Genomic DNA, 48,795 nt, shown 5'->3' with positions numbered 1-48,795 from the left:
GTATCCCAAGTAGCACGGGGCCCGAGAAATCCCGTGTGAATCTGTCAGGACCACCTGATAAGCCTAAATACTCCCTAATGACCGATAGCGGACCAGTACCGTGAGGGAAAGGTGAAAAGTACCCCGGGAGGGGAGTGAAACAGTACCTGAAACCGTGTGCTTACAATCCGTCGGAGCAGTCGCGATTTATCGCAAGTTACTGTGACGGCGTGCCTTTTGAAGAATGAGCCTGCGAGTTAGTGTTACGTCGCGAGGTTAACCCGTGGGGGGAAGCCGTAGCGAAAGCGAGTCTGAATAGGGCGTTGCAGTGGCGTGATCTAGACCCGAAGCGAAGTGATCTACCCATGGCCAGGTTGAAGCGACGGTAAGACGTCGTGGAGGACCGAACCCACTTCAGTTGAAAATGGAGGGGATGAGCTGTGGGTAGGGGTGAAAGGCCAATCAAACTTCGTGATAGCTGGTTCTCCCCGAAATGCATTTAGGTGCAGCGTTGCGTGTTTCTTACCGGAGGTAGAGCTACTGGATGGCTAATGGGCCCTACAAGGTTACTGACGTCAGCCAAACTCCGAATGCCGGTAAGTGAGAGCGCAGCAGTGAGACTGTGGGGGATAAGCTTCATAGTCGAGAGGGAAACAGCCCAGACCACCAACTAAGGCCCCTAAGCGTGTGCTAAGTGGGAAAGGATGTGGAGTTGCGAAGACAACCAGGAGGTTGGCTTAGAAGCAGCCATCCTTAAAAGAGTGCGTAATAGCTCACTGGTCAAGTGATTCCGCGCCGACAATGTAGCGGGGCTCAAGTACACCGCCGAAGTTGTGGATTTCAGATAGTAGCTAAGCCGCCCCCGTTGCGGGGTTGGTTCAGGCGTCTGGAGTGGTAGGGGAGCGTCGTGTGGGCAGTGAAGTCGCGGTGTAAACCAGCGGTGGAGCCTACACGAGTGAGAATGCAGGCATGAGTAGCGAAAGACGGGTGAGAAACCCGTCCGCCGAATGATCAAGGGTTCCAGGGTCAAGCTAATCTGCCCTGGGTAAGTCGGGACCTAAGGCGAGGCCGACAGGCGTAGTCGATGGACAACGGGTTGATATTCCCGTACCGGCGAAAAACCGTCCATGGTGAACAGGGGATACTAACCGCCCGAAACCTGCCCGTGCACCCCTTGTGGGTGTGGGGGTTTTGGTGGAGCGCGGGATCTGAGCCTGGGAGTCAAGCGTATTAACAGGTGTGACGCAGGAAGGTAGCCGAGCCGGGCGATGGTTGTCCCGGTCTAAGGATGTAGGGCGAACGGTAGGCAAATCCGCCGTTCATGATGCCTGAGACCCGATGGGACCCCTTCACGGGGGGATTCGGTGATCCTATGCTGCCGAGAAAAGCATCGACGCGAGGTTTTAGCCGCCCGTACCCCAAACCGACACAGGTGATCAGGTAGAGAATACTAAGGCGATCGAGAGAATTATGGTTAAGGAACTCGGCAAAATGCCCCCGTAACTTCGGGAGAAGGGGGGCCCCCAGCGTGATGGACACTAGCTGTCCGGAGCGTGCAGGGGCCGCAGAGACCAGGGGGAAGCGACTGTTTACTAAAAACACAGGTCCGTGCGAAGTCGCAAGACGATGTATACGGACTGACTCCTGCCCGGTGCTGGAAGGTTAAGAGGACCGGTTAGCCGCAAGGCGAAGCTGAGAATTCAAGCCCCAGTAAACGGCGGTGGTAACTATAACCATCCTAAGGTAGCGAAATTCCTTGTCGGGTAAGTTCCGACCTGCACGAATGGAGTAACGACTTCCCCGCTGTCTCAACCATAAACTCGGCGAAATTGCAGTACGAGTAAAGATGCTCGTTACGCGCAGCAGGACGGAAAGACCCCGAGACCTTTACTATAGTTTGGTATTGGTGTTCGGAGTGGCTTGTGTAGGATAGGTGGGAGACGTTGAAACCCGGACGCCAGTTCGGGTGGAGTCATCGTTGAAATACCACTCTGGTCACTTTGGACATCTAACTTCGGCCCGTAATCCGGGTCAGGGACAGTGCCTGATGGGTAGTTTAACTGGGGCGGTTGCCTCCTAAAAAGTAACGGAGGCGCCCAAAGGTTCCCTCAGCCTGGTTGGCAATCAGGTGTCGAGTGTAAGTGCACAAGGGAGCTTGACTGTGAGAGAGACATCTCGAGCAGGGACGAAAGTCGGGACTAGTGATCCGGCGGTACATTGTGGAATGGCCGTCGCTCAACGGATAAAAGGTACCTCGGGGATAACAGGCTGATCTTGCCCAAGAGTCCATATCGACGGCATGGTTTGGCACCTCGATGTCGGCTCGTCGCATCCTGGGGCTGGAGTAGGTCCCAAGGGTTGGGCTGTTCGCCCATTAAAGCGGTACGCGAGCTGGGTTTAGAACGTCGTGAGACAGTTCGGTCCCTATCCGCTGCGCGCGCAGGAAATTTGAGAAGGGCTGTCCTTAGTACGAGAGGACCGGGACGGACGAACCTCTGGTGTGTCAGTTGTACTGCCAAGTGCACCGCTGATTAGCTACGTTCGGATGGGATAACCGCTGAAAGCATCTAAGCGGGAAGCTCGCTTCGAGATGAGATTTCCATACACCCCCGGGTGTGAGAGGCCCCCAGCCAGACCACTGGGTTGATAGGCCGGATGTGGAAGCGAGGACTAACGACTCGTGAAGCTGACCGGTACTAATAGGCCGATAACTTACACCACACACCCCCTTTCGTGAACGGATTCAAAAGACGTTCACACCATGAAGAGGGTACAAAGAAACAAGACTGCTTGCGTCCACTATGTGGTTCCCAAACAACAAACCCGTCACACGGTCCGTTGCAGGGAACACAACCACAACACAATAACAACACCACAACTGCACCAGAACACCGGTGCAGGAAGCGGTAACCACAAATTTCCCAACCCCCGCGCCCCAGGCGCGGCAAAGGTACGGGAGCAAGGGTTACGGCGGTCACAGCGTGGGGGAAACGCCCGGTCCCATCCCGAACCCGGAAGCTAAGACCCACAGCGCCGATGGTACTGCACCCGGGAGGGTGTGGGAGAGTAGGTCACCGCCGGACAACCATTAAACGGTCGAGAGCCTCCAACCACCAGGTCGGAGGCTCTCCCGCATTTAACCCCCAATTGAGCGCCCCGGAGCGCAACGCTCCGGAACACTTATGGCCATGGCTGCGTTGTAAGAGCGACACCCGCATCCATTCGAAGGACTACATTCATGACGCAGCGGACCATTGTTATCACCGGCGCCAGCGACGGCATCGGCGCGTCCGCCGCGCGGATCCTGAGCAAACGAGGGGAGCGCGTGGTGGTCGTGGGGCGTTCCGCGGAGAAGACCGAGCGGATCGCCACGGAGATCGGTGCGGACTTCTTCGTCGCCGACTTCGCGGTTCTGGCACAGGTGCGCCGGCTCGCTGCGCAGTTGAAGGAGAAGTACCCGCGGATCGACGTCCTGGCCAACAACGCCGGCGGGATCATGGGCAAGCGCGAGCTCACGGCGGACGGCCACGAGAAGACCTTCCAGATCAACCACCTGGCCCCTTTCCTGCTCACCACGGAGCTGATGGAGGTGCTTACCGCCAGCAACGCCACCGTCATCAACACCGCCAGTGCCGCCAACGGCTTCGGTAAACTGGATCTGGAGGACCTGGACGCCGCGAAGAGCTACTCCACCAACCGGGCCTACGGCACCGCCAAGCTGGCCAACATCCTCTTCACGAGTGAACTTAACAACCGCTACGCGGCGGATGGCGTCAGCACTGCGGCGTTCCACCCCGGCGTCGTGGCCACAAACTTTGCGGCCGAGTCCACGAGTCCCATGCGGCACGCGTACAAGACCTTCCTCAGCCGCTTCCTGCTGAGCCCCGAACAAGGCGCAGACACACTCGTGTGGCTCGCCACGGCGACGCCCGGTGAGGACTGGATCTCCGGGGCGTACTACGCCAAGCGTGCCCTCGCGAAGGCCAATAAGCAGGCGTACGATGCGGAGCTCGCGCGGGAGCTGTGGGAGCGCAGCGAGGCGCTGGTCGCCTTGGATCTCGACAAGCTCGATCACCGGGGGTAACCGGGTCAGCGCGCGGCGTCGACCTTATCAATCGCGGTCAGGGCGCTCTCCATGGTCCCGGCCAGCTCACTGGCCGGGGCCGGCTTCGCGAACAGGTAGCCCTGTAGCGAGTCGCAGCCGCGGTCCATCAGGTATTTGGCCTGCGCCGGCGTTTCGATGCCCTCGGCAGTGACTTTCAGGCCGAGGCCGTGCGCGGCGTTGATCATGGTGGCAAAGAAAGGCAGCTGCTCCTGGCCGGTCTTGATCATCGACACAAAGGAACGGTCGATCTTGACGTTGTCCAGCGGCAGCTCCTTGAGCCGCCCCAGCGAGGAATAGCCTGTCCCGAAGTCGTCCATCGCAATCCGCACCCCGGCCTCCCGCAGCTGGCGGAGCTGGTGCAGGACGTCGGACCCGGCGTCGAAGAATACGCTTTCGGTCAGTTCCAGCATGAGCTGACGCGGGCTGACCTCGGTGGCTGCCACGATGGCGAGCACGTCCGTGGCGAAGTCGCGGTTCTGGAACTGCAGGCCTGAGACGTTCACCGCGACGATGTGCGCGGCGTCGCCGGCGAGCCAGGGGCGGATCTCGGCGCAGGCGCGGCGCATGACCTCGTCGCCGATTTCGCGGATGAGCCCGCTCTGTTCGGCCACGGGCAGGAACTGGTTGGGCGGCACCAGCCGGCCGTGCCGTTCCCAGCGCGCGAACGCCTCGAACTGCACCACCGACCCGAGGCCCGGCGACACCACCGGCTGGTAGTGGACAGAGATCTGGCCCAGCTCCACGGCGCGCCGGAGCCCGGTCTCGCCGTCGGCCTTATGCACCGCCGTGTTCAGCATCTCCGGCCGGAACCGCAGCCAGGTGCTCTTGCCGCCGGACTTGGCCGCGTTCATGGCCGCGTCCGCCTGCCGGAGCAGTTCGGCTCCGTCCAGAGTCTGCGGGGTTTTTGAGGCCAGGCCCATGCTCACGCCGGGCCGGACCACGGAGCCGCCGGCCCGCAGCGGCTGGTATAGGGACTCGGCGATCCGGGTGGCCACCGCGTCCGCGTTGAGGCATTCGGTCAGCAGCACCACGAATTCGTCGCCGCCCAGCCGGGCCACGGTGTCATGCGGGCGGACGCAGTTGCGCAGCCGGCTGGCGACCTCCACCAACAGTTCATCCGCGGACGATCTGCCCAGCAAGTCATTGAGGCTCTTGAAGTCGTCCAGATTCAGCAGCAGCACATCCACCGGGTCCGGCCGGCGCAGGGCCGCGGCGAGGCGTTCATTGAACAGGGTCCCGTTGGGCAGCGCGGTGAGCGGATCACGCAGCACGCCGGCCTTGAGCTCGTCGTCGTGCTCGGCGAAGGCCGCGGGAGCGGGAGCGGCGGTGGCAGCGACAGCAGTACGACGGCGGTGCGTGACGGTGTCTGCTGCAGCGGCGTCTGCGGCGTTCACCGCGGCGGCGTAGCCCGGGCGGCTGCCCGACGACGGCGCCGGACGGTTCGCCGTGCCGCGGACCGACAACGCGACGGACGGGGGATTGGAGCCCGCGGATGCCTGGGCGGGGATCAGCGAGCAGAATATTTCGATCGGCACCTCGGAGCCGTCGGCGCGGCGGCCGGAGCCGGCGAAGGCCCGGGGGAGGGGCGCCGCCGCGGCGCCCACACTGGTCAGGACCCGGTGGAAATCCTCACGCGACGCCTCGGCCAGCAGCAGGCTGTGGTCGGCACCGATGAGCTGGGCGCGGGAGTAGCCGAAGAGCCGCTCAGCGGCGGTGTTCAGGAAGGAAATGGATCCGTCCGGATCGAGGACCAGCAGTGCGTCCGGGCTGTGCTCCAGCAGTAGTTGTGCGAACCCTGGGTCCATGATGTTTTGCCTGCCCCCCAAGCGACGGATACGGATTGCAGGCACCTTGCGGAGAACAAGAGGGGCTGCGCTTCATAAACTATAGGCGGTGCAGCCCGCTGCCGCGTGATGCGCATCATGCGGCGCCGGAATGTTTCAACACGGCCACCCCGGCAGCGGGACGCCCTCGAGCGTTGCGATGGCCGCCACGGACTGGCGGATGGCGAGTTCCCGCCGGGGTTCGGGCTCCGGACGGGAGAACATAAAGCCCTGCAGGGCATCGCAGCCGTGGTCCATCAGGTACCGGGCTTGGGCTGGCGTCTCGATGCCCTCTGCTGTGACCTTCAGCCCCAGGCTCCGGGCCATGTGGATCATCGACGTCAGGATGGGCAGCTTCTCCGTCCCGGTGCGCAGCATGGAGACAAATGACTTATCAATCTTGACGATGTCCACCGGGAGTTCCTGCAGCCGGCCCAGCGAGGAATAGCCTGTGCCGAAGTCGTCCAGAGCCACCTGGATCCCGGCGTTGCGCAGGCCCTCCAACTGCTGGATGACGTGGGAGTGGGCATCAAAGAACACGCTTTCCGTCACCTCCAGGACCAGCTGGTGCGGATCGACGCTGCACCGGGCCGCGATAGCCAGCACACGGTCCGCGAAGTCTGCGTGCTGCAACTGCACGCCGGAGACGTTCACGGCCAGGGTCCGGCCGGGATCCGCCGCGAGCCACGGTGACAGCTCGGTGCAGCTTCGCCGCAGCACCTCGGCCCCGATGTCGCGGATCAGGCCGCTGCGCTCGGCGGTCTCGATGAAAGCGTCCGGGGCCATCAGCTGCCCGTCCCAATCCCAGCGGGCCAGGGCTTCAAACTGCACAACCTCCAACAGTTTGGTGGAGACGACAGGCTGGTAGTGGACCACAATCTGGCCGAGCTCGACGGCGCGGCGCAGCCCCGCGGTGATCTGGGTGCGTTCCAGCAGTGCGGCGAGCATTTCCGGCCGGAAGCGGACGTAGCAGTTCTTTCCGGCTTCCTTGGCCGCGTACATGGCCAGGTCCGCCTGCCGCAGCAGCTCCGAGGACGTCAGGGTCCCCGCATCCCGCGAGGCCACCCCCAGGCTCAGGCCCGGGCGCATCAGGGTGCCCTCGATGGAGACCGGAGCATTCAGGGTCGCGACGATGCGCTGCGCGACGGCGTCGGCGTCCCGGCAGCCGACCAGCAGGACGACAAATTCATCGCCGCCCAGCCGTGCGACGGTGCCGTGGGGTCCCACGCAGTTCAACAGCCGCCGGGAAATTTCCACCAGCATCTCGTCCCCGGCATGGTGGCCGAGGACGTCGTTGACTTCCTTGAAATCGTCAAGGTCCAGCAACAGCATGTGCACGGGCCCTGGATTGAGCAGCGCGGCGGAGGCGCGTTCGTTGAAAAGCATCCGGTTGGCCAGGCCCGTCAGCGGGTCCTGGAAGGCGAGTTCCTTAAGCTTGTCGGCCTGCTCGGCGAGTTCCTCCATGGCCCGGCGTGCCTGGTTCTGGGCACTGCGGTGGGAGGTGATGTCGCGGAAATTCCAGATCCGTCCCACGATCGTGTCCGCTACCTTCTGCGGACGTGAGTAGAGTTCCACGGTGCGGCCGTCCTTGAACTCCAGCACGTCATGGCTTTGCATCACCCGGTCCGCGTGCAGGGCGGTCATCTTGGCCAGGAAGTACGCTGGATCGACCAGTTGTCCCGTGATGAAGCTGATCAGAGCCAGCGGGTCTTCGGCCGCGATGAGCTCCGGCGGCATGCCCCAGAGTTTGAGGTACTGATCGTTAATGCCGGTGATCTGCCCTTCGTTGGAGACCACAAGAATAGCGTCGGCGGTGGTTTCCAGGGTGGCGTCCAGCAAGGAGACGGCCAGGCGCCGGCCGGAATCGGCGTCGTGGCGGTGGCTCACATCGCGGACGGCGGCCGCCACGGCGGTGCCGCCGTCGAACGTTACGAGCGAGCAGGTGATTTCCAGGGCCAGTTCGGTGCCGTCACTGCGGCGCCCTGCCGCCGCAAACGGGCGCTTTCCGGCCATGCTTCCCCGGCCCAGCCTGCCGAGGACGCGGAGGAATCCGCCGCGTTCGTCCTCGGACAGCAGGATGTTGTGCTGGCTACCCACGAGCTGATCGCGCGGGTAGCCGAAAAGGCACTCCGCCGCCGAGTTCACCAGTGCGACGGTTCCGTCCATGCTCAGCAGCAAAAAAGCGTCGGGACCCTGTTCCAGCAGGCTCTCTTCAATCCCAGGTCCCACGGCGATACCGGCCCCCAAAGCGACGGATGCAAACAGACCCGGCGGCGGCGCCGCGGGCAATACGTTCCCCTGAATCATAGGGTTCCCCGGCCCCTTGTCCAGCACCTCGGCGTCCAGCACCCTGGCGTCCAGGTCATGGCCGCTCTATTGCGGCGCCCGGCGGGGTCACCGGTTTCCGGCGACCCGGCCGCCCCACAGTGCGGCAAATGCCTGGGCTGACCGGGCGATAGCGGGCTCCAACGCGGACCCCGGCTCGGGGCCGGAGAACAGGAAGCCCTGCAGGGAATCGCAGCCCAGGTCCATCAGGTACTCGGCCTGTGCTGCCGTCTCCACACCCTCCGCGGTGACATTCAGGCCGAGTCCCTGGGCCATGCCGATCATGGCGCGCAGGATGGGCAGCTTCTCCTTACCCGTGTGGATCATGGCGACGAAGGACTGGTCAATCTTCAGGGTGTCCACGGGCAGGTCCTGAAGCCTGCCCAGCGAGGAGTAGCCGGTGCCGAAATCGTCGAGGGCCACGCGCGCCCCGGCGCTACGGAGGGCGGTGAGCTGCTGGATCACGTGGCAGTCGTCGTCGAAAAAGACACTCTCGGTAACTTCCAGCACCAGCTGCTGCGGAGCAACGCCGCAGGACGCCGTCACCGCGAGCACCAGCTCGACGAAATCTCCGTGCTGCAACTGAACGCCGGAGACGTTCACGGCGAGGGAGCGGGTGGCGTCTTCGGCGAGCCAGGGCTTCAGCTCGGTGCAGCCCCTGAGTAACACCTCGGTCCCGATCTCGACAATCAGCCCGCTGCGCTCGGCGGCCGGAATGAACTGCAGCGGCGGGACGATCTGTCCGTCGCGCCTCCAGCGGGCCAGCGCCTCGACCGTCCCGACAACGCCCAGCTTGGCGGAGACGATCGGCTGGTAGTGCACCTCGATCTGGCCGCTGTCCACGGCCACCCGCAGACCGGACACCAGCTCCGTGCGCTGCACGAGGGACTTCATCATCGCCGGCAGGAACCGCAGGTACCTGTTCTTGCCGGCGGCTTTCGCGGCATACATTGCGACGTCGGCCCGGCGCAGCAGCCCGGAGGCGCCGCCGCCGCTGGGGTGGTCGGCGTCGTGGTGGTCGGCGTCGGGGTGGTGGGCGCTGGCGCGGTGGGCGCTGGCATCGCCGGTGGCGGCGCCGTCGTCGTCGCCGTCGTCCGCGATAGACGCCAGGCCGAGGCTCAGACTGGGCCGCAGCATGGTCCCGTCAATCCAGAGCGGCGCCCGCAGGGTCGCGACAATCCGCTCGGCGACAGCGTCGGGATCCAGTGAGCCGACGAGGAGGACCACAAATTCGTCACCACCCAGGCGTGCTACAACGTCGACCGGGCGGACGCAGGTGCGCAACCGCCGCCCCACCTCGATGAGCATCTGGTCGCCGGCGTGGTGGCCGAGGATGTCGTTGACTTCCTTGAAATCGTCAAGGTCCAGGAGCAGGACGTCGACGGCGGTGGCGGACGGTCCGCGCAGGGCGGCCGCGAGTTGGTCGTTGAAGAGCTGGCGGTTGGACAGGCCCGTCAGCGGATCCTGGAAGGCAAGGGCCTTGAGCTGGGCCGCCTGCTCGGCAAGACCAGCCATGGCCTTGGTGATCTGGTCCTGCGCCATCCGGGTGGGCATGACGTCGCGGAAGCTCCAGACTCGGCCGACCACCTTGTTCGCGACCAGCTGCGGGCGTGAGTAGCGTTCAAAGGTCCGTCCGTCGCGGAAGTCCAGGACATCATGGCTTTCCGCCAAGGGATCGGCGTAGAGCGCGGTGACTTTTTCGATGAACTGGGTGGGGTCCTTGAGCTGGTCCAGGACGAAGCCCAGCACGGCGTTGTCATCCTGGGTCGCCAGCAGTTCCCGCGGGATCCCCCACATCGAGACGAACTGGTTGTTGACGCCCGCGATCTGGCCCTCGGCGCCGACCACGAGGATGCCGTCGGCGGTGGATTCCAGCGTGGCGCTCAGCAGGGACATGGACTCGCGCAGACCTGCGTCCGCTGCGAGCCGGTGGGAGATGTCCCGGACGGTGACGGCCATGCTGGTGGGTTCGGCGTCGGCGGGGTCGGCGTCGGTGGGGTCGGCCTTGGCGGGGTCGGCCTTGCTTTCCGGGCCCGGGCCCGGGCCCGGGCCGGTGCCGGGGTCCGCGCCTGGACCGGTGCACGGGGCGAGCAGGGCGTACGTCAGTTCGCCATGGAATTCGGTGCCGTCGCGGCGCCGGCCGTAGGCCTCGACCGGCGGGGGATCGGTGGCCCCGGCGCCGGCGTCGAGCCCTTTGCGGAGCGCGAAGAACAGGCGCTGGAAACCGCCGTGGTAGCCCTCCGTCAGGAGGATGCGGTGGTCGCGACCCACCAAATCATCCCGGGTGTAGCCGAACATGCGTTCCGTCGCGGCGTTGACACGGAGGATGGTGCCGTCTTCGGCGACCACCAGGAGGGCGTCGGGACTGGATTCCAGCACTGCCTCGGGGCTTGGCACCGGGCGCGGGGTCGCCGTCACGCGGCTGCCGCCGTGCGGATATGAGACCACTGATATTCCATTGAGAGTCCTCCCCTCAGGAAATCATAGGGGTCTCACCGGGCCACTGGTAGCAAGCCGGGGCACCGGCGTTTCAGCGGGGTGGTTGGGCAAACCGAAACCCAAGGGGCGGTCAGCGGTGGTTGACGGCGGCGCTGTGTCCGGGGCCCGGGCCGGGGGTGTGTTGTCCAAGACCGGAGGTGTAGTGTCCTGGGCCGGCGGTGTGTTGTCCTGTGCTGGCGGTGCTGGCCGAGATCACCTCACGGTAGTGCAGGACGAGTTCATCGCCCAGCGCTGACCAGGTCCGGCCCTGGACGGACGCGTGGGCCGCGGCGGCGAACGCGCGGCGCTTGGCGTCGTCGCCCATCAAGTCCATCACCCGGGCCCGCAGCGCGGCGAGGTCGCCCGGTTCGTACAGCCAGCCGGTGCGGGAGTTCTCGACGAGGTCCAGCGGGCCGCCGCGGCCTGTGGCCACCACCGGCACGCCGGACGCCATGGCCTCCTGGATGGTCTGGCAGAAAGTCTCGAACTCGCCGGGATGGACGAAGAGGTCAAAGGAAGCGATGGCACGGGCCAGCTCCCCGCCGCCGAGGAAACCGGTGAACAGCGCGCCCGGCAGGGCTGCCTCGAGGGCCCGCCGCTGCGGTCCGTCGCCCACGATTACCAGCCGCGTTCCGGGAACATCGGCCAGCACCGCGAGGTCCTGCACCTGCTTTTCGACGGCGAGCCGGCCCACGTAGCCGATGATGCGCTCGCCGCCGGGAGCGGCGGCGGCCCGCCAGCCGTCGTCGCGCTTGGCCGGGCAGAACCGTTGGGTGTCCACGCCGCGCCGCCACATTTCCACCCGCGGAATGCCGCGGCCGAGGAGCTGGTCGAGCGCGAAACTGGAGGGCACCAGGGTACGGGATGCGAGAAGGTGGATGTTCTCCACCCGGTTCCAGGCCCAGTTCTCCAGGAACGGGACCCCGTAGCGGCCGGCATAGCCGGGGACCTCGGTCTGGTAAATGGCGACGGTGGGGATCCCCAGCTGGTGCGCGGCCTGGGCCGCCCGCCAGCCGAGCACGAACGGCGACGCCAAGTGGACCACGTCCGGTGCGTAGTCGGCAAGGATTCGCTTGACCCGATAGACACCGCCCATCGCCACGCGCACGTTCGTGTAGCCGGCCAGCGGAACCGAGGGAAGCCGGTGGACGTACGCGCCGTAGACCTCGCTCGGGGCCTCGTTGTCCTGGGTGGAAGGCGCGATCACCAGCACCTCGTCGCCGCGCTCCTGGAGATGCTCCAGGACACGAAGGATTGAGTGCGTTACCCCGTTCATCAGCGGCAGGAATGATTCGGCCACAATTGCGATCCTCACCCCTCCACGGTGCGGGGGCCGGCTGTCGGCACGGGGTCAGGTGTGTGGCTGGGGAGGGAAGAGTTGGTTAACACGGCGGGATGCAGGCTCGGCCACTGGACATGTCCCTCGCTGCTGCTGGCGCCTCCCCGGCCGCTGGACATGTCCCTCGCTTCTGCCGCGCCACCCCGACCACTGGACATGTCCCTCGGCCGGGCCAAGGGATGGACATGTCCCTCGGCCATGCCAAGGGATGGACATAGTCCCCATATGACCCCTCGTGGCCGCGAAAAATGAGCATATGCATTCTGGCCACCGCGTCGGCACCCGCACAACACGCGAGCCCTGATGCTCCCGGGCGCGGCCGTCGATTCGCCAGAATTGGCCGCTAAATCCATCCGCGAAGCGGCAAATTCCGACAAATGGGCGCACGCACCACACGCGGGCCCTGATACTCCCGGGCGCGGCCGTCGATTCGCCAGAAATGGCCGCTAAATCCATCCGCGAAGCGGCCAATTCCGACAAATGGGTGCACGCACAACACGCGGGCCCTGATACTCCCGGGCGCGGCCGTCGATTCGCCAGAGATGGCCGCTAAACCACCCTGCGACGCGGCCAAGTCCGGCAAATGGGCGCACGCAGAGCACGCGAGCCCTGATGCTCCTGTGCGCGGCCGTCGATTCGCCAGAGATGGCCGCAAAAGCACGCCGCGAAGCGGCCAAGTCCGGCAAATGGGTGCACGCACCACAGGGTGCGGGCCAGTCAATCCGCCGTAAAATTGGAGCCAGGGGGTGTTCGGGAAATGTCCGGATCTATCGTCGTCGTACTGGTTCTCCTGGCCGTCGTCGTGATGCTGGGAAGCATCGGCACGGTGGTACTGGTTCGGCGCGACGGCCGCGGCCGGAATCCGCGGGAGCCCACGGAACGGCCCTGGATGGCGGGCAACCTGCCGAGCGTGCCGTACTCGATGTGGCGCTTCTAACCGTGGGTGTCTTTCCTCAGGACATCCGGCAGTTCATCAACGTAGAGGGTTTGCGGCGGCTCGTAGTAGATGACCAGGACCTCCTCGCCCACGGCGAAGACACTGGTCTTGTCGAACGGGTGGGCGTGGAACGCGCTGGTTCCGCCACGGAAAGGCATCATGACTTCGCCGATGGTGCCCGGCCCGATACGTCCGGTAACCCGTCCGATCCTGCCGGTGAGACTCCGGTCAACGTCCCTGTGCATCATGCATCCGGAGCTTTCGGGGGACGCTTGGAATCCTCCCGGCCGTTCCTGAGAGCGGATCTGAGGGCCGGAAGGTAGTCGCCCACCTGCGCCAGGATCCCGCCGACCATCCGGTTGATGCCCTCGCCGCCGTTGAGGACCGTCAGCTGTCCAACGTGGGCGAACGGTTCCGCTGCTGCTGCGATGATGGCCGGCATGTTTTCCGCCAACTGCTGGGAAATGACGGCATCCTGATTGGTTCCCAGGGCTTCGGCGCGTGCCTTGATGCCGTCCGCCTCGGCCAGGGCCTTTGCCTTGATGGCGGAGGCAGCCGCATCACCGCGGGCCTTCGTGGCCGCCGCCTCTGCTTCGCCGGTCACCCGGGTGGCTCCGGCCGCGGCCGCCGCCGCCGTGGCGTTGGCCTGGGCCTGCAGCTCCGTCCGCCGGGCGTTGACCTGTGCTTCGAGTTCGGTGCGCCGGGCCAGCGCTTCGGCTGCGCTGATGTCGGCGGCCTTCTGGCCTTCGGCGTCGGTGCGCTTGGCGTAGGCTTTGGCATCCGCCGGCTTCCGGACGCTGGTCTGCAGTTTCTGTTCCTCACGGTCCGCCTCGAGCTTGGCCACTTCAGTTTCCTGGACCACCACCTGCTGGCGGGCTGTCGCGTCGGCGAGGGGCCCCGCCTGGGCGGCTTCTGCCTTGGCCCGTTCGGCGTTTGCCTGGGCCACGGATTGCCGGATCGCTGAGATGCTCTGGGCGTCCGCAATCAGCGCCTCCGCTTCCGCTTCCTTTTCCGCGGCCTCACGGTTCCTGGTGGCCTCGGCGATCCGTGCTTCCATTTTGACCTGGGCGATATGTGGTTTGGCGATGTTCTCGATGTAGCCGGTGGGGTCCTGCAGGTCCTTGATCTGGAGGGAATCGACCACCAGGCCGAGCTTTTCCATTTCAACCCCGCTGGCGCTGCGGACCTGTGAACCGAGCTTGTCGCGCTCGCGGATGATCTCCTCCATGGTCATGCTGCCGATGATCGAGCGCAGATGCCCCTCGAAAACGTTGTAGACCTGGCTTTCCATTTTCGGCTGCTGGCCGAGGAAACGCCGCGCGGCGTTGGCGATGAACGGCGGAGCGTCCCCGATCTTGTAGATGACCACACCTTCCACAATTACCTGGATGCCCTGCGACGTCACGCAAGAGACTTTGAGTTCGGTTTCATTGAGGGTCAGGGAGAGGGTCCTGACGGTCTGCAGCCCGGGAAACACGAGGGCGCCCTTGCCGGTGACGATCTTGAAGTCCATGCCTTCCCGGGTGTTCAGTGTGCCCCGCGTCAGGCCGGAAATGATGAGGGCCTCATTGGGCTCAGCGACTTTCCACATCAGCTTGGTGGCCAGCCACAGGACGCCGACGACGATTGCCGCCCCAATGAGCGTGGCAAAAAGCGGGAAGAATGCTGACAAGTCCGGCATAACCAGGTCCTTTCACGATGTTGGAAAAGGCGTTGCGGCAAGGCCCCAGACGGTGCCGCAGATAGAACCCGGCTGGACTCGAATGCGGGAGCACGGGGCCGCGAAGCCAGCTGTTGTAGACAGTCTGGTGTGCTCCCCGCCGGTAAGTCCAGCGATTCGCCGATGCGGGGGCGCCGGGCCCGCCGGGGGCGCCGGGCCCTCCGGGGCGCCGGGCCCTCCGGGGCGCCGGGCCCGCCGGGGGCGCCGGGCCCTCCGGGGCGCCGGGCCCTCCGGGGGCAATGGCTGGGGCGGCGCTAGTGCTGGTCCAGCATCCGCCGGGCCATCCGTTCGGCTTCAAGTTCACCGGGGGACACCGTAGTTCCGGCCAGGAATCCGGCCCCGGCAATAGTCCGCCGCAGTTCGGCGACTGTCCGGGGTGTGTCCACGCCCTGGTGGGCCATGGCGTGGCAGTTGGCGCAGAGCGGCACCAGGTCCGTGATGGGATCCAACTCGTAGCCGCTGCCGAGCCGGGAGACGGGCACGAGGTGGTGGATGTGAGTGAAGTCCCTTCCGATTCCGCCATAGCTGACCTCGAAAGAGAACCCGCAGGCGGCGCAGCTGGTGCCGTGGTGCGCGATGCAGGCCCGCCGGGCTTCCGGGCTCCGCTCGTACCGGTTGGCGTCGACCCGGGTGACGGCGTCTTCCGGGTAGGTGCCGGGAACGGGCTGCGTGGGGTCGGGGCCTGGAGGAGGCCCGAAACGACCCCACAGGGCGCGGATGTTCGCCTCTTCGGCGGGTTCGACGGCCAGCCCGGTGCCGCCAACTCTGCCCCAAGGGACGGCTGGCACAGCCCCCGTGAGAACGTCGACGGCGATCTGCTCGCCGAGAGGGAGGACGGCGTCGAAGGCCACCTGAACGTACAGCGCGATCTTTCCCGGCTCGCCAGATTGCGGGCCGGGCGCCGGGCGCTCCGACACCACGACGCCGTGCCCGATCAGACCCCGGCCGCGGGCCCCCTGCAGCAGCAGCCAGGCATCCGCGCCGGCGGGGATGGTGCGGTGAAGGCCCACGCTCCACGGCTCCACATGGCGTCCGGCCTCGGCCACCTGCCCGACGACGGCAGGGTAGTTCCATTCGTTCCAGCGGTCCGGGTTCCAGCCCAGGATGATGGCGGTCATGGGCTCATTGTCGCAGGGCGGCTGCCACCGGTACCCGCGATTGGACGCGAATGGCCGCTTGGCGGGGGTGCTTGGCGGCCATTTGTGGCGAATGGGCGGCAGATTCAGGAGTAGCAGGGCATCGCGACCTCCGAAACACCGTGTCCCGCTGTCATCCCCGGTCGGCCGATGACGTTCCCCGTCGGACGACGACGACCGCCGTCGGCCCAGGTCTCACGCCGTTGTAAGTCCGCCCAGACCGGCGTTGAGCCGGCCGCGGAGTGCTTGGCTGCGACTCGGACTGCGATTCGCCGGAGATGGCCGCTATGCCGGGGTTCGTGGCGGCCATTTGTGGCAAATAGACGGGGTCTATGTCGAACCAGGCGCATCGGCCTCAGGGACGACGGTTTCGGACTGCGATTCGCCGGAGATGGCCGCTATGCGGGGTTCATGGCGGCCATCTGTGGCGAATGGGCGGGATATTGGCCGCTCGGACGCCAGGGAGGTCACGAAATGCCGCTGGCCGAGGGTCCACGAGCCGCCATGCGCCGCGCCCACGAGGCGCCACCCGAGCCGCCACGCGCCGCACCCGGCAAGGCGCCAGCAGGCACCCAGGCACCCCGGCGCCACCCCAACGGCCTAGAACACAAAGAAAGCTGGTGCAGCCGCTGCGTTTCCGCGAGGCGACTGCACCAGCAGGTAGTACGAATTTTCTGATTGCTATGAAACGTTACTCATTCGCGGCTCCCTTTGTCCCGGTGGTTACTTACCGGGTTATTTTGCGTCGTCAGCCAAATGCCTCGACATCAGCCAGCCGGCGCCAACCATTGCTACGCCCAGCACCATAAAGGTCCAGTTGTCCATGGTGTTCAGCGACAGGAAATTGGCCGCCGACCCCACACCGACGATGAGCCCATAGACGCTAAGGACGATGTACAGCAGGCCGAAGCCCATGAGGAAATTCCGGGCACCCATAGCGTTCCGGGACATGGTCCAGCCTGCGGCTCCAATGGCGAGCTGAACGATGTTCAGCAACATCGACACCTGGAACAGGCCCAGGAACAGGGCTGTGGAACCAGGTCCGACGAACGCCAACGAGCTGTATTGCGTCGTGATGCCCGGGATGAACCCCAGGATGCCCACGACTACAAGGACGATACCTACACCCATGCCGACATTCTGAACATCTGTTCGTCCGAAGTGAATGCCATGTGCATGTGGAGATGCGGTAGTCATTTTTTTGCCTCCAACCACTGATTGCGGACACTCCCATTTTACGGCGGACGTCCGAAAAAAGCTCCGGCGGGGAGCGGCCGTGAATTCCGGACTGATAGTCCCGGAAAAGGGCGGGATGCCGGCGAAATCCCCTGGTTGAGCCTGTCGGAACGGGCAGGAACCGCCGTGCGTGGCACCATGGAACACGATGAAACTGCGCGCTGATCAGACCGGAGACCGTGGACTTCCGATGCCCTTGTGGCTGCAGGGGGCCCTCGAATCCGCGCAGGCCGCCGTCATCTCCGCCCTGATTGTGGCCGCCCCGATCATCGCGGTATGGGCCACGGCCGGCTTCCGGAACAGCGGCGCCGACGTCCTCGCCCGCCTCGCCGGCCAGGCCTGGCTGCTGATCCACGGCGTTCCGCTGCTGTTGGACACCGCCGTCGCCGGCTCCGCGTCCCAGCCGGAGCCGGGCACACTCTCGTTGATTCCGCTCGGCCTGAGCCTCATCCCGTTCCTGCTCGCATGGCGCGCCGGCCGCCGGCTGGCCCGCGCGTCCTACACGGACCAGCTCTGGCAGGCGCTGCTCGGCTCCTGGCTCGTTTACGCCGGCTTCGGCCTGGCCACGGGCTTCATCTGCCGCACAGACGACGTCGGCATCGGCCTCTGGTCCGCCGCCCTCATCCCGCTGGTGCCCTTCGCGCTCGGCATGGTGATCGGCGCCCGCCGCGAGGCAGGGTCCTGGAGTCGGCTCATCGGCGTCGACGCCGTCGCCTGGCTCGCGCGCGCCAGCCAGCACTCGCGCTGGGCCGGGTCCTACCTCGGCTCCGCGGTCAAGGCCGGCTTCGTGGCGCTGATGGCGAGCCTGGCGATGTCCGCACTGCTGCTCGCCGCCACCCTTTTCGTGCACTGGAACCTGATCATCGCCGTCTATGAAGCGCTCGACGCCGGAGCGGCGGGAGGCGCCGTGCTCACCATCGTGCAGCTGGGCTTTCTGCCCAACCTCGCGGTGTTCGCGCTGGCCTGGACCTCCGGTTCGGGCTTCGCCCTGGGCGTTGGCTCGCAGGCCGGGGCGCTGGGGACCGCCGTCGGGCCGCTGCCGTCCATTCCGGTGTTCGCGGCTGTGCCGGCGGGCTCGCTGGAGTACGGTTTCGCGGCACTGGTGGTGCCGGTGCTCGCGGGTACTCTGGCCGGCTGGTGGTTCCTGCGCGAAGGCGAAAACCACTTCGACGAATGGCTCTCGATCAAGGTCCGGGCCCGCTGGTTCACCGCCACGGTCTCCACCCTCGCCCTGGGCGCTATGGTCGGTGCCGTCGCCGGGCTGCTGGCCGCCGGGCTGGCCTGGCTCGCCCGCGGCTCCGCCGGCATCGGACGGCTCACGGACATCGGCCCGGACCCGCTCCGGACGGCACTGTTCGTCGCCGCCGAGGTGGGGATCGGCGTCGTGATCGGTTACACGGCCGGACCCTGGCTGGAACGCCGGCAGAAACTGCGCGAGGCGGACCTGGAGCCGGCGTCCCCGTGACGCGGCACGGTGCCTGGCGGACCTGCGCGATTAGCGGACCTGCGCGTTTAGCGGAATTGCGGCAGGGACTTTTCCAGCTGGGTCTGGCATTTAGCGGCGGCCTGCTGGGTAAGGGACTGGCGGCTGCACTCCTGGTAATCCCGGACCTGGTTGAAAAACAGTGCCGAGGTGAAGAGCAGCAGCACCTGCACGGCCACGACCACCAGCCCGGAAATCGTCCCGAACAGCACGAATTTTGATTCCTTGAGTTTGGCGAACCGGACCAGCACCATGACGCCCAGCACAAGGGCGATCACTGTCAGGAGCGCACTCAGCCACAGGTAGTTCAGGTCCAGCTGGTAGACGAAGAACGATCCCAGCACCGCCACGATGAAGCTGCGGAACAGCGTGTGGGTCTTGGCCTGCGAGGCCTTGGCCGCGTCGCTGAGCGGGTGCTGGGCTTGCGGCTGGCCGCCCGGGCTGCCGCCGGCGTCGTTCGGTGGATTCATGTTTTCCAGCCTACGCGAGCGGCCCCATAAGCTGGGACCATGCGCATCGTCGTCCTCGTCTCCGGTACCGGTTCCAACCTCCAAGCCGTCATCGACGCCGTGAGGGAGGGCAGGCTCGACGTCGAGATCGCCGCCGTTGGCGCGGACCGGCCGGGGACGTATGGGGTGGAGCGGTCCGCAGCCGCCGGAATCCCAACCTTCGTGGCGGACTTCAAGGCCTACCCGGACCGGGCGGCGTGGAACACCGCACTGACCGAGGCCGTGGCCGCGTACCGGCCCGACGTGGTGGTTTCTTCCGGGTTCATGCGGATCGTCAGCGCAGACTTCATCGCGGCCTTTGGCGGCAAATACCTCAACACGCACCCGGCGCTGCTGCCGGCCTTCCCCGGCGCCCACGGGGTGCGCGACGCCCTGTCCTACGGCGTGAAGGTCACCGGCTGCACGGTGCACTGGGCCGACGCTGGAGTGGACACGGGCCCCATCATCGCGCAGGAGGCCGTGTCAATCGGGGCCGGTGAGAACGAGGAATCGCTGCACGAACGCATCAAGGTGGTGGAGCGCCGGCTGCTGGTGGCCACGCTGGCTTCGCTCGCCGCCGGGCAGCACACACCCGAGTAGCCCGAAACACCCCGTTGAGCTATCACTTATGGTGCTTCCCGGAGGCTCAGAAGCACCATAAGTGATAGCGCATCCGAGGGGGAGAGGCGCAGCGCGCTACTCGAGGCGGCGCTGCTTGGTTTCGGGGGAGAAGAACACCATCCACAGCACTGAGAGCAGCACCAGGCCGCCGGCGAGGGCGAACGAGGTGGCCAGCCCCAGAGCGGGCCACAGGATTGCGGCAAAGATGAGCGGTCCGAAGCCGGCACCGAGCCGGGAAAACGTCGACGCCCAGCCGAACCCCGAGCCGCGCAGCTCGGTCGGGTAGAGCTCGGAGACGTAGGCGTAGAGCACGGGGATGGCCACCTGCACCACGAAGCCGAAGGCCAGCAGCCAGAACACGGCCGCGGTGGGGATATCCACCACGATCGCCACGACCACCAGGGTCAGCGCGGACAGCGGGCCGGTGACAGCCAGGATCCATTTCCGGCCCACCCGCTCCACCAGCAGCGCGGCCACCACCACACCGAGGAGCCCGACGGCGGCCATCGAGGCGGTGGTGAGGAACGCCTTGTACTCCTCGAAACCCGCGCCGATCAGGATCCGCGGCATCCAGGTCAGGGACAGGTAGTAGACCAGCAGGATGCTGAAGAAGAGGGACCAGGCCGCCGTCGTGATCTTCCAGCTGAACTGCCACAGGGCGCGCAGTTGGGTCCAGGCGCTGCCGGCGGAGAGCCGGGGCGCGTCCTGCGGCTGGGGCAGGCTGTAGACCCGTGGTTCGGCGCCGGTGGCCTGGACCAGGTCATCGATCACCCGGGCGGCTTCCTCACGGCGGCCCTTGCGGATCAGGAACAGCGGGGATTCGGGAACGCTGCGGCGGACCCAGAACACTAACAGTGCGGGGAGCACCATCACCAGCATGGTCAGGCGCCAGTCCCCGTAGAGGGCGATGAGTCCTGCGGAGACGAAGCCGCACAATGCCGCGCCGATGGGCCACCAGCCGTCCATCGCGGTGAGGACCCTGCCGCGCTGCTTGCGGGGCGTGAACTCGCCCACCAGCGCATAGTCCACCGGGATGCAGCCGCCCAGGCCGAAGCCGGCCATAAACCGGAAGGCGCAGAACCAGAGGAAATCAGGGGAGAAGGCGCCCAGGACGGTGAAGACGGAGAATATCAGCAGGGTCGCGGTGAAGGCCTTCTTGCGCCCGATCGTGTCAGCGATGGTGCCCCAGATGAAGGCGCCGAGGGCCATGCCGATCAGGTTCGAGGCGCCGATCCACGCGGCCTCGCCCGGGGTCAGGGACCAGTGCCTGGACAGCAGCGGAATGAGGATGCCGTTGAGCGTCACGTCCCAGGCGTCGAACATAAAGCCCAGGCCGCCGATCAGGAAGATCCTGCCCTGCACCCTCCAGCGCCAGGGCAGTTCCTGGACCACCTGTTCGCCGCTGGGCACAGTGGTGTACGTGTTCATTTTCGCCTCCTGGGAAAACTCTACGTGGCGCAGCCTGCCCGCGCGCTCCGCTTCACACTCCGGCGCGCTCCGCTTCACCCGCCGGCGCGCTCCGCTTCACACTCCGGCGCGCTGGAAGGCCCGGCGCCGTGACGCGATAAACTGGCCCCATCCCCACCACCCGCGGCCACGCCGCGATATAAGACGGAGACTTTTGTGAGCTTTACGCAGCCTGACGGTGTGTCCATCGACCGTGTACTAATCGACCGCGTCCCCATCCGCCGGGCCCTGATTTCGGTCTATGACAAGACCGGTCTGGAGGAGCTCGCGAGGGGTCTGCACAACGCCGGCGTCACGATCATCTCCACCGGTTCCACCGCCAAGAAGATCGCCGCGGCAGGCATCCCGGTGCAGGAAGTCGAAGACGTCACCGGCTCCCCGGAGATGCTGGACGGCCGCGTCAAGACCCTCCACCCGCGCGTCCACGGCGGCATCCTCGCCGACCGGCGCGTCCCGGCCCACATGCAGACCCTGACGGACATGGACATCGAGCCGTTCGACCTCGTCGTCGTGAACCTCTACCCCTTCGTGGAGACGGTCAGGTCCGGCGCCGCGCAGGACGACGTCGTCGAGCAGATCGACATCGGCGGCCCCGCGATGGTGCGCTCGGCCGCGAAAAACCACGCCGCCGTCGCCATTGTGGTGGACCCGTCCTCCTATCACGACGTCGTTGCTGCCGCCGCGGCCGGCGGGTTTGACCTTAAAACCCGGCGCAGGCTCGCCGCCAGGGCTTTCGCGCACACCGCCAGCTACGACAACGCCGTGGCCACCTGGACCGCGGGCCAGTTCCTCGACGAGGACGGCGACGGCGTCATCGACTGGCCCGCCTACGCCGGCCTGGCCCTGGAACGCTCCGAGGTGCTCCGCTACGGCGAAAACCCGCACCAGCAGGCCGCCCTCTACGTGGACAAGGCCGCCCCGGCCGGCATCGCCCAGGCCGACCAGCTGCACGGCAAGGCCATGAGCTACAACAACTTCGTCGACGCCGACGCCGCCCTCCGCGCCGCCTTCGACTTCGCCGGGCCGGCCGTCGCGATCATCAAACACGCCAACCCCTGCGGCGTGGCCGTGGGCTCCGCCTCGGCCGCGGACCCGATCGCCGACGCCCATGCGAAGGCCCACGCGTGCGATCCGGTCTCCGCATTCGGCGGCGTGATCGCGGCCAACCGCACGGTCACCGCCGGGATGGCCCGGACCGTCGCGGACATCTTCACCGAGGTAGTCATCGCCCCGGGCTTCGAGGACGAGGCGGTGGAGATCCTGTCGAAGAAGAAGAGCATCCGCCTGCTGGCCCTGCCCGAGGGCTACGGCCGCTACCCGTCCGAGATTCGCCAGGTCTCCGGCGGTGTGCTGGTGCAGGAATCGGACAAGGTGGACGCCGAGGGCGACAACCCCGCCAACTGGACCCTCGCCGCGGGTGCAGCCACCGACGCAGCCACCCTGGCAGACCTCGCCTTCGCCTGGACCGCGTGCCGGGCCGCGAAGTCCAACGCCATCCTGCTGGCCGCCGACGGTGCCGCCGTCGGCATCGGCATGGGCCAGGTCAACCGGCTCGACTCCTGCAAGCTCGCCGTCGAACGCGCCAACACGCTGGGCGTCACCGTGACGTCCGGCAGCGCTGTTGGGGGCGATGCCCCCGGCGGTGCTTCCGGTGCTTCCGGTGCTTCCGGCGCCGATGCGGGCGGGGCTCCCGGGCGCGACGCACCGGAGCGCGCCCGCGGTGCCGTGGCGGCGTCGGACGCGTTTTTCCCGTTCGCCGACGGGCTGCAGATCCTGATCGACGCCGGGGTCCGCGCCGTGGTGCAGCCGGGCGGCTCGGTCCGGGACGAGGAAGTCATCGCCGCGGCCAACGCCGCGGGCATCACGATGTACTTCACCGGCGCCCGCCACTTCTTCCACTAGGCCGAGCGTAGGCATTGGGGAGCCAGATGACGACGCCGGCGGCGGCACTGACAGGGTTGCGGGTCCACCGCGTGCGCGTTCCGCTGGTGGGGCACTTCACCACTGCAGTCCGCAGCGCCACCGAACTGGAAACGGTGCTCGTGGAGGCCATCGATTCGGAGGGCCGGAGCGGTTGGGGTGAGGCGCCGATCAGCCGGGTCACCCGGCTCAGCACGGAGCAGGCGGTGGCCAGTATCGAGGGGCCGCTGGCTGCCCTGGTGCTGGGCAGGAGCTCGAGGAGGGCCGGCATCACGACGGCGGGCATCACGACGGCGGGGAGCACGACGGCGGGGAGCACGACGGCGGGGATCGCGACCCCGGGGGGCCTGCCGTCGGGGGGCCTTCCGGGGGAACTCGACGGTGTCCTGGCCAGGCTGGAGCAAAGCAGTGAGCCTGCGGCAGCGCGGATGGCGGTGGACTGTGCCCTGCATGATCTGGCCGCCCAGCAGCGTGGGCTGACGCTGGCGGCATACCTTGCCGGGACGGGCACCGCCGTGCAGGCACCCGGCGACGGAGCCCGCGGGATCGTCCGCGGTGCTGCCGGCATCCCCATGACCGTCGAAACCGACATGACGCTCTCGGTGGCACCGCCGGCGGAACTTGCCGCCAAGGCCGCCGCGCACGCGGCCGCCGGCTTCCGTTGCCTCAAGGTGAAATTGGACGGGCAGATGGACGTGCTCGCCTCAATCCGGGCGGTCCGGGAGGCCGCAGGACCGGATATGGTGCTCCGCGTCGACGCGAACCAGGCGTTCGACGCCGGCACGGCCATCCGGCTGATCCGGACACTCGAGGACGCCGGGCTGGGCATCGAACTCGCGGAACAGCCGGTGCCGGCCGGTGACTGGGCGGGCCTGGCCGCGGTCAGCGCCGCCGTCGACACCCCCATCATGGCCGACGAAAGCGTGTGGACCCTGGCTGACCTGGACCGGCTGCTGGCACACCGGGCCGCGGCCATGGTGAACATCAAACTGGCCAAAACCGGCGGGCTGTTCCACGCCCGCCGGCTGCTGGGGCGCTCCCGGGCCGAGGGCCTGGGCGTGGTGATCGGCTGCATGCTGGAAAGCCCGGTGGGGATCGCTGCGGCTGCCTCGCTGGCCGCGCTGATTCCCTCGCTGACGGACCAGTCCACGGGCCGGTCCACGGCGCAGGATCTCGACGGCGGGCTTTGGCTCGCCGCGTCCCCGGTGGCCGGGGGTGCGTCCTATGAGGGGCGGACCATCAGGCTGGCCACGGCGCCGGGTTTGGGGATCAGCGGGCTGAGCTGAGGTCCGCGGGCCCCGGGGCCGCGGAGTTCCCGGCCGCAGCATTCACACCGTGCAACTCCCAGACCAGCCGCGAAATTGACTGGATCCCCGGCAACGCGTCCTGCTCCGCGTAGCCGCGGGTGCAGACCGCCAGGACATACCCCGCACCGAACCGGCCGCCGCCGAGCCGGCCATCACTGAGCCGGCCTTCACTGAGCCGGCCTCCGCGCGGGCTGCCGGCGCGGGGGGCGACGAAGGCGACGTCGTGGTGGATGCCGGTGACCCAGCCCGATTTACTGCCCCACACCACGTCGGCTCCCGCGGCGTCCAGTTCGGCGCCGAGGTCGCCGAATTCCTGCGCCACCAGCCACTCGATCATCAGGGCAGTCAGCTCCGGGCCGGCCACGGCGCCGTTCACGATCGCGAGGACCATGGCGGTCAGGTCCCGGGCCGTGACCTGGTGGGACCGTCCGGCCCGGAGTGCCGGGATGTCGCCGATCAGCCGGTCCATCCGGGCCGAGGACGTTCCGCAGGCTGCGAGGGCCGCATTGACGGCCGGCAGTCCGACCAGCTGCACGGCCAGATTGGTGGCCTCGTTGGAGGACACCGTGATCATGCGGCGCAGCACCGCGTGCAGCGGCATCGCGGATCCGGGGGCGGGCATGCCGGCGTCGCGCTCGTCGGGGTCAAAGGTGAAAGTTTCCCCGCCGCCGACGCCGGAGGCGAAGGTATGCGCCGCGGTGACGGGCTGCTCAAGGTCCAGTGCGCCGCGCTCCACCGCCCGGATCACCGCCACCAGGACCCCGAGTTTGATGGTGCTCGCGGAATAGAACGGCACGTCCGCGGCCCGTTGCGCCAGCACCGTGCCGTCCATCGCGGTGAGGCAATAGGCGATGACGGGGACGCCGTCGCTGTAATCGGAGATGACGGGCACGGCGGGCTCCTAGCTGAGGGCTGCGTAGACGGTCCGGGAGACGGCCAGGCGGAGACCGCCGACGTCGGAGGATTCTCGGCGGGGGTGGACGCGGTTGCTCAGCAGGGCGATGCTGATGCCGGCCCCGCGGTCCACCAGCAGCGAGGTTCCGGTGAAGCCGTTGTGCCCCCGGGCGTCGGAGGATCCCATCCAGGCCGACTGGCCGATCCGCAGGCCCAGACCGTGGCCGTATTCTGCACCGGAGCCGGGCAGTGAATCACCCAGCACGGCCGGGAGCTGGTCCGTCCACATGGCCTCGGCCAGCCCGGGCGAAAGGATGCCGGGCAGCCCTGCCCGCAGGGATTCGCCGAAGTCCAGCAGTGCCGGGGCGGTGCCGAACAGTCCCGCGTTGCCGGCGGCGCCGCCGAGGGACCAGGCTGCTTCGTCGTGCACGGTGCCGCGGACCATTCCGCGGCCGTGTTCGGGCTGGTGCTCGGTGGCGGCGCAGCGGGCCGCGCCAGGGAAAAATGTCAGGCCTGATTCACCGGCCAGCCTGGCGAGGACATGCGCCCTGACGAGTTCTGGCCAGGACTGTCCGGTGGCGTGCTCGGCCAGGGCCATGATGGTGTTGAAGCCAGTGCAGGAGTATTCGAAGCGGGTGGCCGGGGCGTGGGCCAGCTCGGTGGACAGGAGGTCCGCGAGCAGGGCCTCCCGGTCAAACGGCAGGCCGGCAGCCAGGGGCACGCGCCAGCCCGGCCAGACGGCGGGCAGGCCCGAGGTATGGGTGAGCAAGTGCCGGAGCGTGACGGTTTCCTTACCGCCGGCCTTGGTGACGGCGTTGCCGTCGCCGCCGCCGTCGTTGGTGACGACGTTGCCGCCGGCCTCACCTCCGGCGTCGGGCGCCCAGCCCGGCAGTAAATCCGCCACTGGTTCATCGAGCTGCAGCACGCCGCCGTCGACCAGGGCGAGGGCCGTGACCGCGGTGACGGTCTTGGTGACGGAGGCCAGATCGTAGAACGTGCCGGCGTCGGCCGGGGTGCGCTGCCCGGCAGGAAGTTCGACGCCGCCAGCGCCGAACCGCACCGCGTCGCCAACCGTGATGACCGGCAGGCGCTCGCCGTCCACCGCGACGGCACAGACCGCCGACGGCGTGATTCCGGACTCCACCGCGGACCCGAGCAGGCGCGTGAGCTCGGCGTCGAGCTGGTCCAGGGTGGTGCCCATCAGTCGAGCACCAGGCTGGGCTGGCCGAGACCGGGACCGCTGTGACCGGGACCGCCGTTACACGGACCGCCGCCGGACGGCGCGTTCAGGGTGGCCGGCACGCCGAGCGGGATGCTGTGGGCCGCCGGTCCGTGGCCGAAGCCGAGCTCCCAGACCAGCGGGATTCCCAGCGGTGCCAGCAGCTCCACGCAGAGTTCCTTGACCTTGGAAGGCTCGCCGCAGTCCTGCCAGGAACCCAGGGCCAGCCCGGCCAGTCCGTCGAACCAGCCGGACCGCAGGAGGGAATGGAGCATCCCGTCAATCTTGTAGGGTGCCTCGGTGACGTCCTCGAGCAGGCCGATCCGGCCGGCGTTGGACAGCGGCGGCCGGCCCCGGGCAGCCAGGGTCATCGCCAGCAGGCTCAGGTTCCCGCCGGTCAGGATGCCGTGCGCGGTTCCCGGGACGAGGGTCTCGGCCAAGGCCGCCGTGTAGCTGCGGCCGGAGAACGGTTCAAAGACCGCCCGCCGCAGGCTGGCGGTCGCGGCCGGGTCATCCAGAAGCGCGCTGGTGGCGAGCATCGGCGTGAACCAGGTGGACATGTCCAGCCGTTCGGCCCAGAATTCGTGGATCCCGGTGACGTCCGAGGAGCCGAACAACGGCTTCGGTGCGGCGGCGCGCAGCTTGTCGACGTCGAGCAGGTCCAGCAGGCGCACGGCGCCGTAGCCGCCGCGGACGACGAACACCGCGGCGAGCGTGGGATCGCACCAGGCGTTCTGCAGGTCGGCGGCGCGCCGGGCGTCCTCGCCGGCGAGGTATACGGCGCGCGGATGCGTGGCCCGGAGGTTTTCCCCCGGCACCGGAACGAGCCCCCAGGATTCGAGCAGCGCGATGGACCGGCCCAGCAGTTCGGGCACGGGCGGGCCGGAGCTCGCCACAAGGCCCACCCGGTCCCCTGGTTTGAGTGGGGCCAGCGCTGAGCTGGACATGTCCAGCGGGGCCGGTGCTAGGCGGGACATGTCCCGTGGGTGCCCCGCCGTCATGCGCCGGCGCCGATAGCGACGGACGCATCGTCCTCGACGACGTTGTTCGTGGGCACCACGCTGAGCAGCTTCCGGGTGTAGAGGTGCTGCGGGTTGAGCAGCACCTCTTCCACCGGCCCCTCCTCGACGATCCGGCCCTCGAACATCACCACCACGCGGTCGGCGATGTTCCACGCCAGGCCAAGGTCATGGGTGATCACCAGGGCGCCCAGGCCCAGTTCGCAGCGCAACCGGAGCAGCAGGGCCAGGATTTCGGCCCGGACCGAAGCGTCCAGGCTGGCCACCGGTTCGTCGGCCACCAGGAATTCCGGCTCCAGGGCCAGGGCCCCGGCAATAACAACGCGCTGGCGCTGGCCGCCGGAGAGCTCCTGCGGGATGGCGGCCAGGAAGCGCTCCGGCGGGTTCAGTTCCGCCTTCCGCAGCGCCGCCGTGACGATGTCCCGCTCGTTGCCCGGCAGCTTGTGCAGCCGCGGGCCCTCGGCGACAGCCTCGTAGACCGAGTGTTTCGGGTTCAGGGCCGCGGACGGATCCTGCAGCACAAACTGAACGCTGCGGCGGTAGTCCTTGAGGGCCTTCCGCTGCCGGGACAGGGCCTTGCCCTCGAAGAGCACCTCGCCCGACGTGGGGCGCTGCAGGGCCAGCATGGCCCGGGCCAGCGTGGTTTTGCCGGAGCCTGACTGGCCGACGAGGGCCACGATCTCACCCCGCCCGCACACCAGGTTGACCGAGTCGACGGCCTTGACGTTGCCGCCGCGGCCGGCGAAGGTCACGGACAGGTTCCTGGCCTCGAGCACCACATCGTCCGGATCCGGGGCGTTAAAGGCGCCTGCCTTTTCGGCCGGTGTGGCCGCGGGGGCGTCCGGTGCCGTGTAGGCGGGCAGCCGCAGCCGCGACGCCGGGTCCCCGATCAGGGGGAAGGCGGAGGCCAGTGCCTTCGTGTGCGGGTGCTGCGGATTGCGCATGACCTCGGCGGAGGGTCCGTCCTCCACGATCCTGCCCTGCTGCATCACAACGATCCGTTCGCAGGTGGCGGCCAGCACGGAGAGGTCGTGGCTGATCATAATGAGCGACAGCCCGCGGGAGGCCACCAGCGCGGTCAGCACGTTGAGGACCTGCGCCTGCACAATGACGTCCAGGGCAGTGGTCGGCTCATCGGCGATGATCAGTTCCGGGTCGCAGGCCAGCGCCATCGCGATCATCACGCGCTGCTTCTGCCCGCCGGAGAGTTCGTGCGGGTAGGAGCCGCCTTTGGCCGGGGAGAGGTCCACCAGGTCCAGCAGTTCGGCCACCCGGGCGTCCCGGGCGGCGTCGTCCCGGTAGGGGAGCGATTTCGCATGGATCCGCAACGCCTCGGTGATCTGCTCGCGGACCTTCCGGACCGGGTTGAGCGAATGCATGGCGCCCTGGAAAACGATGGATGCCTCGGTCCAGCGGACCGTGCGCAGGCGCCCCCAGCTGAGGTCCTGGACGTTCTCCCCGCCGAGCAGGATGCTGCCTTCGATCCTCGCATTGGAGGGCAGCAGGCGGAGTACAGACATTGCCAGGGTGGATTTCCCGCAGCCGGACTCGCCGGCCAGGCCCAGCGTTGAGCCGGGCTCGACGACCAGATTAACGCCGTCGACCGCGGTCAGCGTGCCGGGGCCGTCCTCACCCTGGGTCGCGTAGGTGACGCGGAGGTCCTTGAATTCAAGACGCGGCATTAGCGGCCTCTCAGGGTGGGGTTGATGACTGATTCGAAGGCCCGGCCCACCAGCGTGAAGCACAGCACAACCAGGACGATCGCGATGCCGGGGCTCAGCACGAACCACCAGTACCCGCCGGTCGCGGCGCCGGTGTCGAGGGCGGTCTTGAGCATGGAGCCCCAGGAGATCTGCCCGGGGTCTCCCATGCCGAGGAAGGACAGCGTCGATTCGGCGATGATGGCCGAGCCGACCGTGAGCGTGGTGTTGGCCAGGACCAGCGGCATAACGGCGGGCAGCACGTGTTTTCCGATGATGTGCGCGTCGGAGGCGCCGAGCGCCCAGCTGCGCTCGATGTAGGCGCGGGATTCCACGCTGAGGGTCTGGGCGCGGACCAGGCGTGCCGTGCCGGCCCAGGAGGTGATGCCGATGGCGATCACAATCGTGGCGACGCCGGGGCCGATCACCGAGGACAGCACGATCGCCAGCACCAGGCTGGGCACCACGAGGAAGAAGTCGATGATGCGCATCAGCACACCCTGCGTGACGCCGGTGAAGTGTCCGGCGGCCATGCCCACCACGGTGCCGATCACCATGGATACGGTGGTGGCAGCGAAGCCGACCAGCAGCGAGATCCGGGCGCCCCAGACGAGCATCGCCAGCACGGAGCGACCGGCGGGGTCGGTGCCCAGCGCGTTGGCCCAGGTGGGGGCCTCATTCTGGGCGGAGGTGATCCGGGTGACGTTGAGCGTGTCCTCCGGCGCCAGCACCGGGGCCAGGAACGCCAGGAGGATGACGGCGGCGAGCAGGATCAGCCCGGTCAGCCCGGCCCGGTTGGCCGCAAATTCGGCCCAGACCTCGCCGGCGCGCTGGATCCGGCGGGCGGTGGCCACGCTGCGCCGGCCCGCGCCGGTACGCCGGCCGACGTCGGTACTCCGGCTGGCGTCGGACGACGGCGGCTGGTCCGGCGTCGTCCGCGCGGAAGGACTCATGACGCACGCAGCCGGGGGTCGAGGATGCGGTAGACGATGTCGGCGAAGAAATTCATGATGATCACAATCGAGGAGAAGACAACGAAGGTCCCCTGCAGCAGCGGGAAGTCCGGCGCGGACAGGGCCTGGAAGGTCAGGTAGCCCAGGCCCGGCCAGGAGAAGACGGTCTCCACCGTCACGGCTCCGCCGACCAGTCCGCCGAGGGTCAGGAAGATCAGCGTCACGGTGGGCAGCAGGGCATTGGGGACGGCATGTTTGCGGCGCACCTCGTCCTCTCGCAGGCCCTTGGCGCGGGCGGTGACGAGGTAGTCGGCGCTCATCTCCTCCAGCAGGGAGGCGCGCATCACCATAAGGTACTGGGCGTAGACGACGGCGACCATGGTCAGGACAGGCAGGACCATGTGCCGTGCAACATCCCAGACGTAGCCGAAGCCGGTGGCCGGCACGCCCGCCGTCACCATGCCGCCGGTGGGGAACCAGTGCAGGCCGCCGGCGAAGACCAACAGCATCAGCAGGCCCAGCCAGAAGGTGGGCACGGACCAGAAAATCAGCGCAAGCCCGGTCTGGGTCTTGTCAAAGGCGCTGCCGCGCCGCCACGCCGCCCGCTGCCCCAGCCAAAGGCCCAGGACGACGGACAGTGCGGCGGCGGTGCCGGTGAGCAGCAGGGTGGGGCCGATCCGGTCCAGGATCAGCTCCATCACCGGCCGGTTGTACGTGTAGGAATCGCCCAGTTGGCCCTGGAACAGGTCCGTCAGGTAGCGCCAGAACTGCGCCGGGAGCGGCTGGTCCAGGCCGTACTGCCGGCGCAGGATGTCCATCTGTTCCGGCGTGACCTGCCGGCCGTCCGCAAGCGAACGGACGGGGTCGCCCGGCAGGATACGGAAGGCGAAGAAGCCGAGGACCACCACCATCACGAGGGACACCGCCGCGCCGCCGGCTTTGGCGCCGGCGTAGCGCAGCCAGGAACCCCCGCGGCGGGGTTCGTCCGTGTCCTTCTGCGGTGCCGGTGTTCCGGCGGCGGAATCGGGTGCCCGGCCCGCGGCAGGGTCCGGCGCGGGCACCGTGCCGGGAGCGGCCGCCCCCGGTGCGGGGTCACTGAGCGTTGAATCCATTGTTACTCGCGGTCTCCTGCGGTGGCGTTGCGGCGGCGGTACAGCAGATAGCCGCCAGCCGCCAGGGCCAGGACGACGACGGGAACGATCACCAGGGCGGGGTTGAAACCGGCGGAGGCTTCCGCCGTCGTGCTGGTTTTCAGGCCGACGGGGGTGGCACTGTAGTAGCCCCACGGCCCGTTCTGGCCGGTGATGACGCCGCCCTTGCTGGGCTGGGTGACGAACGGCTCGAATTTGTCCGAGCGGTATGCCTCGAGCGTGTTGGCGTAGTACATCACGTTGTTGACGGCGGCGTTGTAGATCATTTCCTGGGACTGTTTGACCAGGCCGCTGCGCTTGTTCTGGTCCAGTTCCTCGTGCTGCTTCTTGAACAGGGCGTCGAACTCGGGGGAGCAATAGTTGTTCTCCGACGTGGCGCCGGTGCCGTCGGCGTTGGGGCGGGAGGCGCAGGTGTTGATGGAGAGCTGGAAGTCCGGGTCCGGTCCCATGCCCCAGCCGGTGAAGTAGAGGTCGTAGTTGCCCACCGTGGAATCATCGTTGACCTGGGCGGAGGACTTCATCACCGTGGTGACCTCGACGCCGATTTCCTTCAGCCACGGCTTGACATAGTCAGCCATCTGCTGGTGGGCCGGGTCGGTGTTGCGGCCCATCAGGCGCAGCTTGAGCGGGTTGCCGGCCTTGTCCAGGCGGATGCCGTCGGCGCCCTTGGCGTAGCCGGCCTTATCGAGCAGCTCGTTGGCGGCCTTCGGGTTGTACTTGAGCGGAAGGTCCGTGGTGTCCCAGTTGTACTGCGGGTACGCGGCCGGAACCTCGCCGGTGGCTTCCTGGCCGAGGCCCTGGAGCACCTTTTCCAGGAGGGTCTTGTTGTCCACCGCCATCACGATCGCGCGGCGCAGCTCGACGTCGTGCAGGGCCGTGCTGCCGTCACCGATCGGGGTGTTCTCCGGGGTCTGGGTGCCCGGGTTGATGCCGATGGCCTGGTAGCGGCGGCCGGTGCCGGCGTTGGTGGTGATGCCGGGCTGGTTCTGCAGCGCCTTGTACTGGGCCGGGGTCAGGCCGCTGATGAGGTCCACTTCGCCGGTCTTGAGGGCCTGGACGGCGGCGTCGCTGTTCTTATAGGGCGCGTACGTAATGGCGTCCACCTTGGCCTTGCCCTGCCAATAGTAGGGGTTGGACTTCATCGTGACGCCGGCGGCCTTGTCGTAGCTGGTGACCGTGAAGGGGCCGGATCCCACCGTGGCCTTGTCGTTGGCGAACGTGGCCGGGTTCTCCACCTTGGACCAGACGTGTTGGGGCATGATGGGCAGCTGGGTACCCGGGTTCGGTGCCTGCGGTGCCTTGAGCGTGATGACCAGGGTCTCGTCGTCCCTGGCTTCCACCGAGGCGACGGAGGACAGCAGCGAGCCGTTGGCCTGCTTGAGCTGATCGTTCGTCTGGATGGCGTTGAACGTCCAGGCGCCGTCGTTGGCGGTGATCGGCTGGCCGTCGGACCATTTGCGGTCCCTGGGCAGATGGAAGGTCCAGACCTTGCCGTCAGTGGAGGTTTCCCAGGTGTCCGCCATGTTGGGGACGTCCTCGTTGTTCTTGGGCCCGTAGGCCACCAGGGACTGGTATTGCAGGGCGAGGATGCCGGTGCTGCTGGCGAGGATCGCCTTGAACGGGTTCAGCGAGTCGATGTCCCCGGTCAGGGCGAGCTTGAGGGTGGTGCCGCCCGCTGTGGAGCCGGTGGCCGTTGCCGGTACGGCCATCACGGCCGGGGCCAGTACGACGACGGCGGCAGCCAGGAGCGCGGGCAGGCGCACCCCGGACGGTTTCTTCCGCTGCCGCGGTGATGTTGTCGGTGTGGCAGTCCGAGTCGGTGACATCGCGTTCCCCTTTTTGGTTCTCTGATCCGTTTGGTGCTGTGACCAGTACGTCTGATGGCGGCTGGCGGCTGGCGGCTGGCGCCTGCCGCCGTGGTGCGTGGGACGGCTTCAAGGCATCCGGGAGTTGCATCCCGGATGCAGCCAGCGTGTAAATGAATTACCACATTGGATAACGTGATGCAATTCACTTACGCTCACCCTATAGCCGTGATGGGCAGAAAACCACTGAAGGAGATCCAACCGTGACTATTGATTCGCCGACCACCACTGCTCCGACGCTCGAGGGGGCCAGCGTGCCGGCCCTTGATGCGGCGGCGCTGTGCGCACGGCTGATCCGTTTCGATACGACCAACCACGGCGAGGGCAGGAGCGCCGGCGAACGGGAGTGCGCGGAATTCATCGCCTTCCGGCTTGAGGCCGCGGGCTACAGCCCCGCCCTGCTGGGGCCGTCGGCGGAACGCAGTTCGGTGGTGGTCCGGGTGGAAGGCCGGGACCGGACACTGCCGGGTCTTCTGGTCCATGCCCACCTCGACGTCGTCCCGGCCGAACCGGAGCAGTGGAGCCGTGACCCGTTTTCCGGCGTGATCGAGGACGGCTACATCCACGGCCGGGGCGCCGCGGACATGAAGGACATGGTGGCCATGACCCTGGCCACGCTGCTGCAGTGGGCTGAGGCGGGCACCCAGCCGCAGCGCGACGTCGTCGTGGCCTTCGTCGCGGATGAGGAGGACAAAGGCGAGCACGGCGCCCTCTGGCTCGTCGCCGAACATCCTGAACTGTTCGAGGGGATCGGGGCGGCCATCGGCGAATCCGGCGGGCACGCTATGGAACTGACCGCTGCCGACGGCGCGCCGGTGCGGCTGTACCCGGTTGCGGTGGCGGAGCGCGGAACCCTGCACCTGCGGGTCCGTGCCGAAGGGAACTCCGGCCACGGCTCCCGGCCCGTGCCGGAAAACGCCGTCAAGACCCTGATTTCCGCGCTCGACCGGGTGGGAAACCATAACTGGCCGCTCACGCTGACCCCCGCGGTGCGGTCCTACATTGAGCAGACCACCAGGGCACTGGGCCACGATGCCGATCTTGAAACAGAGTCCGGGGTGAACGCGGCGATCAACGCGATGGGCGAGGCCGGGACCGTGGCGGGGGTGACCATCCGGTGCTCATCGACCCCCACCGTGCTCCGGGCCGGGTACAAAGTCAACGTGATTCCCGGCGTGGCCGAGGCGGACATCGACATCCGCTGCCTGCCGGGCACCGAGGACTCCACGATGGCGGCCATCGACGCGCTGCTGGGGCCGGGAATCTCCCGCGAGTTCCTCTCGCACCAGTCGCCCACCCAGTCGGATGCGGATTCGCACTGGTTCGGGTCCATGCGGGACGCGCTGCTGCGGCATGACCCGGCCGCCGTCGTGGTGCCTTACTGCATGGGCGGCGGGACCGATGCCAAAGCCTTCGCCCCGCTCGGGATATCCTGCTTCGGGTTCTCGCCGCTGGGTGCCGACCCGCAGCGGCGCACCGTCGAGGGTGTGCATGGCGTGGATGAGCGTGTTCCGGTGGCCAGCGTCCGCAGCGGGCAACTGGTGCTGCAGGATTTCCTGGAAAACGTATGAGGGCCGGACTGGCTGGGTTCGACGTACGGCTGGAAGCTCGGCTGACGGACCGGCTCGCCGGGTTCGATGCCCGCTTCGATGCCCGGGTGGCGGACCGGCTGGCCGCGGAAACGGCGCCCGCGCTCGCCGTCGGCGTCTTTCGCGGCGGGACACTGACCGCGACGGCCTTGCACGGCACCATCGAGTCGGAGAGCGGCAGCGGCGGCGTCGGTGACGGCAGATTCGTCGATGGCGGCAGAGGCAGCGCCGGCCGGACGCCGCAGGCGGACACCGCATTCAGGATCGCCTCCTGCACCAAGTCGTTCACGGCCGCCGCCGTCCTGATCCTGCGCGACCGGGGAATGCTGGACTTAGACAGCGGGGTGGCGGAGCACCTCCCGTACCTTCGCCTGCTCGGGCCGGGGGAGGACATGTCCAGCGGTCCGCTGACCCTGCGGATGCTGCTGACCATGTCCGGCGGACTGCCCGCCGACGACCCCTGGGCCGACCGGCTGGAATCGATGTCCTTTGCGGGGTTGCAGGCGCTGCTCGGCGCCGGGGTGCGGCTGGTCCGGACACCTGGAACGGCCTACGAATACTCGAACCTGGGCTACGCCATGCTGGGCGCCGTGATCTCGGCGGTCTCGGGCCGGGAATACACCGACTTTGTCCGGGCGGAACTCCTGGCGCCGCTGGGGCTGCGGAGCACAGGGTTTGACGCGGGGGTCCCCGCGGCCGGGGGAGTCGCGCGCGGGTATTGCCGGCGTGGCTCCGCGTGGGAGGTGCAGCCGTTTAGCACGCCCGGCGCGTTCTCGGCGATCGGCGGGCTGTTCAGCACCCTGGCGGACCTCGGACGCTGGGCGGAGTGGCTCGCCGACGGGTTCACGGGCGGTGGCGAGGCCGCCGGGCAGCCCCTGAACCGGGCGAGCCGACGCGAAATGCAGCAGCTGCACCGGGTTGCCGGGCCGGAGACGCTCGAACCCGCGGGGGCGGACGGCGGCGACACCGGGCAACCTGCCGGGACCGGCGTCGGCGGGTACGGCTTCGGGCTGCGGATCCTGGAAGATCCCCGGCGGGGGCTGATCGTTGGCCATTCGGGCGGTTATCCCGGGTTCAGCTCGCATATGACCTGGCACCCGGCCAGCCGAACCGCCGTGATCGGGTTCGAGAACGCCAGCTATGCGAAGGTCGGCGCGCTGGTCCGCGGTGTGCTGGCCGACGCGCTTCAGGCGCCGTTCGGGACTGCGCCGGGGAATGTGCCCGGGACGGCGGCGGGGACGGTGCCCGGGGCATCGGCTCAGAATGTGGCGGGGACGGTGCCCGGGAGGGCCGCGGGGGTGGTTCCGTGGGCCGAAGTCCTGGCCGCGCGCGCCGTCGTCGAACGCCTGGTGCTGTCCTGGCACGATGAGCTTGGCCGCTCCATTTTCGCCGGAAACGTGGAGCTGGACGAACCGCTGGCGGACCGCCGCCGCCGGCTCGAGGAGGCGCTCGCCGACGCCGGTCCGCTGCAGCGCGTCCCCCGCGATGCGGGCTTCAGCGCGACGGCCGCTCGGCTCGAGTGGCTGATGCCGGGCACACGCGGCGCGCTCAAATGCGCGCTGTCCATGACGCCCGAAGCACACCCCAGGGTCCAGGAACTCAGCTTCGCGTTTGCGCCGTCCTCGGCCGCCCCAGAGCCGGGCGGTGCGGCGGCCAGTGCGGTGGCTCCCGCGTCGGCATAGAATGCCGGAAGCGCTGTCCGGCCGGCACAGAGGCAACCGGCCAGGCAAACGTCACCTCGGCCCCGCACCGGAGGGAACCTCTTCGTGAGTATCCAGTCCACCATCCACTCGCTCCTGCCCACGCTCGCGCCTGCCGCCAGGCGCGTGGCCGATGTCATCGTGGCCGATCCGGGGCTCGTGGTGAGCCATACGATTTCCGACCTCGCCGTCCTGTGCAGCACCTCGGAGCCCTCCGTGGTGCGGTTCTGCCGGGCGATCGGATTCAGCGGCTACTCCCAGCTGCGCATGGCGATGGCCACAGAACTTGGCCGGGAGCACACCGCCGGCAGCACGGGACGGAATTTCGGCGAAGACATCCGGCCGGAGGATTCCCTTGGCGACGCCGTCGCCAAGGTCAGGTACACCGAGATGATGGGCATCCAGGAGACACTGGACGGGCTGGACCTGGGCGTCCTCGAGGCGGTCGCGGAGAAGATCAACGCCGCCCCGGTCACGCTCATCTACGGGGTGGGCGCCGGAGCCATCGTCGCGGACGATCTCCGCTACAAGCTCTTCCGGATCCGGCGGTCGGCGGTTTCCTTCCGCGACCAGCACGACGCGCTGATGGGAGCCGCGCTGATGGGACCGGACGATGTGGCCATTGCGTTTTCGCACAGCGGCCGGACCCGTGAAACCCTGGAATTCCTCCGCCGGGCCAGGGCATCGGGGGCCACTACCGTAGCCGTCAGCAACGCCGCGGGCTCGCCGATCGTGCAGGAGGCGGACCTCAGCCTGTTCACCGTGGTGCGTGAGACGGCGTTCCGCTCGGGCGCGATGGTCTCCCGGATTGCGCAGCTCTCGGTAGTGGATTGCCTGTTCGTCAGCGTGGCACGCCTGAGCTACGAGTCCACGCTGGAAGCGCTCGAAACTACCCGCGAAGCGGTGCGGGGGCGGCCGGATCCGCGCAGGGAACCAGGCCCACGCAGGGAACAAGGTCCGCGGCGAGAATCAGCGCCACGGCACGCGTTGTAACCCGGGAATAGCCGAAGCAGTTGACGGTGGGCAGCGGCGGGTCCACGGACCCGCTGATCCCGGTGTTGATACAGACCGCCCCGGGCATGGCCTGGGCGGCTTCGGCCGCTGCGAGCCCCGGACTGGCTTCGGCGAGGCTCCCCACCAGCACGACGACGGCACGCCCCGGTGCGTCGCCGGCCGGGACGGCGGTCTGGTCGTCGATGCGGTGCAGGGCTGACGCAGGCAGCCGCGTCACAGCGACGAACTCCGCCAATGCCGCGGCGAAGAAGTCCGGGGTGCGGCCCGCGGCCTGATGGTGGCCGCCCCTGGCATCGACCAGCAACACCTCGCGGGTGTGTTCCGGCAGGGCAATCGGGCGGTCCGGCCCCGCAGACGTCGGATGGCTGAATGTACAGGCTTCGGCGGCGATCCTGTCCCAGTCGGGAGCCGGTTGGGTGGGCCGGGATGACGCGGCACTGTGGCACGGTGCGGCCGGAGAAGCCGGGCCAGATGACCGCGTTGACGAGGCGCTCGAGTTCGGCCCCGGCAGGCCTTCGGTCGGCGCTGGCCAATGTCTCGGAGGTGTGGATGTCGTCCCGGGTCGTCATGGACCCACCCTACTGACGGGATCGGAGGGCATCTCCCGTGGTGGATTGGCGCGCCGTGAAAAAAGGAGCAACGCGGGGTCACTTGCGGCCCATCCCACGGGGTGGAATGGGCCGCAAGTGACCCCGCGTTGCCTTAGGGGGTGGGGAAGGGGCTAGGCAGCGGCCGCCGAGTTGTAGGTCTGCTGGATGACCGAACCCCAGTAGGGTCCGTACATCGAGGTGGAGTTGCTGCCGTAGCCGTAGCTGTTGACGGAATTCTGGTATCCCGTGGAGCTGGAGCCGATGAACCACGGGCCGCCTGAGGATCCACCGGTCATGTTGCAGGGGATGCCCTGGGTCATGAAGGAGGAGTTGTTGGGATCGTTCGTGGCGGTGCCGGTGCAGCTCTTGAGCGACTCACCGTTGAACGGGGCCCCCGCGGGGTAGCCGAATGCCTTGTAGCTCAGGCCGCGGGCGGCGTTGAACCGCGCGCCGGAGGCGCCCACCACGTCGGAGAGGTTCCGGCCGTTGAGCGTTGACATAACGGCGAAGCCGGTGTCGTACGCCATGTTGCCGGCGGAGCTCCACTGGGTGGGGGCGTAGAGACTCTTGGCCGTCCACTGGCCGTAGGGTGCGGCGCCGTTCAGGTAGGCGGGGACAAAGGTCCACTTGGTGGCGAAGGCGCCGGGGCCCTCGTTGATGCAGTGGCCCGCCGTCGAGACGGTGCTCTTGTTGCCGGAGGAGATGGAGTTGCCGGAGCAGACATAGTTGGCGCCGCCCAGGGTGAAGAAGACCTTGCCGATGTGCTTGACGGGGGATTCGCTCGCATTCGCCATCGGCTGGATCGGCTGGGCCGGCTTGGCCTGCAGTGACGGTGCCGCAGCCTCAACGGTGCTGGGTGCCCCGGCGTCTACTGCACGGTTCTGGGCCGCCTTGGAGTTGTTGTTGCGCTTCATGGCCTTCTCTGCCAGGACATCGCCGGGGATGGCGTTCCGCATCCGCTCTTCGGTCCAGTAGCCGGCCGTGCCGGTCTCGACGACGGTATGGCTGGTGACACCCGAGGGGTCCGCCGGTGCATTGCCGGGCGCCGGGGCCGCCGTTGCTGCGCCCGCGGCGCTCAGCGCCAACAGCGCCGCTGCCGAGAGACTGAGGAGGGCGGTGGCCAGAGTCTTGGGTGTTCTCATGGTTGTCCTAACCGGTGGAAAGCGGGGGCGGTCACCGGTAGGTGGCCGCCGTCATGGAAACGAACCTACTGCAGTTTGACTGATCTGTAAAGCAAGTTGTCAATTACTGTCATAAGATATTGCAGGGTCATCTGGTCCCGGGCGTCCGACGCCGGTAGGGGGCAACCGGGGTCCCTCGGGTAAGTTAGAGGTGCTGAGCTAACACGAAATTCCGCAAATACCCAGACCTTCAGGGAGACGCCCGAGCAATGGCAAAGATTATCTATACCCACACCGACGAAGCGCCGATGCTGGCCACCTATTCGTTCTTGCCGATAGTCGAAGCCTTCGCTGCGACGGCCGGTGTGGAAGTGGAAACCCGCGACATTTCGCTGGCCGGCCGCATCATCGCCGCGTTCGGCGACTACCTCACCGAGGACCAGCACATTGGCGACGCCCTGGCCGAGCTGGGCACCCTCGTGAAAAACCCCGAAGCCAACATCATCAAGCTGCCAAACATCAGCGCCTCGACGCCGCAGCTCAAGGCCGCCATCGCGGAGCTCCAGGACAAAGGCTATGCGCTGCCGGACTACCCGGACAACCCCTCCTCCGACGTGGAGACGGACGTCCGCTCCCGCTTCGACAAGATCAAGGGCTCCGCCGTCAACCCGGTGCTGCGCGAGGGCAACTCTGACCGCCGCGCCCCGCTCTCGGTCAAGGCGTACGCCCGCCAGAACCCGCACAGCATGGGCGCCTGGACCTCTGCGTCCCAGACCAACGTGGCCACCATGGACGGCGATGACTTTGCCTCGAACGAGAAGTCCGTGGTCATCGAAGCCGACGGCACCCTCAAAATCCAGCTGGTCAAGGACGACGGCACGGTCAAGGTCCTCAAGCGGGCCTTCCCCGTCCTCGCCGGCGAGGTTATCGACGGCACCGTGATGCGCGCCGCCGCGCTGGACACGTTCCTCGCCGCCCAGGTTGCCCGCGCCAAGGAAGAGGGTGTGCTGTTCTCCGCCCACCTCAAGGCCACCATGATGAAGGTCTCGGACCCGATCATCTTCGGCCACGTCGTCACGGCGTACTTCTCCGAGCTCTTCGACAGTTACGGCGCCCAGATCGCCGCCGCCGGGCTGAGCCCCAACAACGGCCTGGCCTCGATCCTGAACGGACTCGAGGAGCTCCCGGAAGAGATTCGCGGCGACGTGGAGACGGCCATCAAGAAGGGCCTGAACGACGGCCCCGAGCTGGCCATGGTCGATTCCGACAAGGGCATTACCAACCTGCACGTGCCCTCCGACGTGATCGTCGACGCCTCCATGCCGGCCATGATCCGCAGCTCCGGGCACATGTGGGGCCGTGACGGACAGGAAGCAGACACGCTCGCCGTCCTCCCGGACAGCAGCTACGCCGGGATCTACCAGGTAGTCATTGACGACTGCCGCGCCCACGGAGCCTTTGACCCGACCACCATGGGCACCGTCCCGAACGTCGGCCTGATGGCCCAGGCCGCCGAGGAATACGGCAGCCACGATAAGACCTTCGAAATCCCGTCCGCCGGTACCGTGCAGGTTGTCGACGCCGCCGGCACCGTCCTGATCGACCACCAGGTGGCCCCGGGCGACATCTGGCGTGCCTGCCAGACCAAGGATGTGCCGATCCGCGACTGGGTCAAGCTGGCTGTTACCCGTGCCCGCGCCGCCGCCATGCCGGCCGTGTTCTGGCTGGACAAAGGCCGCGCCCACGACGCCCGGATGATCGCCAAGGTCGAGGAATACCTCAAGGACTACGACACCGAGGGCCTGCAGATCGAAATCATGTCCCCGAATGAGGCCACGGCCTTCACCCTGGAGCGGATCCGCAAGGGCGAGGACACCATCTCGGTGACCGGCAACGTGCTGCGCGACTACCTCACGGACCTGTTCCCGATCCTCGAACTCGGCACCAGCGCCAAGATGCTCTCCGTGGTCCCGCTGATCAACGGCGGCGGCCTCTTCGAAACCGGCGCCGGCGGGTCAGCCCCGAAGCACGTCCAGCAGCTGCTGAAGGAAAACCACCTGCGCTGGGACAGCCTGGGCGAGTTCCTCGCCCTGGCCGTGAGCTTCGAACACCTCGCCACCTCCACCGGCAATGCCCGCGCCCAGGTCCTGGCGGACACCCTGGACCGCGCCACCGGCACCTTCCTGCTGGAAAACAAGTCACCGAAGCGCAAGGCCGGCGAGCTCGACAACCGCGGAAGCCACTTCTACCTCGCCAAGTTCTGGGCCCAGGAGCTCTCCCGCCAGAGCGACGACGCCGGGCTGGCCGCCGCCTTCGCTGCGGTCTCCGGCGCGCTGGACGCCGGCGAGGAGACAATCGTCGGTGAGCTCCTCGCCGTGCAGGGATCCCCGGTTGATCTGGGCGGCTACTACCGCCCGGACGAAGCCAAGATCACCGCCGTGATGCGCCCCTCCGCGAAGTTCCGCGAAGTGCTGTCCATGCTGGGGTAGCTCACGCTGAGCCGGCATCCCACCGGCGGTGTGGCACAACGAACGGCGCTCCGGAAATGTCCAGGGCGCCGTTCGGTCTTTTCTGGTCCGGTCTTTTTCTGGCCCGGTTTCCGGTTTCCGGGTTTCTGTTGTCTGTGCGGATGCTGCCGACTAAGGTGCTAAGCAAGCTTAGCTTCGGCGGAGGCGGCAGACGGCCGCCGCTGGGTGGTTCCTGGCCGGTGGCCGGTCAGGTGGTGGGCATCATCGCCGATGAGGACAGCGATCTGGACTCCGTTCGGACCGCGCGGGCCGCCCTCGACGCGGCCGGAATCGTCCCGCTCGTGATCGCCCCGACCGGAGGTTTTCTCGGCGGGCCCGACGGCGGGATCCCGGTCCGGCGGAGCTACCTCGCGGCCCGATCGACCGAGTTCGATGCTGTGCTGGTGGCAGGTTCCGGCGCGCCGGCTCCGGACGCCGCGCAGGGTAGGGACGCCAAGGCCGGTGAGCCGGGGCGACGGTTGACCCGAGAGTTGTGTTGCTGCTTTCCGGGACGTTCCGGCACACTAAGGCAATAGGCGGCTGGGGGCCTGCCTTCACCTGCCTGGAACGGTCGAGCATCCCGCTGGACGCAGCGGGCGTAGCTGTCGGACCCGGCCCGGCCGACGTCGTTGCGCAGCTGACCGGATTCCTCGCAACCCACCAGGCCCGGGACAGGTTTCCGGCGACGGGGGCATAGACCGGACACTGGGCCGCCTGGGACGCGGAAGGATCCCACGAGGCTCCTCGCGCCGGAGCGGGGTCGGCACCCGCGATCTCGCGCCAGTCGGCCTGGGCGCTGGCCCCGAGCATCTGAGTCCCGCCGCAGACCGGTGTTGCGAGAGATCCAGGCTCTGTTCAATCGGTTGCTACCGTTTTGAGTAGGGCAGCAGCTACGCACAACACTGCCAGGATGATGCCCAGCAGGAGGGTCCGCACTGATACGCGCTCTCCCCGAAGGTGTCCAACAACCCATCCCAGTCCGGCGAGCCGAATCACTGTCACCAGGATTGCCAGCTGAAGAGCTAAGTCCGGACCGATCCAGCCCAACAAAGCAGCCACCATGAATAATGTTGGACCCAGCGCTGCCGAAGCGATTGGTGCAGCGTGCCACACTTCCTGCCGCAGGTGCCCGCCCAGGGGGTGATCGTCAGTTTCCACTGAGGACCCGATGGATTGCGCCAAGACATGGGCAAAATAGGTCGATACACCGGTTCCGACGATATAGCTTACTGCTTTCAGACCGAGTAAATCCTCGGGGTATAACGCAATTAGAGCAGCAAGAATCAGAATGTCCCCGTAGACGAATGCGGAAATTCTGCTAGATGCGTCCTGTCGGCTTAGAGGTCGTTCGGATCGCAAATGAAAGATTTGATAAACGCCCTGCTTAATAGCTCGGTAAAACAAGGTCACGCTTGCAACTCTACCAGCAGGTTTTCCCCTGCCTCAGCCCGAAGATGAACACATGACACGACGCCGGATTGACCGGGTGCTTCAGCGCTTTAGGGCTCTTTCGGCAGATAGAACCGAGCTTCGCATAGAGGTTGAACGCGCTGAGGCCTGCCCAACACCTTGTGCTGGTCTGCGCTGTTGGCACCGGCATTGCCCGGAAGCATCAGCGCGGCCAGGACCTCCCCGGCGCCGAATGGTACCCAGTGCTGGTGGCGATTTTCGCTGCTTTGCCGGCGGTTTATCGGGGCCTGGTCCTTTCCGGTCCGCGGGGGACATGCTCATTCTTCGCGCCCGGGACTGGGCATAGTGGCACCATGTCCATCCGCTGGCCCCAGCGCGGGGCATGTCCCTGAACCCGGACGCATCAGCGCGGCCAGGACGTCTCCAGAGCCGACCGAAACCCAGTGCTAGTCGTCGCTTTTGTCTCTGTCTTGGCCCTTGCCTTTGGCCTTGCCGTTGTCGACCGGGACGGGTTCCGGCGCTACCGGTGCCGGCGTCGCGGCCGAAGCGGCCGCCGCCGCGGCCGCGGCCTGCGCCGCCGCTTCCTGTTCTGCGGTCACCCGGGCCGCCTCGGCGGCGGCCTGCTGGGCCGTCAGATCCGCGCGGACGGCGTCGATTGATGCCCTGATGCTCTGGTGGCGCTTGAAGGACACGTCCCCGCTGGCGGCAGCCGCGTCCAGCCTCTCCACGAGCCCGTCGAGGAGCCTGAGGGAACCGGCCGGGTCATTGGCCGCCGCGGCCTCGGTGACCGCAAAGACCTGGGATTGAAGCTGCTGGGCCGCGTCGCGGCCCAGCTCGGGAGCGGGGGTGCCGCAGCCTGCCAGAGTGCCGGTGAGCAGTGCGGTGCCAAGCAGGCATCCTGCGAGCTTTGCTGCCGCTTGTCCGGTGCGGGTCCCGTTGCCCCGGGGCGCTGAGATTCGAGTCATGGTTCCACACTCTCTTGCAGTTGTGCGAGGCGTTCGCCCAGGCTTCCGGTCACGGCGGGATAGGTTACGACGGCGGGTGCCGGCGGCGCGGCGGCCGCGATTGTGACGGCGATTCCCGCGGCAACGACGGCAAGAATAGCCAGCATCACCACGATTCTGGCCCGGCGGCCGGTCTGCCGGAGGTGCGCGAGCGGGCGGGCCACGAAGGAGCCCCGGCCCGTCCGGGCCGGGGTCACCGCATCGGGGTCCAATTGGTGTAGGGCACGCGTTCCGGCGTCGGCCTTCGTCGTGGCGTTGGCCAGCCGCGGGGGCCCGGAAGGCGGTGCGGGTAGTACCCGGGTGCGCTCTGCGGCCAGCACGCCAGGAAGCGACGCGGAGGAGATCAGAGCGTGGCGCAACGCCACCGCCAGGTCAGCAGCCGCCGGCCGGTCCGACGGCTCCAAGGCTGTCATCGCCCGAATCAGCCGGGCCCATTCAGCGGGCACAGCGGCCGGAACCGTCGGGGCCCGATGCAGCCGGGCCACGGCAGATTCCACCGCGCTGCCCGGGTATTCGATCTCGCCCTTGATGCATTCGAGCAGCACGAGCCCCAGCGAGTAGGTGTCGCTGGCCGGGCCAAGATCGGCGCCCCGTGCCTGCTCCGGGCTCAGATAGGCGGCGGTCCCCACCATGGTGCCGGTCGCTGTGAGCCGGGTTCCATCCATGATCCGGGCAATCCCGAAGTCGGTGAGTTTTGGCCGCAGCGGTTCGCCGGGGCGGACCGGAACCAACAGGATATTGGCCGGTTTGATGTCCCGGTGGATGATGCCCAGCGAATGAACATAAGCCAGGCCGTCAGCCACACCAGCACCGATGACTGCCACCTCGTTGAGAGGCAACGGGCTGTGCCGGATCCGCACCCTGAGGTCTTGTCCGTCCACCAGTTCCATGGTCAGGAACGGCCGGGGTTCCTCGGGGATCCGGGTGTCCGTCCCGGCATCGAAGAGTGTCACGAGACTGGGATGATTCAGGGTCGCCAGGAGTTGAATCTCCGCTTCCTGGCGCCTGAGCTCGTCAGGATCAGCTGACTGTGGTGCGAAGAGTTTGAGGGCCACGTGACGGCCGAGATTTAAGTCCCGGGCGGTATACACCGACGCCATGCCGCCCCGGCCGATCAATTCGCCCAGCTGATAGCGTCCGCTCAACAGCTCGGACGTGACGTTATTGGGCGAAATGTCCACGTTGTACCCGTCCCTTCCCCGTGCGCCACAGTGGCGTCACTCAAGAATGATACCGGGATGGGTATCCGCCGCCCTCACGGCGCAACCTGAATCAGCAGGCCGCGCCGTGGGCGGGTAGCCGCCGGAGTCAGTGAATGCCGTTGAGTCCCCCAGCGGACCCAACGACTTCGCTCCGGCGGTCAGGGGACCTCAACGGGAGCGACTGGCTTCACTAGGGCGGGTGGGCCTCGTGTTGCAGCGATGATTTTCGCTTCGATGGAGGGCTGGCCGTCAGGGTGCGCCGGGACGGCGTTGGAAGCTGCGGAGAAGGCGCAGACAGCGTCAGACCCGGGGCGATGGGGGCGTGGGAAATTGGGGTGCCAAAAAATGGGTCGCGGACGGTGGTGTCCATTGGGGAATCTCCTGATTGACTGTCGGCGGGCGCCCAAGGCAGCCCGATTGGCCGTGCTCTGTGGAGGGCAGAGACGGCTAACTAGTCAGGAGATGAGCCGGGGTCGGCTGAGACGGCTGAGTGCTGGTGCTGCAGCGGGCCGCGGATGGGGTCGTCGCCGGCCGTGGGGATGACCAGGTAGAGGCTGGGGATCCAGGCGACTGCACCCGAGGGACCGTTGGCGGAGTTCATATTGCCGGAGCCCGAGCCGGGAGCCGGCGGCAGGGCATTCGGAGCGGGCAGACCTGTCCCTCCGGGCAAGGGGCCCGGGTCGCCCTGGCCGCTGGGCGTTGTGGTCTCCGCGGTTCCAGGGGCGGGGACAGCCGGCGGGGCCGCACCGGGCGGGCTTGGGGGCTGTGGGGCATCTCCCGGTCGATCGGTGGAAGGCTCTGGCATCAAGGCGTACCCGGAGCCAAGCTTGCGGGCATAGGGATCGGCCGGCTGTTCAATCGCAACCGGCTCACTTACCACCTCGTAGTCTTCGGGGGCTCCGGAGTCCGACGCGCCTACCGCCACCGGGAATGGCACGGTTACGGCGCCGGCCAGGGGCCGGTCGAGGGCCAATTCCAGTGGAGGCGTTGTGGGATTAGCCGGCGCAATGACAACGAGTCCGGGCGCCGGCAGCGCCGGGTCGCCAATTGGCAGCGTGGGGTCGGCGGGCAACGCCGGGTCACCAACCGGCAGCGTGGGGTCCGGAGCGGCCGGGGCAGAGGGCAACGCCGGGTCAATAACCGGCAACGTGGGGTCGCCCGGCAGTCCGGGGCCTGGAACCCCCGGACCAGGCGCTGGCAAAACCGGAACGGGGTCCGGGCCGGGAAGCGTGGGGACCGGTGCGGGCGTCGGGTCTGTAGGCGACGGCGACGGATGCGGTGGGGGAGCAGGGTGCGTAGGATCCGGGCTCGGCGCGGGAACCACCGGGGCCGGCGGCACGGTCGGTGACGGGGCCGGCGAGGGAACCACCGGGGCCGGCGGAACGGCGGGTGGCGGGCTCGGGGCCGGCGGAACGGCCGGTGGCGGGCTCGGGGCCGGCGGAACGATCGGGGCCGGAGAAGGATCGACGGGGATTGGCACGGGAGGAACAGGGACGGGAACCACAGGATCCGGAGCCGGAAGGGGCGGCGCCGGTGGCGGGACAAGGCTGGCATCCGGCGCGGTCACCGCCGTCGGTACCGGAACAGCGGCCCAGGGCGTGCCTCCGGCCGCGAATCCGGACGGAGCGGGTACCGGAGCGCTCTCCGCGGTGGCCGCCGCGGCTGTGGTGGCCGCCGGGGCTGCGGGTGGTGCCGGCGCTGCTGCGATCGCAAGGTTAGGGGCGACGGCAGGGCTCGCGGCGATCGCAACGGTCGTGCCGGGGTCGGCCGTCAGCGGGGCTGAAGTGGCGGCGTCGTCGGCGTTGGCAGCTGTCGCAGCAAGCGCCAGCCAGGCGAATCCGGCGACGCCGCCCAGAAGCACCCGCCGGATGGGACGGCGCGCGCGCAACGGTACTGATGCTGGGTCCATGCGCACACCCCATTTCCCGGAAACTCGACGGTTGTCTACAGGGTAAGTCCGCGCGCCGGGGCGAGTCCAGAGTGTACGCCAAATTCGGCGGCGCCCGGGCGCCGAATCGCAGGCTCAGCGGGCGTCGTTGGGGTAGCTGACACCCAGTTGCGCGCGGACCCCGTCGAACAGCCGCATGGTGTTGAGGGAGTCCTCCAGCGGCATGACCGGGCTTTCGGTGAGCCCCTGCTGGATGCAACGGGTGACCTCGCGGAGTTCGTAGCTGTAACCCCGCCCCACCACTGTGAAGTGCTCGCTGCGCGGCTCATCGAAGCCGACCCGCACCTGGAGCTCCTTGGGGTTGTTGATCGAGCCGGTGGTCTGCAGGAACCCGAGGCTGCCCGCCACGGTCGCCGTGCGGGGGCCGTGCGCCAGCAGGGACGAGGTCAGCTGCGCCTGGGCCCCGTGGTGATACCCGAGGGTCAGTGCGTTCTGGGCGTCCACGCCGTCGTCGTTGAGCCATCCGGTGGCGCTGACGGTCTGCGGGAAGCCCAGCGTGCCGAGCGCCCACAGCAACGGATAGACGGTCAGGTCCAGCAGGGCGCCGCCGCCATCCCCGGGTGCCCAGAGCCGCGAGGTGGGCGAATACGGTGCAGGGAACCCCAGGTCCGCGCCGATCCACTTGACCTGGCCCACCTCTCCCGAGGCCGCGATCTCGAAGGCCCGCTGCATGCTCGGCAGGAAGCGGCTCCACATCGCCTCCATCAGGAACAGCCCCTTGTCCCTGGCCAATGACACCAGCTCAGTGGCCTCCCGGGCGTTGACGGTGAAGGATTTCTCGCAGAGGACATGCTTGCCGGCGGTGAGGGCCGCCAGCGCTATCTCGTGGTGTTGGGCGTGCGGCGTCGCAACGTAGACGACGTCGACGGCGTCGTCCGCGAGCAGCCGCCGGTAACCGGCCTGCCCGTGCTGGTCCCCATACGCCCTGGCGAAGCCGTAGTCGGCGGCGAAGGCGTCCGCCGCTGCCTGGGTCCGGGAACTGACCGCGTAGAGCTCGGCATCGGCCAGGAGATGAAGATCGCGGGTCACGGCCGCCGCAATGCCGCCGGTGGCGATAACGCCCCAGCGCAGTGGTGCGCCGGTGGCGGTGCGGGGATCCTGGTCCGGCTGGCTGAACAGCCAGGGCTTGGCGATGAGGGCAGTCATGGAGCCATCTTCTCACCCGCTGCGGGCGTGCCCGTGTTTGCCGTCAATCCGGCGGACCTGTTGCTTCATGCGTCTGGATAGTTCAGGATTTGAGCAGGAGGTCCGGTAGCGGCAGCCACAGACGTCCGCAGCCGTGCCAGGGCAACTATGTAGAGGGAACGATGAGCGGGATCGAGGACTTGTTGCCCCAGTCCATCGACCGCTGGGCCAAAGCTGCTAGGAGAGCGCAGGGCATTGCAGATGTGGGCCTTGGCAGCGCGCTGAAGGCCTACTTCACGCGCTGGTTCCCTGCCGGGGTGATCGTCCTAGTACTACAGTCGCGTTTATTTTGGCTGTATCGGCGTTTTAATCGGACTTTTGCCCCGAATCCTGTTAATCATGACGGGTGAACGATGATAT

General features: G+C 67.5%; 37 protein-coding genes and 2 rRNA genes. 15 read left to right on the top strand and 24 right to left on the bottom strand.

The annotated features are described in order from the left end of the window. From RCH07_RS13920 to RCH07_RS13910, 3 genes are all read left to right on the top strand, one after another. Positions 1-2,700, top strand: a 23S ribosomal RNA gene (locus RCH07_RS13920); the annotation flags it as partial. A 245-nt stretch (positions 2,701-2,945) separates the two neighbouring features. Further along, positions 2,946-3,062: ribosomal RNA gene (gene rrf / locus RCH07_RS13915) — 5S ribosomal RNA — on the top strand. A gap of 155 nt (positions 3,063-3,217) precedes the next feature. Continuing rightward, the gene (locus RCH07_RS13910) at positions 3,218-4,063 is read left to right on the top strand and encodes an SDR family NAD(P)-dependent oxidoreductase (protein ID WP_326968071.1); all 846 of its coding nucleotides are present in this window, start codon (positions 3,218-3,220) and stop codon (positions 4,061-4,063) included. Positions 4,064-4,068: 5 nt separating this feature from the next. Here the strand turns inward: RCH07_RS13910 and RCH07_RS13905 are convergent, their stop codons facing one another. From RCH07_RS13905 to RCH07_RS13890, 4 genes are all read right to left on the bottom strand, one after another. After that, positions 4,069-5,889, bottom strand: a complete 1,821-nt coding sequence (locus tag RCH07_RS13905) for a putative bifunctional diguanylate cyclase/phosphodiesterase (protein ID WP_326968070.1) — start codon at positions 5,887-5,889, stop codon at positions 4,069-4,071. A gap of 135 nt (positions 5,890-6,024) precedes the next feature. Further along, positions 6,025-8,136, bottom strand: a complete 2,112-nt coding sequence (locus RCH07_RS13900; protein ID WP_326968069.1) for a putative bifunctional diguanylate cyclase/phosphodiesterase — start codon at positions 8,134-8,136, stop codon at positions 6,025-6,027. Positions 8,137-8,301: 165 nt separating this feature from the next. Further along, positions 8,302-10,686: a sensor domain-containing protein gene (locus tag RCH07_RS13895; protein ID WP_442784833.1), complete on the bottom strand. Its 2,385-nt coding sequence runs from the start codon at positions 10,684-10,686 to the stop codon at positions 8,302-8,304. Positions 10,687-10,801: 115 nt separating this feature from the next. Then, positions 10,802-12,025, bottom strand: a complete 1,224-nt coding sequence (locus RCH07_RS13890) for a glycosyltransferase family 4 protein (RefSeq protein WP_326968067.1) — start codon at positions 12,023-12,025, stop codon at positions 10,802-10,804. A 781-nt stretch (positions 12,026-12,806) separates the two neighbouring features. Between RCH07_RS13890 and RCH07_RS13885 the strand changes: the two genes are divergently transcribed. Next, positions 12,807-12,986, top strand: coding sequence for a hypothetical protein (locus tag RCH07_RS13885; RefSeq protein WP_326968066.1), 180 nt, complete (start codon positions 12,807-12,809; stop codon positions 12,984-12,986). Here RCH07_RS13885 and RCH07_RS13880 read toward each other — a convergent pair. The 4 genes from RCH07_RS13880 to RCH07_RS13865 all read right to left on the bottom strand — a co-directional run bounded on the left by RCH07_RS13880 (position 12,983) and on the right by RCH07_RS13865 (position 17,039). Further along, on the bottom strand, positions 12,983-13,231 hold the full coding sequence (locus tag RCH07_RS13880) for a hypothetical protein (protein WP_326968072.1): 249 nt from the start codon (positions 13,229-13,231) through the stop codon (positions 12,983-12,985). The two genes, RCH07_RS13885 and RCH07_RS13880, sit on opposite strands and share 4 nt — an antisense overlap. Then, positions 13,231-14,667: a flotillin family protein gene (locus RCH07_RS13875; RefSeq protein ID WP_326968065.1), complete on the bottom strand. Its 1,437-nt coding sequence runs from the start codon at positions 14,665-14,667 to the stop codon at positions 13,231-13,233. Before RCH07_RS13875 ends, RCH07_RS13880 begins: the two co-directional genes overlap by 1 nt. Before the next feature lie 293 nt (positions 14,668-14,960). After that, entirely contained in the window at positions 14,961-15,824 is an 864-nt protein-coding gene (locus RCH07_RS13870) for an HNH endonuclease (protein WP_326968064.1), read from the bottom strand. A gap of 753 nt (positions 15,825-16,577) precedes the next feature. Continuing rightward, positions 16,578-17,039 carry a DUF4383 domain-containing protein gene (locus RCH07_RS13865; RefSeq protein WP_326968063.1) on the bottom strand — a complete coding sequence of 154 codons (462 nt, stop codon included), beginning with the start codon at positions 17,037-17,039 and terminating at the stop codon, positions 16,578-16,580. A 187-nt stretch (positions 17,040-17,226) separates the two neighbouring features. Here RCH07_RS13865 and RCH07_RS13860 point away from each other — a divergent pair, with 187 nt between their 5' ends. Next, on the top strand, positions 17,227-18,543 hold the full coding sequence (locus tag RCH07_RS13860) for a cell division protein PerM (protein WP_326968062.1): 1,317 nt from the start codon (positions 17,227-17,229) through the stop codon (positions 18,541-18,543). Between the two features lie 47 nt (positions 18,544-18,590). On the opposite strand, the gene RCH07_RS13855 is transcribed toward RCH07_RS13860, so the two are convergent. Further along, a complete protein-coding gene (locus tag RCH07_RS13855) occupies positions 18,591-19,031 on the bottom strand; it encodes a hypothetical protein (RefSeq protein ID WP_326968061.1) in 441 nt (146 codons plus the stop codon). 39 nt (positions 19,032-19,070) lie between these two features. On the opposite strand from RCH07_RS13855, the gene purN reads away from it, so the two are divergent. Beyond that, the gene (gene purN, locus RCH07_RS13850; RefSeq protein WP_326968060.1) at positions 19,071-19,649 is read left to right on the top strand and encodes a phosphoribosylglycinamide formyltransferase; all 579 of its coding nucleotides are present in this window, start codon (positions 19,071-19,073) and stop codon (positions 19,647-19,649) included. Between the two features lie 96 nt (positions 19,650-19,745). On the opposite strand, the gene RCH07_RS13845 is transcribed toward purN, so the two are convergent. Further along, positions 19,746-21,098 (bottom strand): MFS transporter, encoded by a 1,353-nt coding sequence (locus RCH07_RS13845; protein WP_326968059.1) that lies wholly within the window; start codon positions 21,096-21,098, stop codon positions 19,746-19,748. 195 nt (positions 21,099-21,293) lie between these two features. On the opposite strand from RCH07_RS13845, the gene purH reads away from it, so the two are divergent. Next, positions 21,294-23,039, top strand: a complete 1,746-nt coding sequence (gene purH, locus RCH07_RS13840) for a bifunctional phosphoribosylaminoimidazolecarboxamide formyltransferase/IMP cyclohydrolase (protein WP_326968058.1) — start codon at positions 21,294-21,296, stop codon at positions 23,037-23,039. Between the two features lie 26 nt (positions 23,040-23,065). Then, positions 23,066-24,343 carry a mandelate racemase/muconate lactonizing enzyme family protein gene (locus RCH07_RS13835; RefSeq protein ID WP_326968057.1) on the top strand — a complete coding sequence of 426 codons (1,278 nt, stop codon included), beginning with the start codon at positions 23,066-23,068 and terminating at the stop codon, positions 24,341-24,343. On the opposite strand, the gene RCH07_RS13830 is transcribed toward RCH07_RS13835, so the two are convergent. Genes RCH07_RS13830 through RCH07_RS13800 form a run of 7 tightly spaced genes read right to left on the bottom strand, consistent with a single transcriptional unit; the run spans position 24,327 to position 33,063 of the window. After that, complete coding sequence (locus RCH07_RS13830; protein ID WP_326968056.1) at positions 24,327-25,256, bottom strand: serine hydrolase; 930 nt, start codon at positions 25,254-25,256, stop codon at positions 24,327-24,329. The two genes, RCH07_RS13835 and RCH07_RS13830, sit on opposite strands and share 17 nt — an antisense overlap. 9 nt (positions 25,257-25,265) lie before the next feature. Then, positions 25,266-26,459 (bottom strand): serine hydrolase domain-containing protein, encoded by a 1,194-nt coding sequence (locus tag RCH07_RS13825; RefSeq protein ID WP_326968055.1) that lies wholly within the window; start codon positions 26,457-26,459, stop codon positions 25,266-25,268. Beyond that, positions 26,459-27,454, bottom strand: a complete 996-nt coding sequence (locus tag RCH07_RS13820; RefSeq protein ID WP_326968054.1) for a S66 peptidase family protein — start codon at positions 27,452-27,454, stop codon at positions 26,459-26,461. Before RCH07_RS13820 ends, RCH07_RS13825 begins: the two co-directional genes overlap by 1 nt. A gap of 20 nt (positions 27,455-27,474) precedes the next feature. Beyond that, positions 27,475-29,178 carry an ABC transporter ATP-binding protein gene (locus tag RCH07_RS13815; RefSeq protein WP_326968053.1) on the bottom strand — a complete coding sequence of 568 codons (1,704 nt, stop codon included), beginning with the start codon at positions 29,176-29,178 and terminating at the stop codon, positions 27,475-27,477. Further along, positions 29,178-30,149: an ABC transporter permease gene (locus RCH07_RS13810; RefSeq protein WP_326968052.1), complete on the bottom strand. Its 972-nt coding sequence runs from the start codon at positions 30,147-30,149 to the stop codon at positions 29,178-29,180. Before RCH07_RS13810 ends, RCH07_RS13815 begins: the two co-directional genes overlap by 1 nt. After that, the gene (locus tag RCH07_RS13805) at positions 30,146-31,261 is read right to left on the bottom strand and encodes an ABC transporter permease (protein WP_326968051.1); all 1,116 of its coding nucleotides are present in this window, start codon (positions 31,259-31,261) and stop codon (positions 30,146-30,148) included. Before RCH07_RS13805 ends, RCH07_RS13810 begins: the two co-directional genes overlap by 4 nt. Positions 31,262-31,263: 2 nt before the next feature. Then, on the bottom strand, positions 31,264-33,063 hold the full coding sequence (locus tag RCH07_RS13800) for an ABC transporter substrate-binding protein (protein WP_326968050.1): 1,800 nt from the start codon (positions 33,061-33,063) through the stop codon (positions 31,264-31,266). 305 nt (positions 33,064-33,368) lie between these two features. On the opposite strand from RCH07_RS13800, the gene RCH07_RS13795 reads away from it, so the two are divergent. The 3 genes from RCH07_RS13795 to RCH07_RS13785 all read left to right on the top strand — a co-directional run bounded on the left by RCH07_RS13795 (position 33,369) and on the right by RCH07_RS13785 (position 37,447). Beyond that, on the top strand, positions 33,369-34,736 hold the full coding sequence (locus RCH07_RS13795) for a M20/M25/M40 family metallo-hydrolase (protein ID WP_326968049.1): 1,368 nt from the start codon (positions 33,369-33,371) through the stop codon (positions 34,734-34,736). Further along, positions 34,733-36,436 carry a serine hydrolase domain-containing protein gene (locus RCH07_RS13790; protein ID WP_326968048.1) on the top strand — a complete coding sequence of 568 codons (1,704 nt, stop codon included), beginning with the start codon at positions 34,733-34,735 and terminating at the stop codon, positions 36,434-36,436. Before RCH07_RS13795 ends, RCH07_RS13790 begins: the two co-directional genes overlap by 4 nt. A gap of 84 nt (positions 36,437-36,520) precedes the next feature. Further along, positions 36,521-37,447 carry a MurR/RpiR family transcriptional regulator gene (locus RCH07_RS13785; RefSeq protein WP_326968047.1) on the top strand — a complete coding sequence of 309 codons (927 nt, stop codon included), beginning with the start codon at positions 36,521-36,523 and terminating at the stop codon, positions 37,445-37,447. On the opposite strand, the gene RCH07_RS13780 is transcribed toward RCH07_RS13785, so the two are convergent. Both RCH07_RS13780 and RCH07_RS13775 read right to left on the bottom strand, forming a co-directional pair. Continuing rightward, a complete protein-coding gene (locus RCH07_RS13780) occupies positions 37,344-37,775 on the bottom strand; it encodes a hypothetical protein (protein ID WP_326968046.1) in 432 nt (143 codons plus the stop codon). The two genes, RCH07_RS13785 and RCH07_RS13780, sit on opposite strands and share 104 nt — an antisense overlap. A gap of 414 nt (positions 37,776-38,189) precedes the next feature. Continuing rightward, on the bottom strand, positions 38,190-39,200 hold the full coding sequence (locus RCH07_RS13775) for a trypsin-like serine peptidase (protein ID WP_326968045.1): 1,011 nt from the start codon (positions 39,198-39,200) through the stop codon (positions 38,190-38,192). A gap of 248 nt (positions 39,201-39,448) precedes the next feature. Between RCH07_RS13775 and RCH07_RS13770 the strand changes: the two genes are divergently transcribed. The 3 genes from RCH07_RS13770 (at position 39,449) to RCH07_RS13760 (ending at position 42,383) form a co-directional block, all read left to right on the top strand. Then, positions 39,449-41,668, top strand: a complete 2,220-nt coding sequence (locus RCH07_RS13770; RefSeq protein ID WP_326968044.1) for an NADP-dependent isocitrate dehydrogenase — start codon at positions 39,449-39,451, stop codon at positions 41,666-41,668. A 140-nt stretch (positions 41,669-41,808) separates the two neighbouring features. Beyond that, positions 41,809-42,222, top strand: coding sequence for a hypothetical protein (locus tag RCH07_RS13765; protein WP_326968043.1), 414 nt, complete (start codon positions 41,809-41,811; stop codon positions 42,220-42,222). After that, positions 42,180-42,383: a hypothetical protein gene (locus RCH07_RS13760; protein ID WP_326968042.1), complete on the top strand. Its 204-nt coding sequence runs from the start codon at positions 42,180-42,182 to the stop codon at positions 42,381-42,383. Before RCH07_RS13765 ends, RCH07_RS13760 begins: the two co-directional genes overlap by 43 nt. A gap of 158 nt (positions 42,384-42,541) precedes the next feature. Here RCH07_RS13760 and RCH07_RS13755 read toward each other — a convergent pair whose 3' ends face one another. The 5 genes from RCH07_RS13755 to RCH07_RS13735 all read right to left on the bottom strand — a co-directional run bounded on the left by RCH07_RS13755 (position 42,542) and on the right by RCH07_RS13735 (position 48,396). After that, positions 42,542-43,096 carry a hypothetical protein gene (locus RCH07_RS13755; RefSeq protein WP_326968041.1) on the bottom strand — a complete coding sequence of 185 codons (555 nt, stop codon included), beginning with the start codon at positions 43,094-43,096 and terminating at the stop codon, positions 42,542-42,544. Positions 43,097-43,542: 446 nt separating this feature from the next. Next, positions 43,543-44,061, bottom strand: coding sequence for a mucin-associated surface protein (locus RCH07_RS13750; protein ID WP_326968040.1), 519 nt, complete (start codon positions 44,059-44,061; stop codon positions 43,543-43,545). Next, a complete protein-coding gene (locus RCH07_RS13745) occupies positions 44,058-45,200 on the bottom strand; it encodes a serine/threonine-protein kinase (RefSeq protein WP_442784832.1) in 1,143 nt (380 codons plus the stop codon). Before RCH07_RS13745 ends, RCH07_RS13750 begins: the two co-directional genes overlap by 4 nt. 553 nt (positions 45,201-45,753) lie before the next feature. Beyond that, positions 45,754-46,428, bottom strand: a complete 675-nt coding sequence (locus RCH07_RS13740; protein WP_326968038.1) for a hypothetical protein — start codon at positions 46,426-46,428, stop codon at positions 45,754-45,756. An 897-nt stretch (positions 46,429-47,325) separates the two neighbouring features. Then, positions 47,326-48,396: a Gfo/Idh/MocA family protein gene (locus RCH07_RS13735; RefSeq protein ID WP_326968037.1), complete on the bottom strand. Its 1,071-nt coding sequence runs from the start codon at positions 48,394-48,396 to the stop codon at positions 47,326-47,328. A 161-nt stretch (positions 48,397-48,557) separates the two neighbouring features. On the opposite strand from RCH07_RS13735, the gene RCH07_RS13730 reads away from it, so the two are divergent. Further along, the gene (locus tag RCH07_RS13730) at positions 48,558-48,785 is read left to right on the top strand and encodes a hypothetical protein (RefSeq protein WP_326968036.1); all 228 of its coding nucleotides are present in this window, start codon (positions 48,558-48,560) and stop codon (positions 48,783-48,785) included. Positions 48,786-48,795 lie beyond the last annotated feature (10 nt).

The organism is Arthrobacter sp. CG_A4 (assembly GCF_035985125.1).
Taxonomy (GTDB): domain Bacteria; phylum Actinomycetota; class Actinomycetes; order Actinomycetales; family Micrococcaceae; genus Arthrobacter.
The sequence above is the reverse complement of the archived record's forward strand: the minus strand, read 5'-3'. Positions and strand labels throughout refer to the sequence as shown.

What these genes read in the sequence shown, in the direction of transcription:
- RCH07_RS13910 (WP_326968071.1), top strand. Translation starts at nt 3,218, where the DNA reads ATGACGCAGCGGACCATTGTTATCACCGGCGCCAGCGACGGCATCGGC.
- RCH07_RS13905 (WP_326968070.1), bottom strand. Translation starts at nt 5,889, where the DNA reads ATGGACCCAGGGTTCGCACAACTACTGCTGGAGCACAGCCCGGACGCA.
- RCH07_RS13885 (WP_326968066.1), top strand. Translation starts at nt 12,807, where the DNA reads ATGTCCGGATCTATCGTCGTCGTACTGGTTCTCCTGGCCGTCGTCGTG.
- RCH07_RS13880 (WP_326968072.1), bottom strand. Translation starts at nt 13,231, where the DNA reads ATGCACAGGGACGTTGACCGGAGTCTCACCGGCAGGATCGGACGGGTT.
- RCH07_RS13875 (WP_326968065.1), bottom strand. Translation starts at nt 14,667, where the DNA reads ATGCCGGACTTGTCAGCATTCTTCCCGCTTTTTGCCACGCTCATTGGG.
- RCH07_RS13870 (WP_326968064.1), bottom strand. Translation starts at nt 15,824, where the DNA reads ATGACCGCCATCATCCTGGGCTGGAACCCGGACCGCTGGAACGAATGG.
- RCH07_RS13865 (WP_326968063.1), bottom strand. Translation starts at nt 17,039, where the DNA reads ATGACTACCGCATCTCCACATGCACATGGCATTCACTTCGGACGAACA.
- RCH07_RS13860 (WP_326968062.1), top strand. Translation starts at nt 17,227, where the DNA reads ATGAAACTGCGCGCTGATCAGACCGGAGACCGTGGACTTCCGATGCCC.
- RCH07_RS13855 (WP_326968061.1), bottom strand. Translation starts at nt 19,031, where the DNA reads ATGAATCCACCGAACGACGCCGGCGGCAGCCCGGGCGGCCAGCCGCAA.
- purN (WP_326968060.1), top strand. Translation starts at nt 19,071, where the DNA reads ATGCGCATCGTCGTCCTCGTCTCCGGTACCGGTTCCAACCTCCAAGCC.
- RCH07_RS13845 (WP_326968059.1), bottom strand. Translation starts at nt 21,098, where the DNA reads ATGAACACGTACACCACTGTGCCCAGCGGCGAACAGGTGGTCCAGGAA.
- RCH07_RS13835 (WP_326968057.1), top strand. Translation starts at nt 23,066, where the DNA reads ATGACGACGCCGGCGGCGGCACTGACAGGGTTGCGGGTCCACCGCGTG.
- RCH07_RS13825 (WP_326968055.1), bottom strand. Translation starts at nt 26,459, where the DNA reads ATGGGCACCACCCTGGACCAGCTCGACGCCGAGCTCACGCGCCTGCTC.
- RCH07_RS13820 (WP_326968054.1), bottom strand. Translation starts at nt 27,454, where the DNA reads ATGTCCCGCCTAGCACCGGCCCCGCTGGACATGTCCAGCTCAGCGCTG.
- RCH07_RS13815 (WP_326968053.1), bottom strand. Translation starts at nt 29,178, where the DNA reads ATGCCGCGTCTTGAATTCAAGGACCTCCGCGTCACCTACGCGACCCAG.
- RCH07_RS13810 (WP_326968052.1), bottom strand. Translation starts at nt 30,149, where the DNA reads ATGAGTCCTTCCGCGCGGACGACGCCGGACCAGCCGCCGTCGTCCGAC.
- RCH07_RS13805 (WP_326968051.1), bottom strand. Translation starts at nt 31,261, where the DNA reads ATGGATTCAACGCTCAGTGACCCCGCACCGGGGGCGGCCGCTCCCGGC.
- RCH07_RS13790 (WP_326968048.1), top strand. Translation starts at nt 34,733, where the DNA reads ATGAGGGCCGGACTGGCTGGGTTCGACGTACGGCTGGAAGCTCGGCTG.
- RCH07_RS13775 (WP_326968045.1), bottom strand. Translation starts at nt 39,200, where the DNA reads ATGAGAACACCCAAGACTCTGGCCACCGCCCTCCTCAGTCTCTCGGCA.
- RCH07_RS13770 (WP_326968044.1), top strand. Translation starts at nt 39,449, where the DNA reads ATGGCAAAGATTATCTATACCCACACCGACGAAGCGCCGATGCTGGCC.
- RCH07_RS13765 (WP_326968043.1), top strand. Translation starts at nt 41,809, where the DNA reads ATGCTGCCGACTAAGGTGCTAAGCAAGCTTAGCTTCGGCGGAGGCGGC.
- RCH07_RS13750 (WP_326968040.1), bottom strand. Translation starts at nt 44,061, where the DNA reads ATGACTCGAATCTCAGCGCCCCGGGGCAACGGGACCCGCACCGGACAA.
- RCH07_RS13745 (WP_442784832.1), bottom strand. Translation starts at nt 45,200, where the DNA reads ATGGCGTCGGTGTATACCGCCCGGGACTTAAATCTCGGCCGTCACGTG.
- RCH07_RS13735 (WP_326968037.1), bottom strand. Translation starts at nt 48,396, where the DNA reads ATGACTGCCCTCATCGCCAAGCCCTGGCTGTTCAGCCAGCCGGACCAG.
- RCH07_RS13730 (WP_326968036.1), top strand. Translation starts at nt 48,558, where the DNA reads ATGAGCGGGATCGAGGACTTGTTGCCCCAGTCCATCGACCGCTGGGCC.